Raw genomic sequence first — 41864 nt, forward strand, 5'->3', positions numbered from 1 at the left:
AACCGACGCAGCGCCGGTTGTGAGTTGCAGCTGGGAGTAGTGCGTCCACACGGTTCCATCGAAGACGACTGGCATAACAGCCATCCTCCTCGACGTTCCAAGCGTCGCGTCCCATATGGGGATCGGTCAACGGTTCACCGGCGCTGGCGGTGCGCGCCGATCCAGAAAAGCAGCACTCCGACGATCGCCGCGACGACTCCGAGTGCCATCGTTCACCGGTGTGGATCCGACCCGGGTGGCCCAGTGCGCTCCTGCCGTTCACTCACTGGTCCGAGAGTGATGTTGTGCAGACACTGTCGCTCAAGACTTCCGCCGTGATCGCGGGCGCCATCACTCTCCTCGCCCTTGTCGCGGGCGTCTTCCTCGACGGATTCACGTTCGCATGCAACGAGTCCCTTCCGCCTCAGTGCACGGGGTTCTACGTCGCGTGGCCGGCTTTGTGCTCTGTCGCCCTCGCGACCCTCGTACTCCTGATCGTAGCGATGCGCCTCAGCACGCGCTCCCACGCTCGAGGGAGGTCGCTGCTGCTCGCCTTGGGCGTAGTCGGCGCCGTCACAAGCTGGGTTCTGGCTCTGCGTACCGCCGTGATCGTCGGTTGAGCAGCACACGGCACGGTTGCACGATCATGTGTTCCGTAGGTGAATCGTCCACCGGAGCGAGCGGGGGTGCGACAGTGGCCTTCGCTTCGACCGCGCGGACCTATCTCAGGTTCTCCTTCGAGTCCTATGGTGAGCCCATGACGCGACTTACGAAGTCAGGCCCGTTCGTTGGATGGACAGTCGCATCGCTTGGCGCTGCTGCTGTCGCCGCGTTCTTGGTGCACTGGAGCTCGTGCTTCAGTGGCCTAGATGAGGGCTGCTACAGCGCCACGCAGTCGGACTTCACGTGGATCACCACGACGATCCTCTGGACCGTCGTTTTCCCGCTCGTGATACTCGGCGCGTTCGTCCTCTCACCCGGACGACCCGTCACGCTGATCGGTGTGGGGCTCCTCATGGTCATCAACCCGCTCACCGACCCCGGAGCGTTCTTCCTCCCGTGGGATGTCGCGGACACCTTGCCCTTCACTGGAGTCCCTACGTCGCTGGCTGCTGTCACTGCGGGTCTCCTCCTCACCAGGTCCTCACTCCGAGCCCGCCAGCCAGATCACGGCCGAGTCGCGCGACCGGCACCCGCTGGCATCGTCCACTGACGCTTCGATCTGCCTAACGGCGTCCCTTAAGGGGATCGCGGGGGACCTGCGGAAGGATCAGCTCGTGTTGCCAGATGCCGAGCTAGCCGCAGCGCTCGAGGCGGTCGGGATGCGGCGGCGTTTTCCGGCGCCGGAGTACGGCTACCGGATTGACGATGTGCGGCTGGTCGCGGGTCTGCTCGACCTGCGGCTTGTTCAGGTCAGCGGTCAGACGGCTCGGATCAGGATCGCGTTGCCGTCGTCGGGAAGTGACCAGCCCTGGATCTACGCCGCCCCGCGAGACGCTGCGGACTGGACCTCGCAGCTGCTCGTGTGGATCGATGAAGAAGTGGAGACCGGTGGGCTCTCTGATGGACGACTCCGAGTTGAGGAGGCCGGCGTGACCTACGTGGTTGTCGCGCCCTACGGCTGGCGGAGGGCCAGCGAGGCAGAGCACGAGCGGCTGCTTGGCGTGACTCACCCGTAGTAGGCGTACTTCCGCGACTCGGAGGGGCGGATCAATCCCGGTGATCCGACCGTCCCGTGAGGGGATCGTCCAGCGGGACCATCCGAGGAGCTGTAGATGTCAGCGGGTGTGAGCGTCCGCGGCCGCAGTGGTATGGAAGAGACGGCGTGCGCTCAGGGTGAAGGCTCCGACGTAGAGGAGGAGGGCGAGCGCGATGGTTGCGATCAGGTTCGCCGGTCCGCTTCCAGCTTCGCCCGAGAGGAGGGCCGCGATCCCGGCGTCCAGCTGGAGGAGCCCACCTGTGGCGTATCCGATCAACGGCACCACCATCAGGCAGAGGGCGACGACCGCCGCGACCAGGCCGACGAGCGGTGCGATCGCGCGTTGCGAGACTCGGTGGCCGCGCTTCAGGAGCCGAGCGACAGCGAATGTGGCCAGCCCGATGAGCACACCTTCGATCAGGGCGGACGGAATGAGGTAGACCGCGAAGAACGCGACTGTTCCTGGGGGATTTTCCCCAATCCCGTCCTGCGCGAGCTGCTGGGTAGTCAGCACATACAGCTCGACCAGGTGGAGAGCGGTGAGGATCACCGTCGTGACGACGGCGACTGCGACGAAGGGGAGTGGCGCCCAATGGCGCAGTACTGACACTCGGCCAGTCTGGCTCAACCCTGCACCCCTGATGGCGTGACACGGAGTCGGGGAGAGAGTCGGCGTACCGGCCGTCCCGTAAGGGAATCGGTCAGCGCTTCACTTGGATTCGGCTGAGTAGGTGCGTGCCGCCCAGCTTGGCCAGTAACTCTCGGCGGCGTCTAGGTCGATGCCGCGAAGACGGATGAGGCAGACGTCCTGGTCGCTGCGGGTAACTACCCAGAGGCTATGGGGCCGGCCGTGAGCTCGCTTCGGGATCCAGGCCAGCACCTCGTCGAGGTCGGTTTCTGAGAGCTCCCACTCTTGGTTCGACGTGCCGTCTTCGGACCAGAAGTGGACGCGGTACGTCGGATCGTCGACCTGCAAGGTTTGGTCGCGCGGATCGTGCAGCTCTGCTTTCATGCGCCCACTGTAACTATCGGGGTGCTCGAGGCCGTCCCGTATGGGGATCCTAAACCGGTCACCTATAGCGGCGTTTCTCGCGGCGTCGTTGCGCTCCTCAGCGCGTGTGTTCTCGCGGCACTGTGCGACTGGGCTACTCCGCGTCGTCGCTAGCAGTGTCGCCCCGGCCGCTTGCAAGAGGTCTGTAGCTGGGCAGAGGGGTGGAGCTCGCATCGAACCCCTCAGGGCGATCGTCTCCGTGATCCGCGGTCTCGCGGTCGGCTTCCATGCGCTGCCGCCGTGCCTGCTCCTCGGCCACGGCAAAATCGATGAGCCTCTTCGATCCGTACATACGACCACCTCATTCCTCGGAGTGGCGAGCGTATCGACCTCGGCTGGGGAAGGCGTCATCCCGGTACACACGACCGCTGCCCGCGGTTCCCGCCGCAGCCGACGTCGCCCGTGCCCCAGGTCGCTTACCGGCATTCGCTGCAGCGTGTTCCGTATGGGGATCGGTGACCGGTACACGCAGACGCGACATCGAGCGCCGCGAAAATCCGCGGTGCTGAGTGTCCCGTTAGACCCGTCCGGTGATTTGTTCGGTTGGGGGGTGTCAAACGGGATACTGGTCCAATGGCTGAGCTGATCGGATACGCCCGCGTCTCGACGGACAAGCAGGACGCGCAGGCGCAGCGTGACGCGCTGCTCGCGGCCGGTGTGCCGGCGGAGCGGATCTACGTCGACGCCGGCCTCACCGGCAGCAACCGCGAGCGGCCCGCGCTGCGCGAGGCCCTGGCCGCGTGCGACGCTGGCTCGACTCTGTTCGTGACGAAGCTCGACCGCCTCGCCCGTTCGATCACCGATGCGCGCGACATCGTGGACGAGCTCACGCGCAGGGGAGTGCGCCTGAACATCGGCGGGTCGCTGCACGACCCGAACGACCCGATCGGGCGGCTGCTGTTCAACGTGCTGGCGATGATCGCGGAGTTCGAGGGCGACCTGATCCGCGCGCGCACGAAGGAGGGCATGCGGGTCGCCAAGGCGAAGGGCCGGCTGCGCGGCCGCGCGCCGAAGCTCTCCCCGAAGATCGAGGCGCACCTGGTCGCGGAGTACCGCTCCGGGAACTACACCGTCGCGGAGCTGTCGGAGCAGTTCGGTGTGACGCGCTCGACGGTCTACCGAGCAGTCGAGCGGGCGACCGTCTCGGAGTTCCGCGCGGTGGACGTCACGCTCCCGCTTCCCGCAGCGGAGTAGCCCTCAGCCGCGAGTGACCAAATGGGCATCTAAAGCGGCGTGTCGCGTCGCGCTAATCACAGCCACAGCTCTACGTTAATCACATGGCTACGACGCGGCGTCCCCGAGGAACGATGGTGGAACCCACCAACGTTGCCTGGACCGTCGAGAAGCAGGCGCGCGATCGCTTCAACGACATGGCGTCGCACGCCAACGTGTCGTCGGCGGTGTTCTTCGAGCGCCTGGTCGAGCACGTGCAAAGCGAGTTGACCGACGAGGGTGTTCCCTCGTGGTGGCCGTCGCAGCCGACCCTTCTTTCCGATGAGGAGCTGCCCATCGACACCCGTTAACGCATTAGGCCCGTCGCTCTCGCGACGGGCCTAGAAGCCTTGGCTTCCCACCTCGCACAGTTTGGCGACTCAGAGGTGTGAAGCAGTCCCACCCAAGAACCGGTTACCAGCCGGGCCTTCGGTGTACCCGCCGGAACGTACCCGGAAGGAATGACCACATCGTAACAGCGGAGTTCGTCTCCGTGCACTCCCGACCCACCCTTTTTTCAGGGGAGCGGTCGGTCGAGCTTGCATCCGAGACGTCACAGGCGGCCGCGTCGCGGCCGAACAAATCGCGGTCGGGCTCGTGGAGCCCCGAGCCGGCACCGGGCGCCTACGCGCCGCTGCCGTGCTGGACGTCCGGTAGCGCGTGGTTCGACGCCGTGTTGGACGCCCTGGCAACGCCCGAGGGCGAAGCCGTGCGAGCGGCTGTGAAGGTCGCACCGCACACGCTGCTGCTGGTCGCTCAGGAGGACATGCGCTCGGCCGACGTCGGTACGGGACGCGGCGTCACGACAGCGCACCAGACGGTCGCGGATCGCCTGGGCATGTGCAAGAGGACCGTGCAGCGCGCCCGAGAGATCCTGCTGCTGTTGGGCCTCGCCGCAGTCGTCATCGAGGGCCGTTACCTGTGCGGAGGTGAGCGCGTTGCCGCGCAGCTCGCGCACGGTGGCCGCCAGCTCCGCATGGCTTCCACGCGCGCGCTCGTGATGCCCCGTGCGGCTGCCCTACGCGCCGCGTGCGCGGCGCCGGCTCCGGTTCCGTCCCGCGTCTCGCAGGGCGGCCGGATCACCCGATCTGTGGAGAATGTCCACCTACCCCGTAGGCGCCACGTTCCTCCTACAGCTCCAGTTAAGAAGATCCCACCAACGCGCGGTGGACCGCGCTTGGAAGCCGCTTCGCGGCAGCCCAAACGAGGAAGTAACACACGGCGCAGCTCGATCGGTCGGCCGGCGGTTCCGAGACCCATTGAACTTCAACGCTTCGCCGCTGCGCTGGCTCAGCGCATCCCTTGGCTTGCTCGCGGTGTGCACGTCGGTCACGTGGTTGGGATGCTCGAGCGGTCAGGGATCGACGTCTCCGAGTGGAGCGTCGAGGGGCTGATGTGCGCTATCACTGCCTGGCTGACGCGGGACGGTCGCCGCGTGCCGGACACGTTCACCAGTCGCAACGCTCTCGGGTTCTACGGCTGGGCGATCCGCCAGGTCATCACCGAGCACTCGCGGTTCGACCAGGCTCGTCGTGACGCTGCGGCGGAGCGGGCCGCTGACCAGCAGCGACGCGCCGCCGAGCGAGCCGCAGAGGCTGCACGGCTGGCGAACATCGACCAGGACGAAGTGGATCGGGTGATCGCTCAGATGAAGCGCGATCAGCACGAGTACGAGCGGGCAGCTCGGGAGCGCGAGGCGGCACGCAAGCGCGCCGCCGCCGAGGCTCGCGAGGAACTTGCGATCCGTACCGCGGAGCTACGATCACGGGGCTGAGCACGCACCGAGGCCATCCATCCGATAAGCGGCGCGATGCCGGAGATGGGCAGCCGTCAGGAGTGCCCCGCAGGGGCATCCCGAAGGGACGCGGAGCGCTCTTGACGGGTGATCAGCGTAGGCAAGAGTGAAGCGTCGGATGGACGGCCGGACCGCAGCCGGCGCGATCAGCCCGGGAACGAAGAAGCCCCCGCGAGCTGTGCTCGAGCGGGGGGCTCCGACGCGAGCGAGGGGGTCGCTGCGTCACGGTCGACGTTACGTGTTCCGTCCTACCGCGGTGGGGGCTTGCGGGACCGACGAAGGCGATCGTCCGGTCGCTCAGGCTGCGTCGTCAGTCGATTCCGTAGCGCTGTTTTCCGTCGAGTCGCCGGGAGCGCTGTCGCTCCCCGGTGAGCGACGCGAACGAGGTGCACGGCCGCGGGACTGGTCGGGCCGCGGCACTCCGGCTGCGCGGAGTTCCTTCTCGGACCACCCGGTAGCGAGCGCATCGGCCCACGCCCTCGTGTGCCGACTTTGCGCGTCAGTGAGAGCCGCGCGTGCAGTGTCAGTGTCGTTCGCGGCGGTGACGATCGTGCGCACCGCTGCGACTCTCTTCTCGACACTCGCTTCGAGCAGCCGGCGTGCGGCGTCGGCGGCGTCCTCTGGGTTCCTCGTGTTGTCGCTCATGGGATCAGGCTACATGCCCAAATGGGCATCCGGAAGGCGCCGCAGCGTCGCCCATCCGGAGGCTGTTCCTTCCCGCGACGGGTACCCGTTCGTGGAGCCGCTTTGCTGCACCATCGCTACGCTCGGACAGAGCGGTTTGTGGAGCAAGCTGTCCGTTTACCGCTGGTAAATGGCTTGCCGGGCTGGCGCTGCGCTGGCTCCGGGTGCACACTAGAGGTGTGGTCCCCGCCGGGTGGCGGGTTCGCTGCGCTGGCAAGGGAAGGGCGGGTGGTTCGAGTGTCGGAGTCGACTCCTCGACGGTTGTTCGCTCGGAAAAGGCGCGAGAACGCACCCGAGGGGGCACGCGAGAAGTACTACCGCGTGTACGTCACCGCCGAAGAAGATGCGGCGTTGCAGGCTCGCGCAGTTGTGGCCGGCGACATCACGGTTCCGCGACTCTTGTTCGAGTCTGCGATGAACGCGCAGGTCCGCACGGACGCCGAGTGGAAGAGCGCAGTGGCCGAGCTGATGCAGGTTCGCGCTGACCTTGGCGGCATGGCTCGTAACCTCAACCAGCTCGCGCGGTTCGCGAACACCGAGGGGCAGTTCCCCGCACAGGTCGAGGAGTTCCGAGCGCAGTTCGCGGCACTTGTCCCGCAAATCAGCGCAGCGTGCCGTGCGGTGGCCGGCAAGTGATTCCTAACGTCACCTACGGCTCGCAGATGGGCGGGCTGATGACCTATCTCGCTGGCCCCGGTCGCTCGAACGAGCACACCGAGCAGCACCTGGTCGCTGGCGACTCCGCGATCATGGCGCTGTACGGCTACGAGGTGCTGGACCGCGACGCAGCTCTCGCGATCGCACGCGATCTTGACGAGCCGGCCGAGGTGTACGGCACGAAGGTCATGCGGTCCGTGAAGCAGTTCGACCGTGCGACGGGAGAGCCGATCCTGGATCCGTCGACGGGCAAGCAGGCCGTCGTGAAGCAGGACGCGCACGTGTGGCACTGCTCGCTCTCTCTCAGTGCCGAAGAGGGCACGCTGACGGATGAGAAGTGGGGAGCGATCGCCACCGATTTCGTGCAGCGCATGGGGTTCGCCGGCGACGACATCGGGAAGGCGAACGCGCGATGGGTCGCGGTTCGTCATGGCGCGTCGAAGAACGGCAACGACCACATCCACATCGCCGTCTCCCTCGTGCGCGAGGACGGGACGAAGGCGCACATCCCCTACGACAAGCGGCTCGCTCAGAAGGTCAGCCGTGAGCTGGAACGCGATCACGGTCTGACGCAGCTGCACCCCGAGGGGCGTGAGCTCGGAGAGCGCGGGATCGTCCCCGGAGCCCGCGAGGCGGCCCGCACACGCAACGCGGTTGAGCCCGACGTGCGCCGCCTCGAGCGCAGCGTCCGCGCTGCTGCATCGTCCAGCGTCGATGAGGGCGAGTTCGTGCGTCGGATGCGTCAAGAGGGGCTGCTGGTGCGCCCGCGTTTCGCGGTGGGCCGCAACGACGTCGTGCAGGGCTACAGCGTGGCGCTGCGCCCCGAGAAGGACGAGCCCGTGCGCTGGCACGGCGGCGGGACCCTCGCGCGCGACCTGACCCTCCCGCGACTGCGCGAGGGGTGGCCGGACGAGCCGTTGAAGGCGACAGAAGCGGCCGAGGAATGGCGCGCGACGTCGAAGAACCCGTGGCGCTATCAGCCGGTGAACCCGGGCCGCGAGGTTGCCGAGCCCTCGCCCGATCTGTTCGCGAAGTACGCCGCCGACATGGACCGGTTGCACCAGTACATCAACTCCGTCGACCCGTCCGACCGGTCGACGTGGGCACACGTGGCGCGTGAGACGGCCGGCGCCTACGCCGCGTGGTCGAGGCGCATGGAACCCACCCCCGGACCGCTCGCGGACGCTGCGCGATTGCTCGCGCGGTCGGCACACCTGCGCGCCCACGAGACGCGACCGCGACCCGCAGCGATGCCCTCGAGCGCGCACACCACTGCGCTGATCCTGGCGGCCGCCGGCAAGAAGAAGAACGCGGCCGCTGAGCTGCTGCTGCTGCACCAGCTCGCCCGCATGACTCACGCGATCGCTTCGGCGCACAAGGCCGCCGGAGACGCACGTCGGATGAGCGAGCTGTCACAGACGCTCCGCGGTCAGTTGACCGCAGTGCGAGACAGCTACACGAAGCAGGACACCGCGAACAAGGCCGAGGCGTGGGAGGCCCAGCGGGCCGCTCTGCCGCCCGAGCTGCGGCAGTCGCGCGAGGCGGTCGCCGCGTCGTTCCCGACCGGGAGCCCGGTGCCGACCAAGCTCACGCCGCGCGAGCAGGAGAGCGCCGACGCGCTCCTCGCCAAGCGCGCCCGAGACGCCCGCGAGAAGCCCGGTCACGACCGCGGCGGACTCGACCGATAACCAGGCACGACAGCCATAGGGGGAGGAAGTCATGAGTGACGATGAGGTCGGCCAGGAGGTCGGTCAGAACGTTCGAGTAGCACTGACGATCGCGATGCAGATGGGCGAGAAGTTCGCCCGCCTGCGGGAGGAGTTGGCGCGCGACGCGCAGGCTCGATCGGCAGCTCAGGCGCGCGAGCTCGCTGCGCGGTTCGACGCCGAGCGGGGTGCCGCACGAGCAACGTTGCAGGTCGTGGACCGGCCGGAGTGGTGGGATCGCGCGAGCATCCAGGACGTCGCCCGAGTCGCGGAGACGGCTCAGGCGTGGAAGGGCCAGGACCCCATCGCGGAGCGTGCCGCGGCCGTCGTGCAGCGCGAGGTGATGGAGCGCTACGGCGTCGACACTGCCGTCCTGCGCGACGCCGCCACCCGCGGAAAGTCCGAGCTGGATCTGGCGAAGGAATGGGCGGCCACGTCTGCGCCGGAGCACTACCACCGCCACCACGAGGACCGTCTCACCATGCAGGTCGGGGACCGCACGGAGCCGGACACCGGCGCGCAGCGCGCCCTCATCACCGACTACCGCGCCGCTCTCGCCGGCGACGTCGCGACTGTCGAGCTGTCGGTGGCCGAGGAGTGGAAGCGGGACACGGACCCCGCCGGGTTCCAGGGATACCGCGTCCAGACGTCGATCGACTGGAACGACGCCGGCCAGGTGTCCACGCCGGACCCCGCGACCGTCGCAGCCGCTCGTGCTGCACTGGTCGAGGAGTGGAAGGACGCTGTTGCTCCCGAGCGCGCGCGTGCCGGCACCGAACTGACCGAGGCGCAGGTGCTCATCGCTGAGGCGGACCGGCTCGACCGCGCCAACGACGCCCGATCCGACGCAGCAGCTCGAGAGGTTCCCGGCGCGGCCGACGTCGACAACGGCCAGGCCGTCATGGCTGCCGAGCTGGAAGCGCGCGCCAACGACTACGACCGCGATGCCGCCGCCGGCGGCACCGAGCACGCGAGCCCGGACGAGCTGCGCGAGCTCGCAGCCGACGCCCGGGCGCAGGCGCAGCTCTACCGCGACACCGCCCCCGCCGAGCGCCAGGACGCCGCTCAGAGCGCCAACGGCACCTCAGGCGACCCCACGACCCCGGCGTCCGATCCTCGTGCGTCAGCGGCGCGCGAGGCGGGCGAGGTGGCCTACGACAGCTCGGAGCGTCGACAGGCCACCGTTCACGCGATGGAGTCCAAGGGAGTCCCGCCGCACCTGATCGAAGCGCGGATGAGCGCTGACAGCGCCCACGCGACCCCGGCCAGCTCCGCGGTGACCTCGAAGGCGGCCACGAGCACCGTCCCGTCGACGCGGCGCACCCGCGGCCGCGGCCAGGGCGCCGACCGTGGGGACCTCAGCAGGTAACCGCCACCACGCGCGAAGAAGGGGAGCACCGACTGGTGCTCCCCTTCTTCTTTGCCGTTCAGGCGTTGGTGCCCGCAGGCTCTCCGTCGGTCGTCCGCTCGGTGTAGAGCGGCGGCTGACGGTCGGGCTCGAACAGGCCCTCGACGGGACGCTCGTAGGGCAGAGGTTCCCCGACCCGGTTCTCGTCCTGCGAGTCCGCGAACGGCCCGTCTGGGGAGAGCAGAGCGGTCATGTGCGGATCGCAGTGGTTGATCCACCAGGTGCTCATCCCGGCTTTCTCGTCGGCTCTGGCGGCCTCCCACGCTCGCCACAGGGCCTCGATGCGCTGCTGCGCCTCCGCGCTCGACCACCAGGCGGCTTTCCAGCGCAGTCCGCTGCCGGAGCCACCCCGGATGACGCGGCGCCGGTAGGTGCCGATCAGCTGCTTGCGCACGAACTCATCCGCTGACCCAAAGAACGTCGTCGGCTCCTCCTCTGCGCCCTCGTAGGGTCCCGGGGTGAGGTCGTCGTCGTCCACGCCGCCGTAGATGTCGCTCATGATCCCTCCACCGGGGCGAGCGGCCGGTCAGCGACCGGCGCCGGTGCTGGTGCTGCCGGTGCAGCGCCGCCGGGCTGGTTCCGCGCGATCGATGCGTTGATACCCGCGACGAACTCCTTGGGGCCGTCGAACCACGGCACCGTGCGCAGCATCGCTGCACGGGAGCCGGAGGACATCATGATCGCTCGACCGGTCTTGCGTCCCTTCCGCGGGATCGGGAGCGTCGCCAGCTCCGCGACGTCGAGGATCTTCTCTCGCTTCAACGCGGTGGTGGTCGAGCGCACGCCCTTGTTCATGCTCGCGGAGGTCGTCTCGCGGTCGTAGGTGCCGATCAGATCGGACACCATGCCCAGGAACTCCGGCTCGGAGATTCCGCCGGCGTAGAGCTTCACGTTCGCGGCCGACCAGAGCTTCAACATGCCCTCCTTGCCGAATACCCCGATGCCCTGCGACCAGGACTGGAACACCGACATGATCGGGATGCCCCGGGAGCCGTAGTGGCTGTAGAGGTCGGGGAGGTCCCGCCAGCGGCAGACGTTCGCGGCCTCATCGAGCACGCCGAGCATCGGCGTCTGCATCCGGCCGCCGGGCGACACCGCTGCCAGCTCCTCTGCCGCCTCGACCGTCGCGGCGGTCAGGGCGAGGACGAGAGGGCCGGCGCTGCCGGCGCCCTCCTTGGACAGGCTGTAGAGCGTCCCGGTCGAGCGCACGAACGCGGCCGGATCGAACTCCGGGCGCGGGTCGTTCTCGCCCTGCCGGTTCACCCACTGCCGGGTGCCGGAGTCCTTCAAGCAGGACGCCATGCGGCGGGCTGTCGAGTAGACCGATCCGCGCTCCCTGTGCTCGAGGCGGGAGGAGCCCTGCACGCTGCGTGCCATCAGGGTCCATTCACTCGCTGCGAGGATGTCGCCGGCCGTCTCGTCGCCCGGGGTCGTCGTCCACTCGTAGACGTCGGTGATCGGGCGGCCGTCGATCGCCGCCGCCAGAAGGAAGCCCGCGAGCAGTTCGCGGCCGGAGGGCTCGAAGTGCGCATCGGTTCGTGCGCCGAGCTCGCTCGACCCCGACGCGAAGTGCTGCGCGAGCTTGGCCGCCTTGGTGTCGTCGGTGACGTAGGACAACGGATTCCACCACCAGGACGCCGGCTCGACGGCGACCCGCTGCGGATCGAACACCCAGACGTTGCCGGCCTGCGCACGCAGGTCCCGCGTCGCATAGAGCACGTCCGGCTTGTTCGACGTCGTGACGACCGCGCCCGGCGCATTGGCGATTGCCGGGATGACGAACGACGTCGACTTGCCCACACGGGGACCGGCGAGCAGCAGCGTCATGTCCTCGAACGAGGCGTAGAGCGGACGGCCGTCCGTCAGCAGCGCCCCCACAGGGACGCCGAAGGAGTCGGGCACACCGAGACGCGCCGACTTCTGCTTGGCCTCCTTGCCGCGCATCTGACGCAGCTCGTTCGGCGTCGCCATGTGGCGGGCAGCCCAGTCGAGCGGGGTGCGGTGCTTGCCGCCGCTGGACTTGATCAGCAGGAGGAACACGACCAGCACGACGAGAACGGCGCCGATGCCGCCCGCAATCCACGTCGCAGTCGCAGGCCAGACGAGGCGGCCGCGGAACACGTCGACCACGACGCTGACGAAGTTCGAGGGGTCGGTGCTCATGTCGGGGTTGACCCCGTCCGCCTGTGATCCGACGCGAATCGCGATGTACAGCCCCAGGATCACCACGAGTGCACCGCCGGCCGCGATCGCTATCCCGAACCCGCCGCCGGCCTTCCCCGGCTCTCTGCGGCGGTTGTTGGTCATGCTCATCAGTTCGTCCTCTCGGTCGTGTAGATCGGGCCGACCCACCGCGGGGTCGGGTCGTCGTCGGGTGCCTGTTGCGTGGTGCCCCAGTGCACGAGGGCAAGACCGCGTTCTACGAACTCGATCGGAAGGTCCGCGGCGTGGAACTCATGCCAGGGCGAGCTGGTGACGCAGGACCACAGGTAGCCCTCGAACGCGAGGGTCGAGGGGCAGGTCATGGCAGCGCGGGAATCATCACGGCGGCGACGGTCGCCGCGCCGGCTGCGGTGAACAGCCAGCCGGCGATCGAGAGCGCGTGTGGCCGGGTCAACGTGCGTTGCGTCCAAACGTCGGTGCCCTGCACGACGACGTGGCACAGGCTGCCGAGGCCGAAAATCACGACTCCGACGAAGCCCAGCCAGAGGTTCACGGCAGGATCTCCACCACGACCGGATCGGTCGCCAGCGGCTCGTTCGCGCGTCCGGCACGGGAGGTGGTGTGCCAGAGCTTGTTGGTGTCGTTGACGTCGAGCTCGGCGCTGGTCAGCTGCACCCGGATCGGAATACCGGGCCGGCCGCCCACCTTGATCAGGAACCGGCCGCGCCCGGGAGGCTCCGACTCATGTCCCGATACCGGGTCCCACGCGGGCGGGTCCTGCCAGCTCGTCAGCATCGCTTGTTCCGCGTTCGACATCGGCACTGCGGAGGTCAGCAGCGGCATTTCCGCGCCGGGGAGCCCGCCGCAGATCACCATGCCGGAGCGCTCCACGAAGCCCTTGGCCTTCATCTGATCCTCCTGCGAGGACAGGGCCAGCAGGTCGCTCATCGTGTGGCTGATCATCGCCAGGCCGACACCGCGGGCACGGTTCAGGCGGGTGAGCGCGTCGACGCGATCGACCATGCCCTTGCCCGCGCGCAGCGCCCGCCACAGCTCATCGAGGATCACGAAGTAGTGCCGGCGCGGTTCCAGCCCCGCTTCTGCGAGGGCGGAGGCGACGTTGACCGTTCCGAAGCCGGCGGACCAGCAGGCGAGCAGGATGCTGGCCTGCAGATCGCCTTCGGAGTCATCGATCGAGGACACGTCGTAGACGACAGGGCGATCCCGGCGCATCGGGGTGGTGGTCTGGCGGGAGAAGATTTCGCCCAGCCGGCCGCCGGTCGTGAGGCCGATGAGGGAGGCTTCGAGGTTCTCGGTGATCGCCTTGTAGCGGGCGAGGTCGCCGCGGTCGAGGGCGACCTGGCGAATCTCGTCGGGCGCTGCCTGGATCACGGCCAGAAGATCCGCGAGGACGGGGATGCCCTCGTGCGTCTCGTCCAGGTACTTCAGCGCCCGGTCGATGATCGTCTCTTCCCGGTCGCTCGGCGGCTCGGAGCGGAGGATCGTCAGCAACGCCGCGATCATCGTGTGCCGGCGGCCGTGAGCGTCCGCGAGCACCTGCGACGCGAGGCGCTGCGACTTCACCGCGTGCTTGCGCTCCTCCGCCGAGTTCTCGCCGCGAGCGTCGAGCTCGGAGGCGCGCTCGAGGGCCTGGTCGGCGTCGTCGCGGAGTCGCTGCGCGGCGACCGTCGCCTCGCCCGGGTCGAGGATGTTGAGGTAGCCGCGGCCGCGGCCGAGGGTGATGACCTGGCCGTCGAGGGCGCGGATCAGGTCCACGTAGTCGGGCTTCAAGTCACCGAGGACCAGCGGGAGGGTGCCGTATCCGGCGAGCCCGGTCGCCATGCGGCGGGTGAGCGAGGACTTCCCGAGACCCGGCTTACCGAGGACAAACATCGACGGATTCGAGATGAGCTGCGCCCGCTGGAACCAGCTGATCGGATCGCACAGCACCGACGCCCCGGTGGCGAGGTTCTTCCCCAGCGGCACGCCGATCATGGGAGTTCCGGTGCCGACCGAGAACGGGTACAGCCCGCACACCTGCACGGTCGTTGCGCGGAACTCATCGGCGGGCTGGATCGAGACGGCCTGCCCGCCGCCACGTCCCAGCCACCCCGTCGAGGTCGGGCGCATCGGCCGGATCGGCGCGACGTTCTTCTCGACCTTCTGCTTGCCGCCCTGGTGCGGGATCGCCCGCTTCTTCCGCGACCGCTTCGAGGGCTTCTCCCGCGCCAGCGGTGATGCCGCAGCGCGAGCCGCAGCAGCCTCCTCCTCCTCTTTGCGGGCTCGGCGGGAGCCGGCACGGCTGTACGTCGACGCCGACGCGGCCTCCGCCGTCGACGGAGCACCGACCGCACCCGTGGGCACGGCCGTGTCGAACACGTCGACGTCGAGAGCTTCCTGCTCCTCATCGACTCCGCCGGCGCCGGTGGGCAGCTCGTCGGCATCCGTGGAGACGTCATCGGGCGTCTCGTCGCGGTGGCGAGAGAAGAACTTGGTGCTGATGATGCTCACTGGGAACCTCCGGCAGTGATCGGGGCGGGGCGGTGGGACTTAAGCGGAGACGGCACCGGACACTCGCCCGGTGCCGTCCCCTGCGCGCTCATCGAGGTCACAGCGCTTCTCGGACCTCGTTGGGGATGCGCAGGTGCCGCGGGAGGACCAGGCCGAGCGGGAGCGCGGCGGCGAAGGCGGAGTCCTGCGATCCGTAGGCCGGTCGCATCCGCAGCCGTGCGGCGGAGGTGAGGGAGTCGACGGCGGCACGCGCTTCGGGCTCCTGCGTGCGCTGCATCGTCGTGGCGGTGACGATCAGGCCGAAGTTCATCAGCCCGGCGCCGGAGGCTTCCTCCGCGGCTGTCGCCTGCGCCGAGCGCGTCGAGAGCGTCGAGCGCGCGGTCGGCTTGGTCGAGGCCGAGGAGTTGAACTGTGCAGCGTTGAGGTCCGCTTCCACGAGCGCTGCGGCGCGGGCGGGGTCGATGGGGCGGTAGAGCAGGGTGACGCGCTTGCGGGCGATGTCGCGATGCGGGGCGAGCAGACGGGCGAGGATGCCGGCCTGCACGACGCCGCGCGGCGGGGCGGTCATCGTCCACGACGTCGACACGGCTCCGTCATGCCGATAGGAGTCCCAGTGGGCTTCGGCCGCGGCGGGGCCGACGTCGGTCCAGGAGAGGTCGGCTGTCTCGCCCGCAGCGCGGGCCTGGTCGATCAGCACCGCAGCGTCGGGGTCGTAGGCGGTGCGGATGACCTCGCACAGCTCCTGCGCGTTCAGAGGCCGAGCAGCACCGGCGCCGGTCGCTGCGAGCGAGTTCGTCAGGCCGGGAATGCGCGCGGAAAGATCCGCAGCCACTTCCTTGGCGTTGCGGCGCTTTCCGCCGATCCGAGCCGTGGCCGTGAAGGTGAGCGCGATGTACGCGCGGATGGTCGCGGAGCCGACCGGGTAGCTGTCCACGACCTCAGCGAGCATCGCTCGAGCGAATAGCGGGGCGTCGGGGTCCATCGACCCTTCGACCTCCCCGCGCAGCCGGGTGCCGGTGTCCGGAGCCGTCTCGACAGTGACGGAGGCGGCTTCGATACCGGGCTCGTCTCCGAGGTTGGCGAGCCAGATGCCGTACTCCGCGACCTGGTTGTTGATCTGCTCCTGATCCACCAGCGCGGCGCCGTCCGGCTCCGTCGCCAGGACCACGGTGAAGTGCTTCGTCATGGGGGTGCTGATCAGCGCGAACCGGCGGCCGTGGGAGTCCTCGTGCTCGGTGAGCTGCGAGGGTGCGGCCAGGCCAGGCAGCTGGAACGTCCCCCACTTCGCGCGGCCGATCGGGCCGGAGCGGTAGATGTTCGCTCCCTTGCTCTTGGTGCGCCACCAGTTCACGCGGACCACCGTCCTTCCCAGGGCTGATTGCCCGTGCTTGTCCTTGACCGAGACGGTCAGGAGGATGCCGCCGAAGATCCCAGCGACGATGAGTGCCGGCCCGAGGCCGGCGAACATGGACGCGACGATCGAGGACAAGATGCCCACGAACATCACGAGGGTGGCGAGCTGCCCGAGCCCGCCGAGGCCGGCGGTCTGGGGCTTTCGCCAGTTGCCGTAGGTGCGAGCCTTGACCGGCTCAGGTGCGGTAGTGGTCATGGTCTAGCTCCCGTTCTGATTGCTGCCCGTGGCGTCGTCGGTGGCCGACTTCACGGCTCCCGCCGCGTGCTTGGCGCCTTCGGCGGCCTTCATCGCGACGGCGACACCGGCGCCGATCGGCCCAGCGGCGGCCACGCCACCTGCGGCCGCTCCGCCTCCGGCTGCCGCTCCGGCACCCGCTCCTGCACCCGCTCCGGCACCCGCTCCGCTTGTTGCAGCTCCCGCACCGCCGGTAGGCGCCGCACCCGCTGCACCCATCCCGGATGACGACGCTGGCGATCCCGGAGAGGAGTTACTTCCGGTCGGTCCGTTCGTCGACGAGCCGCCGCCTCCGCCTCCGGACTTTCCGCCCCCGTTGCTAGCCCGGATCGCACCGGTGGCAATGTCTCCGGCCCCGCTCACCGCTGCTGCGCCGAGCAGGAGTCCTGCGCCGCCGCCGCCACCAACCGAGGCGATAGCAGGAACGAGGAAGCGCATCAGCGCAGGTAGGGCAATGAGCGCGATCAGCATCAGTGCGAGGCCCGTGACAATCTGGAAGAGGCCAGTGCCGTCCGACTTGAACAGGTCGGTGCCGGTCATCCGGAACGCGATCGCGTAGACGATCGCGGCGGCGGGCTTGTAGAGGATGAAGGCGAGAGTCCAGGCCATCGCCTTCTTGAACCACTGCTGACCGATTTCGGTGTTCGTCGCGGCCGCGGCGACGGGGAAGATGCCGGCGAGGACGACGAGCATCGCGCCGCGGAAGATCATCAGAGCGATCTGGATATAGGTCATCAGGACGGCGAGCATGCCGAGGAAGAACAGACCGATCAGGCCGATGGGCGCGGTCGCGGTGAGGCTGATCATCGCGAAAATGTTGGTGCCGAAGCAGTTGCTCTCACCGTTGGTGACGTCGCAGTTGGTGGAGTTGTTGAGGATCCAGATGGAGAAGGCGTCACCCGCCTGCGTGGCGAGACGGATTACGACGAGGCCGGCCCCGGCGACAGCGATCAGCGTCAGCACGGAGCGGGCGAGGGTGCGCAGCTCGCCCGCGCGCTGCGTCCAGACCATGCGGCCCGCGGCGACGAGGATCGAGAGGATTGCAAGGCCGCCGGCGTACCACTCGAGCTGCCCCTGCACCCAGCCGACCACGCTCGAGGATTCATTGAGGTGCATCGCCAGCGGGAGGAACCCAGCTACGAGCGCGGATGCCGAGGAGAGCAGGAACACGGCGAGGATGATGACGCCGATGCGGCCCATGTGCGCCTCGCCGTCGCCGTGGCGACGACGGCTGCTCATCATCACGCCAGCGATGATGAGCGACATGACGGCGAGGCCCGCGGCGACCCACGTCACGTAACCGAGGATCGTCTCGAATGCCTCAGGCAGCGGCGGGGTTCCGCCGCCGTTGACGCCGCCTCCCCTGTCGACCACGGTCACCGGGGAGGGGACGTTCACCCAGAGGGTGCCTAGCGAGACAATCGCTTTGCCGTAGCCCTCGAGGATGTTGTTCACGAATTGCTGCAAGGCATCGTTCGATGCCTGAGAGACGATTTCACCGAGGCCCTGACCGGCCTGGCATCCGAGGTCCCAGAAGTCGCAGGGGGCGTCCGTAGCGGCGGCGGGGTTCACTCAACACCCGCCCATGGCACGTAGCCACCCAGGCTCTGCAGGGTGACCGGGCGGTAGGAGCTCTGGCCGTCGTCGGTGAGCTGGACTTTCCAGTCGCCCTCCGACCAGCGCAGCTCCGTTGCGATACTCATCTGTACTCCCGTGTTCAGGCGGAACGCGATATCGATCGTCGCGGCGTCGCCGGTGTAGGCCAGCGTCTTGAAACCGATGATCTGAGCGCTCAGTCCGTTGCTTGTGTTGGAGCTCTGGCGAGCCATTGCCGCATCGCGGCCAGGCCCGGGGACCGAGAGCTTGTCGGTGATGGAGTCGCCAAGGCTTCCGTTGGTACCCATCGCCCAGATGTTCGCCGTGGCGAACAGGGCACCCTCCACCGTGTGCGCGTAGCAGCGGCGGAGCCCGTCGCTGTCGGTCACACCCGGGCCGACGTCGGCGCCTCCGGGAGCGGCCATCGTGCCGACGATGGTCCATTCGGTCACGGGGGCGGCGGTGAGGGTGCCGCTCTCTTCGTACCCGGGAAGTCCGCAGACGCTTGCGGCGTCCGCGTCGGCCTCGGGCGTCGCCGCGCTCGTCGGCGTCGCGGTGGTGGCGGGCGCGCTCTGCTGCCCGCCACCACCGCCGAGGGACGTGACAGCGAGCAGAATCGCCGCCAGTACGAGGACTCCGAAGATGATCGCTCCGAAGATGAATCCTCGACTGGTGAAGGGGCTGCGGGATCCCGTGTCGCTCATGACGTCGTGCCTTTCGTTGATCGGTTGGTTTCCCCGGGACGCTACGCGCCCATCAGGAAGCCAACGATCGTGAACGCGGCGGACACGATGATCACGCCGACGAGCAGGCGGCCGAGCCAGCCGCCGATTTCTCCGCCTTCGCCGCGGCGGGCGGAGACGGTCATGGTGACGCCGAGGATGATCAGGCCGACGACGGCGACGCCGAGGCCGACCCACTTGGCCCAGCCCATGACGGTGGTGAAGGCCTCGAACCCGGGGGGCATGCCGCCGGGGCCCGGGTCGGGCACGACACCGGCGAGGGCGCCGGCGGCGGTGATCAGCTCGGAGGAGAGAGCGAGAACAGACATGGTGTGCTCCGTTTTCTTGGTTGGTGGTGCGGGGTTATCGGTGCCGCCGGTTGGGGCGCCGAGAAGGTCCGGTTATCCGGCGAGGGTGAGAGGGGCGTCGGTGAAGCCCATGTCGAAGTGCAGGTGGTTCGGGGTGTCGTAGAACCCGCCGATGTTCGTGTAGTGGGTCGAGCGGCACTGGATCTGGCCGGCCCGCGAGCCGTTCGGCACCTGGGGGTCGAGGACGCTGAGCAGCTGCAAGGCGTTCGCGTCGCAGCCCGTAGTGGCGGTGCCGTTGAATGCGGTGAAGTCCACCGCGTGACCGCCGCCGTCGATGTAGTGGGAGGAGGCGGTGCCCGCCCCTAGCCCGGTCTCGTTCGTGCACTTGCGGTTGAGGTCGGAGACGCCCACCGTGTCGAACGTGTTCAGCGCAATGGTGATGATCTGGAGGATGCGGACGTCGAGGCCGCAGTCTGCCGACGCGGTGCCCGCGGCGACGTCGCGGACCTGCTGCGCGTAGCGGTCCTCGAGGAAGCGCAGACGCCCCTCATCCATCGCCTTCACGAGGCCCTGCGCGAGAGCTTGCGCATCGCCGGAGATAGCCGCGCATCCGGCGGCCACGGGGGGCGGCGTGGCTGTCGACGTCGACACGGGCACTGCGGCCCCGGTCGTCGCGGCCGGGGTGCTGCCGAGGCCGGCGAGGTAGGCCATGATCGCCACGGCGTCGGCGCGGTACTTCGTGTAGTGGTTCGGGTCGGCGTTGCGCTGGACTTCGTTGATCGCGATGGAGGGCTCCATCGTCTGCCAGCCCTCGACTGCCACGAGGCGGTCGTAGAAGAAGCCCGCGGAGGTCGTGGGGTCCATGCGCTGCTCGACGGTGCCCCAGCTCGACTGCTGCTGGAACAGGCCGATCGAGTCAGCGACCGAGCCGTCCGGGTTGATCGCCCCGTCCCCGTAGTTGATGTTCACCAGCGAGGACTCACCGATCGCCGTCTGCACGCCGAGCGTCTGCCCGTCCGCGCCGAGGCCCTTCGCGGCCCCGGCGTTGACGATCAGGCCCGCGTTGACGAGCTGATCGTGGCCGTAGCCACCGACTCGAGCATCTGCCGGGATCGCGGCCACGTTGACCGGTCCCCCGCCCGGCAGACATGCCGCAGCGGCCGAGCCGCCGAAGAACAGCACCCACAGGAGCATCGCGATCGCGACGACGGGCACCATGATCGCTGCCAGCACCCCCACTCCCCCCTTCGCCACCGGGTTACTCCGATGCCAAGGGGGTGATCTGCTCGACAGCCCACGGAGAGGTGTCGAGGGGGCGGTGCACGTACACCGAGTAGTCGCCGGCATCCGTGGGGACCAGGACGCGCGCGGTGTAGGCACCGTCGGTGTCCCGAATCTGCGCGGTACCGGTGACGCCCGTGCAGGGCACGTTCGCCGGGTCGACGGTTTCGTAAGCAACCGCCGCAGCCTGCGACAGCACCGGGTACAGCTCAGCGATCCACGTGTCGTAGTCGAGGGACGGGCGACAGAACAGTGTCACTGCGCGGGTCGCGAGAGCCGTCGAGTCGGTTTCGGCATCCGGGTCAGCTTCGGCGTCGTGGTCGTGCGGCACCGACTCGGCATCGGGCGTTTCCTCAGCGGATGCCTCAACGGAGGGCGTGGCCGATACAGAAGGAGTCGAGCCTGAGGACGTTTGCACCGCCGGTTCGCTGCTCGAGCAACCCGCCAAGGCGAGCCCGACTGCGACGGCGACCGCGCCGAGCTGAACGCTGTTGCGCTGCCGTGTGTGCTTCATGCCGGTGGTCCCCTTCATCGCCGTGAGCACCAACCTAGACCAGAAATGCCCGTTTGGACACTCGCGAGTTGCCCAAATGGGACACTGCCTGTCTACACTGACGGCAGGCGACACCCGCCGACCTAGAATCGTGGTGTGGAGGTGGACTCAACGAACGTCAATGCCGCAATAGGCGAGGCCGTCAAGAGCGCCATCTACGAAGCCGGTTTCAACGTGAAGGCTGCGGCCGAAAGAGCCGGCCTCCCCTATCGGACCGTCCTCCGCTACATCAAGGGCGAGCGAGATATGCCGGTACCGGTACTTCTTGCCCTCGTGCACGCCACCAACGCCGACCTGGATGCACTCGTGAAGCAACTTCGCGGGCGCGTAGCCTTCAAGGAGTTGGTTGGCTACGTCGTAGACGGAAACACCACGGGTGAAGAATCCAGCGCACTCCGGCCCGCCGAACTGGCGCGCCGTCTCTCGCTCGTTTTCAACTCACGTGGCCTCGATGCGACCTCTTCCCGCACCAAAATCTCCGAGATCCTTCTCCTCAGCGGGGCCTCGATCGACCGCCAAGAATGGGGCCTGCTCATGACCGGGCAACTCCCCTCCGCGCCGAGAGTCGACGTACTCTTCGCCGTGGCCGAAGCACTCGACATCGACCCTGACTACCTCCTTCGCGACGATCCCGAGCTGGTCGAAGCCGTGGAGGCGCGGCTGGGATTCGACGGTGCCATGCGCACCCTCGGCATCGAGCGCGTCGCTGCGCGTTCCCTCGGCACGATTGAGCCCGCCGAGCTGCGCGGCATCGCTGCCGTCGTCTCCGAAATCGTCACCGAGCTGCGCCGCTAGCGCACGCTCCGCCCCGCCGGGCTCGCAGCTTCGCCCTGCGCGCAATGCCGTCTAAAGTGGATGAGCTTGTCCCGGCCAGGCGAACGGAGTCCACCTATGGCGTCAGACTCCACGGAACGAGGCCGCGGCCGGTGGCGGATGCTCCGCCGCAACGGCCAGGGTCGCAGCGGCTCCATCGTCCAAGCCGCCGACGAGTTCGTAGCGCAGCTCGCCCTTCCCGCGGCCGCGACGTGGGATGACCTGCAAGCGGCTGTCGAGAAGGTCTACGGCAAGCCCATCTACTTGATCGCCTCCGCCAGCACTGCCTTCAAAACGGTCACCGGCTTGTGGATCGACACGGCCGAGTTCGGCACCGTCGTCTGCCGAGAGAGCGACGAGCTGCACTACCAAAGCCAGAACGCCTGCCACGAGCTCGCTCACATCCTCTTCGTCTACGCTCCCGACGCCTGGTTCAGCGAGCAGATCCCGCGCCTGGTGCACCCCGACCGCAGGGCCGGCGCCACGCACCTCTGCGCGCCTACCGACGATCCGGACAGTGTGGAAGCCAAGGCGGAGATTGCAATCGAAGAAGTAGCCTTCGCCATGGTCCGCCGCATCCAAACACTCAATAGGACGAGCGAAGAAACGTATTTCGGATGATCCAGCAGGTATGCCTCGCGCTCCTCATCGCCCTGGTGATGGTGCGCGCGCCCCGTGCCATCGCGTCACCCGCCGGTCGCCCCGCGTTCTGGGCCACCGTCAGCGGCATCGTCGCCCTCTCCACCTACGGCTGGCCAGTCCCGTTCGACACCTACGACACCCTGTTGGGTGGATCCAACGTGATCACCCTCGTCCGCGACCTCGCGGCCACGTCCGCATTCTGGTTCTTCCGTGAAGCTCTCGGACGTCGCGCCGGCGGCGAAGGCCGCATCGGCAGCCGGTGGGGCCTCGCCCTCATGTTCGGCTCTTACATCGTCCCGTTCCTGCTCATCCGCGACCGCGGAGACACGAGCAAGGACTTCATCATCGATCGCCTCGACCAGACGGCCGTGTGGCTCTACGGATCGGCCTACATGGCGACTCTCGTGTGGTTGTCCGTCTCCTCGATCATCAACGCCCGCCGCAACTGGCGCGGAGTGCAGGTCGTGTTCACCACCGGCTTCGCCGTGACAACCGTGGGATGCCTGATCGAAATCGGCTTCCTTACCGCCTCGCACTTCGGATACGGCGGAGACGCCTTCCGCTACTCCGCATGGAATGCTGCAGAAATCCCCTTCTTCCTCGGGCTGCTCATCATCATGCTGGGCATCGGATGGACCGCGATCGTTCTCCCCATCCGCCACCGCCTCGTCGTCGCTCGCGCGTCGCGCTACGCCGTCCGCCACAACCTCATCGAGCGGCCGACCATCACCACCTATCTCGGAGAGCGCCGACTCATCGCTCACGCTCAGCAGGTGCTCGTGAGCACCAAGAACGCTCAGGTTCGAGGGGACATCGACCTCACTCCCGCCGCGTGTGCTGCGCTCGAGCGCCTGCGGGCGCTCATCTCACCCGACCGGGCATTCACCCCTCGGGTCATCGGCGGCAACGGCATCGGGAAGGCCGCGTAGCCCTCGTGGGAGCCCTCTGGATCGCGATCCCCGCCGCCGTCGTCGGTGCCGCTGGCGCCGGGATCGTCGCGACCGTGGCCGGCCGCGTCATCCGACCCCAGCGCAGCAAGCCGACACCAATCGCCGCCGTTCCGGCGCCCGATCGCATCGTGCTCGCGCCCACGCCGATCACCAAGCAGGACGGTACCCTCGGGCTGCTCTACGACGACGAATCTCGGCACGCTGTTCTCGGCCCGATTCTGCGCACCGGAGCGGACGGCATCGAGCGAACGCTGACCGTCCCTCCCGGCAGCCCCTCCCCCGCCGCCGGCTCCGTCAGCCGACCAATCGGCAACGTGTTCGCCACGGCGAAAGAACTTGACCCCGAGGCCCGGGAGGTTCCGGTCGCAACTGAGCTGGGCGACGCGCCCGCGTGGTTGTTCCCCGGCGACGGAGACGCCGCGAGCACCTGGGCGATCCACGTTCACGGCAGCCTGTCCGGACGAGACGGCGCTTTCCGCTCCGTTCACGCCCTCAGAAGGACCGGGTACACCTCACTGGTCCCCTCGTTCCGAGGCGACGGAGAAGGCCCGCCTGCGCCGCTGGATGCCTTCACCCTGGGGCAGACGGAGTGGCCCGACGTCGACGCCGCGATCGCTCTCGCGCTCGAGCGCGGAGCCCGCCGCGTCCTGCTCGTGGGCTGGTCGAGCGGAGCGTCGATCGCTCTGCGCCTCGCTACGAGCTCGGCGCACCGCTCGCAGATCGCCGGGCTGATCCTCGTCTCCCCCGTCCTCAGCTGGCGCAGCAGCGTGCTCTACAGCGCCGCCAATGCCGGCGTCCCCCGCGTCATCGCCTCCGCGGCCATAGCCGCCCTCGCGACGCCGATCCTCAGCCGCCTCCTCGGGTCGCCGGTTCCGTTGGACTTCCACGCTCTCGACTGGACCCGAGCGTCAGTGCAAGTCCCCGTGCCTGCACTCCTGATCCACTCCGAAGGTGACCGCACCACCCCGTTCAGCGACTCCCGTGCGTTCAGCCAGACGCACGAGCAGGCTCCTCTCGTGCCCGCCCGGCCCTCCGCTCACGCCCTCGAATGGAACGCTGACCCGGCTGTCTTCGAGAAGGCCGTCACAACCTGGTGCGCAGCCACGCTCTGACGCCCCGTCAAAAGCTAGATAGCCAGATACCTATATAGGTATCTGGCTATCTAGTACCACGCGGCTGGCTAGGCCAGCGGGTTGCGATCGCGGTACTCGCGCAGCGCCGACTCCACAATGTCGCGCTTGGTTCGTCCTGTTGCGACGCGCAGGTCCTCGACGTAGTACGACAACTCCGCCTCGATATCGGCGTGCAGAACCTCCGTAGGCGCCTTCCGCGGCCGAGAACGAGGAGCCGTGGCACCCGTTCGCGCCGGGGCCGACGTCGCCGGTGCGGCCGCAGCAGGAGCCGGCGCCGGGCGCGGCTTCGAGTCGATCGGGTCGCGCCGGTCCGGCGCCGGCTGTGCCCGTCGAGCGGGAAGGCTCTGGGGGCGGTCCTCGTTGGTCATCGGATCACCTTTCGTGCGAGTTCTCGGTATGCCTGGGCGACGGGGGCTCCCTTGCGGAAGCGGCCGTACCAGTCGTGCGAGTACCGGACCTCCCCCACGATCGTCCGATGGGGAATGAGCGGCGTCAGCAGAAGGCCCGTCCCCCGCATCTGCTCGATGCTGTGGGTCGCCTCGCGCGGCGTCACCGTCTCCTTGTAGCCGCCAACGATGATCCCGGCCTCAGCGACCGCCTGGCGGCCGCTGGTGGCGTTGTAGCGCATCACGCTCTCCTGTGCCCCCAGGAACCCGTCTACGCCGTCAGCGGTCGGGGTGGCCGCGTAGATCACCGACTCGGCGGCCGTCAGCGCGTTGTAGATCAGCGACCCGCCCTGACGGTTGGGGCAGTCGATGATCACCAGATCGGCGGGGACACCCTCGAGGGAGTCGGCCAGACGATGCCCGACCTCCCCCGGGTCGTCCGTCTCGCGCGCGCTGACGCTGCGGTCGGATGGGATGACTCGAAGGTTCTCGTGGAACGGCGACGGCACGGCCAGCTCGTCCGCCCATCCCCGGGGGTCCTGGTTGCCGAGGATCGCCCCGACGTCGAGTCCGACGTCGACGGGCTGCGCGTCGAGCCACTTCGTCGTCGCCCCGCGCGGATCGAGGTCGATCAGGATGACGCGCTTGCCGTCCTCCGCCGCCACCGTTGCCAGGGAGACGGCGGTGGTGCTCTTCGTCGCGCCACCGCTCTCGCTGTAGATCATCATCGTCTGCATGGCAGCAACCTATCTGGATATCTACACAGATAGCAAGCTACCCAGATACCTATATAGGTATCTTGGTAGGACACGCCCGACTCAGTGCCCGCCTGCCCGCCCGCTGACTGGCGCGTGGTCGCATGTCGGTGGAGTCGACCTACACTCGAACGCATTCGAACACACGTTCGACTAAGCGAGGGAGGGCGACATGAGTGTCACCGTCGTGGACCGCATAGCCACACCCGCCGAGGAGGCCGTCTCCATCGCCTTCCTCGTCACCGGCGACGCGGTGGCCGCAGGCTTCCCATCGCCGGCGCAGGACTACTTCGACGGCTCTCTCGACCTCAACGACCACCTGATCCGAGACAAGACCTCGACCTTCATCGTCCGAGTGTCCGGCGAGAGCATGACCGGCGCCGGCATCAGCGACGGCGACGAGCTCGTGGTCGACCGATCGATCACACCCACGCACGGCAGCGTCGTCATCGCGATCCTGGACGGCGAGCTAACCGTCAAACGGCTCGAACTACACCGCGGGGGAGTAGTGCTGCGCGCAGAGAACCCCGACTACCCCCCGATCCTCGTCCCCGAGCTGAGCGACCTCCAGGTGTGGGGCGTCGTCACCGTCTGCCTTCACCGGCTCCACCGTGCGCTCTGAGCGGCGCATCGGCCTCATTGACGTCAACAGTTTTTACGTTTCCTGTGAGCGGCTGTTCGATCCCAAGCTGAGCGGTCGGCCTGTCGTCGTCCTGTCCAACAACGACGGGTGCGTGGTCGCCCGGAGCGACGAGGTGAAGCAGCTCGGCATCGAGAACGGCACCCCCTGGTTCAAGATCGAACCCCTGATCCGCGCCGGCCGGCTCCCCGAGGTCATCGCCCGCTCGAGCAACTACGAGCTGTACGGCGAACTCTCCGCCCGCGTCATGGAGCTGCTGGGCCGGTACTCCGCGTGGCAGGAGGTCTACTCGATCGATGAGAGCTTCGTCGGCGTCGACGGAGACGTGACAGAGCGCGAGAAGATCGGCCGCGCAATGCGCGCCGCCGTCGCGAAGAACGTCGGCCTGCCGGTCTGCGTGGGCTTCGGGCCGAGCAAGACCCTCGCGAAGTTCGTCAACAAGGGCGGTGCGAAGAAGCACTTGAGCCTCGGGGGAGTATGCGACACCGACTGGTACACGCCCGAGCAGATGGACGGCCTCATGGCCTCCCAGCACGTCACCGAGCTGTGGGGAGTCGCCAGCCGCACCGCGAAGCGCCTCGCAGAGCTGAACATCCACACGATCCGCGACCTCCGCGACGCCGATCCCATTCTCATCCGCAAGAAGTTCTCCGTCGTCTTGCAGCGCTCCGTCTATGAGCTGCGCGGAATCGACTGCATCCCGCTCGAGGCCGCCCGCACCGTCCGGGACCAGCTGATCTTCTCGCGCTCGTTCGCCACTCCGGTGACGACGATCGCGGACATGGAACAGGTGCTCTCCGTCTACGCGCAGCGCGCCGCGCACCGCCTCCGGGCGCAGGGATCGGTCACCAAGACGATGAGTGTGTTTGCGTCGACGTCGCCCTACGCCGACGCGCCCTACGAGTCCGCCGGCGGCATGGCCGGCTTCCCCGTCCCCACCGACGACCCCGTGACCATCGTCAAGGCCGCCACCGGCACTCTCGTGCCCAGGCTGCGCGAGGGCGCCCGCTACGTGCGCGCCGGCGTCATCCTCACCAACCTGTCCGCGAAGGGCTCTCACGCCCTGCTAGACGTGTTCGACAACGACTTCGACACCAAGGGCATCGGCGCCACGATCGACGCCGTGACCAAGCGCCACGGCCGCGCTGCGGTCGGGCTTGGCCTCGCCGGCATCCGCAAAGGACCGGTATGGACGATGAAACGCGAAGCGCTGTCTCTGCGCGCGACGACGCACTGGGGAGAGCTGGCAACCGCGCACGCGCGGTGACCTCTGTCGGCGGCTCTCCCGCTGCGATAGAATGTTCTATAGGAGGTGGTTGCCATGTCAATCGCTGAGAAGCCCGATGGGGACACCGTTCGCCGGCTGCGCAGCTTGCAGGTCGTGACGCGCGTGTCCTACCTTCGCGCGCTGCGCGCCGTGGCCCAGGACACCACGCAAAAGCAGCTCGCCAGTCAGATCGGTATCTCTCAACCCTCCGTCAACAGCGCCCTGAAGTCCGCGGCCGCGGTTCCCGACGTGCGCCCCGGGTTCTCCGGCGCGACGCCCTACGAGATTGCCCAGCGCTACGACGCGGGGGAGTTGACGAGGGAGCAGGTCATCGATGAGCTTGGCCGCTGGTCGTATCGCCCCGGATCGCCCAGCGACGGCTACGACTGGACCACCTTGGACCCGGGGGAGTTCGCGGAGGTCCGGCGTGCGCTCAGTGAGCACCTGATCGAGGCAGACACCTACGACGAGATCCTGGACCGGTACTGCGAGCAAGGTCGGTGACGGGGGAGGACTCGTCAGCGATCGCCACGCACCGCGAAACGGTGCGCGCGTGGGCGCGAGCGGGAGGCCCACTGAGCCCGGCGAGCGAGCGCGCGACGGTCAACAATCGCGACTGGTTCCGCCGGGACCCTGACGGGGTATTCGAGCCGCGCGCTGCACGCCAGCTGCTCCACAACCGCCTCCTAGCCGAGTATCGCGCACAGTTCCCTGACGTGCGTCACGAGCGAAAGGCGATCATCCTCGCCGGCCCGCCCGGAGCCGGGAAGTCGACCGTCCTCGCAGACGTGCTCGGCTCCGACCGCAGCGCCTGGCTCACCGTCGACGCCGACGAGTTCAAGCGGGCGTTACTCACCGAAGCGATCAAGGACGGCAGCTACGACCGCGCCATCCTGCCGCCGGAGGTCCGCGCCGCCGAGGCGGCGGGGGAGAAGTTCTTCCCGCTCGAGCTGGCCTCCCTCGTGCACGAAGAATCCTCCCTCCTTGCGACGGAGCTGCGCCAGGTAGCGATGCGAGAAGGTCAGAACGTCGTCATCGACACCGTGCTCTCCTCGCCCGACAAGGCCGTCGAGCTGGGGCAACAGTTCGCGGCCGCCGGCTACAGCGTCGAAGTGATCGACGTCGAGGTCCCATTCGAGCTGTCCGAAGCGCGGATCGCCGGCCGCTGGCAGCAGTCCTACGAGCGCGCCCTCGCCGGCGCCGATGAGCTCGGCGGCCGATGGGTTCCCAGCGAGTACGCCCGCAACGTCTACGCCGGACCCGAGGGCCGCTCCCTCCCCGAGTTCGCCGCTGAACAGCTCGCGGAAACCGGCGCGACCGTGATGCGGTTCCGCCGGTTCAACACCCCCGGCGAAGGACAGCCGCGCACTCTCGACGTCGACCAGTCCCGCACCGCGTTCGGGCGCCCCTTGGTCGACACGGCCCTCGTGCAGACACGCGCCGCAGCCGCTCAGAGCTTCCCCACGAGCAGAAGGCCCACCCGCGGCCCTGACCACGGAGGGCTCGGCCGCTAGCCCAGCCCCACCACACCCGGCACGTTTCGCAGGCCGGGCGCTCTGTCATCCCCTGTACCCCGCTCAGCGCGGCGTAGACGCCCGTTCCGGGGGCGCGAGGGTCCTCGCGCAGCGTCGCTCCGCGACGCCGTGGGGAGGCCGCACAGCGGCCCATCCTTCGGGTTTTCTTCACCTCTCCGCGGTCTCAACCTATTTCGCTCCACCGGCTGCGTGCCACCGATCCCGGACGCGCCCTCCGGGCTTATTTCGCCCGTGATCGGCGTCACTCCGCCGCCTCCACTCAAACGGTCATTCCCGCCGGAGAGGCAAAGAAAAACGATCAGCCAGAGGGAGAGACGCCATGAGCGAGCAGCGCGGCACACGTACCGAAGTCATCAAGAGCGAGAACCACGGACCCGGGGCCGAGGGGATCAGCCGGACAGCGCGTCAGGTGGTCATCGTCGGCGCCGGTGGCCGTGATCCGGTGACCGAGCAGACGCCCGCCGTGCACCTGGTCACCCGTCAGGGCCGCGCGGGGCTCCCCGGGGTGACGTTGCAGCACTTCGAGCCCGTCGAGCCGCTGGCCGCGGGCCTCGTCGGCTACATGGCCTCCGGTGCCTACGTCGTCGTGCCGGTCGCCGTCGCCCGGGCGCTCGACCTGTTCCCGGCCGCGTACGCGCTGCACGACCGCAGCGAGACGCCCGCCGACTACCTCGCCAACGACTGATCACCGACCCGAGAAGGAGACAGAGCATGCTCACCATCACCCACACCCCCGAGGCCGGAACGATCATCGAGGGCACCAGCCGCGGAGACGGCACCGCCGAAATCTTGAAGGCGTCCGGCTGGCGCTGGGGTCGCTCCATCACCGCCTGGTACGTCCCGCAGTCCCGCGACCGCCTCCCGAAGTGGTGGACCATCAACCGCGCCGCGACCGCGCTGCGCGAGGCCGGCCACGTCGTCACGATCGACGCCGCCGAGACGTTCCGGCCCACGGCCGAGGCCGAGGCGGACAAGATCGAGCGCCAGGCCGCCCGCGTCGACGCGCTCGATGCGAAGGCCGACCGGCGCGCCGCGGACGCCGACACCGCCGACGAGGCCGCGCGCCGCGCGTTCGACCGGCTCCCGGAGGGCGGCGAGCCGATCAAGATCGGCCACCACTCCGAAACGCGACACCGCAACGCGATCGAGAAGGCCCACAACGCGATGGGCCGCAGCGTCGAGGCCGACCGCGAAGCCACCCGCGCCCGCGCCCGCGCCGACGTCGCCGCAGGGACCACCGATCACCGGTACGCGCCCGGAATGGTCGCCCGCCGCATCGAGCGGATCGCAACCGATATCCGCGGGTACAGCCGGAAGATCGAGGGCAGCTCGCACAACTTCGGCGGCGGCTACATCGAGACGACGACCCCCGCGACCGGCGCCTACCGTGAGCGGCTGCTGACCCAGCGGGCGCAGCTCGAGGACGAGCACGCCTACTGGACCGCCGTCCGCGAGGCCCAGGCCGCCGCCGGAGAGGTCACGATCCACAGCCGCGACACGATCGCCAAAGGCGACATGATCAAGCACCGTTTCGGCTGGCACATCGTGGCCCGCGTGAACCCCAAGAGCGTGACCGTCGCGCTCGACTGGAACGACACGACCCGTCCCTACAAGGTGAACTACGCCGACGTGCAGGGACACCACACCGCCGCCGAGGTCGAAGCAGCCCGCGCCGCGGCCGCCGAGAAGGCCGCCACCGAGACGGCCGCCGCGAGCTGAGGGCGGGGGCCGGCCCCCGGGCCGGCCCCCGGGCCGGCCCGTGAGGGGCGACCCCCTCACACTCCCCGGGCATCCCGTTCCGGGAGGCGCGAGCTGCACTCGCGCAGCGGCGACGGAGCACCGCCGATTGGAGGCCGCGACGCGGCCCATTCCACCCGTTTTCTTCACCTCTCCGCGGTCTCAACCTATTTCGCTCCACCGGCTCCGTGCCGCCGCTATCGGACGCGCCCTGCGGGCTTATTTCGCCCGCTATCGGCGTCACTGCGCCGTCTCCACTCAAACGGTTTTCCCCGCCGGAGAGGCAAAGAAAAACGATCAGCCAGAGGGAGCACCCACACCATGCAGACCGCCACCGAATTGCAGACCACGGCTAAGACCTATCTCACGCTCGCGAACACCCGCGCGGTGAGCATCCGCGTCGTGGGCACCGACCCCAAGACGACGCCCTCCGTGCTCGTCACCCGTCGCAAGTCCGGCGTCTGGGAGGCGTGGCACTCCGACGAGCTGCACGGCATCACCAGCGGCTCGTTCCGCCACTGCGTCACCCACGCCCGCCGCGCAGCGATCCGCCGCGTCGCCCCGTTCATGAGCCGCTGAGAGGACCACACCATGACCACCACCGACACCGGCCGCGCGAGCGCCGAACAGCTCGCCCTCATCCTCACCGCCCGCCGCGCGGAGTCCGACGAGGACGCCGCCGCCACGGACGCCGAGATCCTCGCGCACGTCCGCAACACCCTGACCCTGCCCGGGGAGGGGTGCCCGGGCGGGTTCCCCGTCACCGACGACGGAAGCGACTACGCGGCCGCGCTGATCGCGTTCCTCTCGCCCGCCCCGACAGCGGACGTGATGCTCGCCACGATCGAGCGCCTGCACCAGCAGGTGTGGGCCGCGGCCCCCGTCCTCACCGTCGAGACGGTGACGGTCGACGGCGAGACGTACCCGGCGCTGCGCTGCCCCGCATGCCGCCAGCTCGTCACCGACTCCGGCGACTTGTACGCCGTTGACGTGTCGACCAGGTGGAGCACCGCCGAGACGGACGACGAGCGCCAGCAGATGAGCATGACCCGCGGGGATGACGACTACAGCGGCACCCTGTACTACCTGCACGCGGCAGGCGAGCCGCACGCCGTCGTGCCGCCCGAGGGCTGGACCGAGAGCTGGAACTGACTCAGCGGGGGAGGGCCGGCCTGCGGGCCGGCCACGAGGGGCGACCCCCTCGCGCTCCCCGGTGTTCCGCCTTCGGCGGGGCGCGAGCTCCGCCCGCGCTCCGCCTTCGGCGGGGCGCGAGCTCCGCCCGCGCAGCGGTGACGGAGCACCGCCAGCAGGAGCCGCTACGCGGCAGGATTCCCCGTTTTCTTCACCTCTCCGCGGTTTCAACCTATCTCGCTCCGGCGGCTGCGTGCCACCGCTCCCGGACGCGCCCTGCGGGCTTATTTCGCCCGTGATCGGCGTCACTCCGCCGCCTCCACTCAATTGGTTTTCACTCGCCGGAGAGGCAAAGAAAAACGATCAGGAAGACGACAAAAGCCCCGTAGTTGGTCTAGAACCACGGGACTTGTCACCTTCATGGTCGCACACCGATTGAGGAGAAACCATCGTGACTATCACCACCGGAACCGGGACCGTTCAGCACATCGACCCGACCACCCTCGTGATCGAGGCGAACGTGCGCACCAGCGCCCCCGTGACCAAGGATTTCATCGCGTCGATCCGCGAGAACGGCGTCATCACCCCGGTCCTCGCCCGCCGCGACGAGCACGGCAACGTCATCGTCCGCGCCGGACAGCGCCGCACCCTCGCCGCCCGCGAGGCAGCGGTCGCCACGGTCCCCGTCTACGTCGTGGAGGGCGACGACACCACCGCGGACCGCATCATTCAGCAGATCATCGAGAACGACCAGCGCGCCGAACTCAGCACCGCGGACCGCACCGCCGCCTGGGCGCAGCTCGCGTTCGAGGGCATTACCGCCTCGCAGATCGCCAAGCGCACCGGAACCAAGACCGACGCCGTGAAGAAGGGCCTCGCCGTTGCGGAGTCCGCGACCGTCACGTCAGTTCTCCACGAGCACGAGCTGACTCTCGACCAGGCCGCGGTGCTGTTGGAGTTCGAGGACGACGCCGACGCCCGCGCCCACCTGATCGAGGTCGCGACCAACGACCCGACCCAGTTCGACCACACCGCGCAGAGCCTCCGCGAGGACGCCGCGGAGAAGGCTCGCCTCGCCGCCGTCGAGCAGGAGCAGATCGCGAACGGCTTCCAGGTCCTCACCCGCTCCGACGCCTACGGCGAGGGCAGCCCGTGGGTGCCCCTCCGCAAGCTCCGCACCGCGGACGACGCGCAGGTCACCGCCGAGCACATCGCCGCGATCCCGGTCCGCGGCGCGCTCATCGACACCCGCTGGAACGGCGACATCGACGTGACCCACTTCGTGCAGGAGCCCACGGAGGCTGGATTCACCTACGCCTACCGCGGCGACGTGCCCGCCGCGGTGCTCACCCCCGAGGAGGCGGAGGAGGAGCGCGTCGAGAAGTCCGCGGAGCGGAAGGTGCTCATCGCCAACAACAAGGCGTGGACCGCCGCAGAGACGGTCCGCCGCCAGTGGATCGCCACGTTCCTCAGCCGCAAGACCCTCCCGAAGGACGCGGATCGGGTGATCGCTCTCGGGCTCACCGCTCACCGGTTCGCGGTGTCTTCCGGGATGAGTAACGGCAGCGACCTCGCCCACACGCTGCTCGGCATCGACCGCCCCTCCGGCTACCGCACCGACGCCCTCGCCGCGCTGGTCGAGGCCAACCCCGCGAAGGCCCGGCTGGTCGCGCTGGCGGTCGTGCTGGGAGGTCAGGAGGCGAACACGAGCAAGGAGTCATGGCGACGCGGCGACGAGCGCGCCGCCGCCCACTTCCGCCAGCTCGCCGCGTGGGGGTACGCGCTCTCCCCGGTCGAGCAGGTCGTCACTGGCGAGAGCACCCCGGCTGACGCCGCAGGGCTCAGCTAGCCGCTCCGCGGGGACCGGCATCCGCCGGTCCCCGCACCCCCGCTCCCGACTCCTGCAGAAAGGCCCACCATGACCACCACCACGACTCCCGCCGTCGACGTCGACGTGTGGGGACACACCCCGGCGCTACGCGACGCGCAAGCCGCCGTCGACGCAGCCACCGCCACCGGCGACCCCGACGCAATCGCCGCGGCCGCGCGCGCGCTGATCGTCGCCGCGGCCGCGCACGGCTGGCCCACCGCGACCGCCCTCGTTTTCAAGTACGAGACGACCGGCCCCATCGCCCACGTCTGGGGACTGTGGAGAGTCCTGGACGCCGACCGTCAGACTCTCCGCGAGTGGGAGGACGATCCGGGCGGCATGAGCGATGAGTCCGAGGAGGAACTGGTCGCCCTCGACCTCATCAGCAACCGCCGCGAAACTCTCGACTACACCGACTTCGGCACGCCCATCGGCTCCACCGTCCTGATCCTGCACACCCTCGCGCTCTGAGCACGACCACGGGCCGCCCCGGACCGGGCCGGCCCGTGAGGGGCGACCCCCTCACACTCCCCGATGTTCCGCCGGCGGCGGGGCGCGAGCTGCGCTCCCGCAGCGTCGACGGAGCGACGCCAAGAGGTCGCCCGGCTGCGCCGGCCGCCGTTGGTCGCCCTACGGGCTCACACCCTTTTTTGCCGTGAAGCCTTCGGCGGCTCCCTCCGCTTCGCTGCGGTCGTAGCTACCTCCGGGCTCCGTTCAAGTGGCTGCGCCACCGACTCCTCCGAGACTTTCGGCACGCGGTCGCTGCGCTCCCTTATTTCGCGCCGAAACTCTCTCCCCCCTCGCCCTGCGGGTTGCACTGCGCCCTCCGGTTGCTAAGGCGGAAAACCGCCTTCACGGCAAAAAAACGATGAGGAGGAGAAGAGAGATGCAGCAGCAGATCACGACCGTCAGCACCTTCGTCCCGGCCGCCACCGAGGAGGGGATGCGCCACCAGTTCCGCAAGATCGCGGAGCGCGACGAGGACCTTGCCGCCCACGCCCGCAACGGGTGGGCACTCGCGCACACCGCCACGATCCCCGGCCCCGAGGGCGTCATGTTCGTGGACACCCTCACCCGCACCCAGCAGTAGCCCGCACCACCATCGAGGAGGAGACGCCATGTCCGACACCATCACCACCAGCCCCGCCCCGGAGAAGCCGACCCTCCTCGACGCGGTGGCCGAGTTCGCGTCCGTGTTCTCCCACGGGGACACCGCCGACGACCTGGCCACGCGCCTCAACTGCACCGAGGTCGACGCGCTGGCCGGACTCCTGCGAGCATTCGGAAGGGACGAAGCCGCAGACCTCTGGATCGCGCAGCACGCGACCGACGACGACGAGGGCGACGCCCACACCCCCGAAGGAGCCCAGCGATGACCGAGCAGCAGCAGGCCGCCGACGCGGTGGCGACCTACCAGGCAGCCGTGGCGACGTTCGCGGCCACGCTCTCGGACCCCGCCGTCGCGGAAGCGATCGCCCCGACGCTCACCTGCGCGCGCGCGACGCCGATCATCGACCTCCTCACCGAGGCAGGACACCACGACGCCGCCCAGAAGTGGGCCGAGCTGCACGCCTGGACCCGACTCAACGACGAGCACGACCCACACCGCGGCGACGAGTCGGACGGGTGGGCCGACTGATGCTCACCGTCTACTCGAAGCCGTCGTGCGTGCAGTGCACCGCGACCTACCGAGCCCTCGACGCGAAAGGCATCGAGTACGACGTCGTGGACCTCACGACCAACCCCGCCGCGCTCGAGTACGTCATGGAGGAGCTGGGCTACTCCGCCGCCCCCGTCGTCGTCGCCAGCGATCAGGACCACTGGTCGGGATTCCGCCCCGACCTCATCGACAAGCACGCCGCATGAGCGGCGAGATCCCGAGCGATGAGTTCCGGGCCGGTTACCTCGCCGGATTCGCGGACCGGCAGGCCGAGGTGGACCGGCTGGAGAACGACGCCGACCGGCTCTACCGCGCCGCCTACGGCGACGAACGCCGCATACCCGGGCAGCACGTCACCCGCGCCGAGCTCGAACAGCGCAGAGCGCTGTCCGAGCCGCCTGTCGAAATAACCCGGCGCGAAGCGCTCGCATCCTGGGGGATCGAACCGCCCGCCGAGGACCCAACAGACACCCCCGCGGCCGAGCCCGCGACCGAGAGCCCGTCGACGTCGACGGGACCCACGAACCGCACGAGCAGGAGACGACAGATGAGCACCAGGACGATCACCGGCAACCTCGCCACCGACCCCGAAGCCGTGCAGGCGGGCCGCGTGCAGATCGTGAAGCTGCGCGTCATCGAGAACACCGGCGAATACCGCGGCGGCGAGTGGACCCCGCACGAGGCCCCGACGACGCACTTCGTGGAAGCGAAGTTCGAGCTGGGCGAGCACGTGCTCGCCTCCCTCCACAAGGGAGACGGCGTGATCGTCGTCGGCTACGAGCGCACCGTCAGTTGGGGCGAAGGTGAGAACCGGCGCACCGGCCGCGTGCTCGAAGCCGACGCCATCGGCCCCAACCTCACCCGCGCGACCGCCGTCGTCACGACGGCCGCGCAACGCACCCCCCGCCGCAGCGCCGCCCCCGCGGCTGAGTAAGTTGGTCGGCATGTGGGACGTGATCGCTCTGCTGCTGGCCGTGACGGCTGCTGCGCTCGTCGCCGCCGGTGTCGTGCCGCTGTATCGCGACTCCGAGCTCCACTCCGCGCAGCTGTCCGAGGTCGCGGTCGACAAGCGCGCCCGAGCCCGCGGCGCTCTCGTGGCGGCCGTTGTCCTCTTCTCCGCAGCGGCCGTCGCCCTCCTCGCCGGGACGGCCTGAACCCCTACGCCGAGCCGTCCGCGAGCCGGAGCACGTAGAGGATGACGTGATCCTCCGGGATCGCAGCGCGCACTTCCGCGATCGCCGCGGCCGACGTCGCCGCGTTGCTCTGCACAACCGTCGATGCCGATTCAGCGCGCGTCCGGTGTGCCAGTTCCCACATGCTCCCATCGTCGCACCCGGCGCCGATGGGAGCGGCGGACCGGCAGTGCCGGCCCACGAGGGGGAGAGCCCCCTCGACCCCCCCACCCGAGCACGTGGAACGGCCGCGCGCTCGAGCGGGAGTCAGCTACGAGGACGCGGCTTGTACTTCTTCCCCGCCCGGATGTTCCGGTTCTCGATCACACCGACGACGGCCAGGCCCGCGGCGACGAGGACGATCAGCGACCACCCGAGCACGTTCAACCAGGTGCCGTTGAAGGCCGCGTAAGTCTGCTCGCCGGCGATGGAGAAGAGCATCAGCGACAGCCCGAACCACACCATGCCGTTACTGATCAGCGCGGCACGCGCGAGCTTGGTCCGAGGCTTCGACATGCCCTCACCCTCCCACCGCAGGCTGGACGTGTCCACGAGATTGATCGCTCCCGTCAGCGATCGCGTCCGAGGAGCCGGCGAAGGAACGATCGAGGCGCCGGCGGCTCCGCCCCCGCCGCCTCGCCGGGCGCAGCAGCATCCAGTGTGATGCGCAGCTCTCGCCCTGACTCGTTCGGCGTCGACGTCGACCACTCGGACGGATCGTGGCCGTCCGGGACGACATAGCCGCCGCAGTCGACCACGGCGCCCTCCCGGTCGACCGTGACGCTCTGCACCAGCAGAGTGCCGGAGTTGAAGTCGTACGGACTCCGCCCTTCTCGGACGTGGGTCGCGTCGGTCCGCAGGCCCTTCGACCAGGAGAGCCGGCCGACTGCACCGGCCAGCGACGACGCCCACCAGTGAGTGCCGTTCCACTCCACCCGCAGCTCGTCTCCGACCCGCACCAACCCGACATGCTCAGTGACCGTCGAGTGATACAGGCTCGACAGCATCGGCGTCCCACGATCGGCAAGGACCTGAGAACGCGCCCCCGCAATACCGAACCGGCGATCGCCGTTCTTGTGCACGGACCCAAGCTGCGGATAACCGTCTGCCGCGGCCGGCGCACCCGTCAACGGATCGAAGGCCACCCGCCTAGCCTTCCGTGACGGGAGGGAGCGGGTCGAGCAAGTGTGGTCCGTTGTTGCGGACGCTGTTCACGTCGCGGGACACCTCGTAATGCTCGAGGTCGTGCGCGACCGCGAACGACTCCCGATCGAGCAGCTGCATCAGAGCGTCGACGTCGAGGTGCCCGCCGAGCCAGTCGTCGTATCCGTCCGGCGTGATGCACGCCGGCATCCGGTCGTGGACCTCACCCGGCGCCACTTGCGAGGCCCGGGTGATAATCGCCGTCGACAGGCGCCACTTCTCCGGATCGTCCTCCGCCTTCGACGGATCCGGCCACGCCGACACGACGCCCGCCATCGCGAGGGCTGCGTCAGGCTCGTAGATGAAGTGCGGACGCTTCCTCGTCTCGGTGACTGTCCACTCGTAGTAGCCGGCTGCCGGGATCAGTACCCGCGACGTCGCGAACGCCTTCCGGAACATGGGCGAGCTCCGCGCGTTGATCGGCTGCGACTGCTGCTTCTTGAAGTCCTTCGCCCACACCGGCACGAACCCCCAATGCACGGTCGGCGCCGACCGCTCCCCGTCGCGCTCACGCACGACGGTCACGGGATTCGTCGGTGCCACGTTGTAGTTCGATCGCAGGCCGGCGAAATCGCCGGTGAAGAGATCCGGGAGCAGGCCCTCGGTATTGTCCTTGACCACAAAGCGACCGCACATGCGCCCAGCCTAGGGAGACGCGCTAGTCGTTGTAGGTGTCGACTACGACCAGGCGCGCGCCGGCGCTGTCCTCCGGAAACGACCCGTCGCACGCGAAGTCCCACGAGTCGGTGGAGTCGACCAGAGACGGGATGCGTCGTAGGTCATCGGCTTCGCACGTCAGCACGGACCCGTCGGAGAACATGATCGTGGACACAGGATTGAACTTGATTCCGTTGCTGTTGAGGATCGTGAACGCCAGCTCGAGTTCGGTGCCGAGCCCTGTCGTGGTCAACGTCGCTGCGTCCACCGTGTAGTAGCCCGTGCCCGTGTTGTCAGTGATATCTGTGATCGTCGCGCTGTTGGTCACGGCCAGCGGATCGGGCTTCTCCTCAGCGCACCCAGACAAGGTAGCGGCGAGACCTACAGCGAGGGTGAGGGCCGCAAGGGCGCGTGCTTTCATGCGGCGAGCCTATGGGCTTGGCCGCCTCGCTACTGCTCCTCAACGAGAGACTGAAGATGACCGGCTGATCGTTGACGTTTTATACCGCGGCTAGTGCGCCGCGGCGGTCCAGTTCGTACGCTCAGCACATGACTATTCGGGGGAACACGCGGAGTCGACGTCGGCAGCTCCTGGTGTGGGCTTTGGCTGCGCTGGTGGTGTTTGCGCTGGTGACTCTTGTTGTCGCCTTCGTGGCAACCCAGCTCAACGCTGCTGCTTTCGCCAGACGCCCGGAGATCGAGAACTGGGCTGACCCGAGCAGGGGAACATTCACGCTCGGGCTGGGATGGGGCTTGGTCGCCGCCGCAGTCACCATCGCAGTCGGCGTCACCGCCGATCGTCTGCGGGTGCGCAACGCAAGGTAGAACGGCGTTCCGTAAGGGGATGGTCGACCGGGCGGCCGGTAGGGGTCGTTCGCACGTGCTCGTCCGCGCGGTCGACTTGAGGAACAGGGTGGTTAGTACCGGCGGATGGACACGTTCTCGCCGAGGCTCGTCCAGTCGAGGCCAGTGGTGTCGTCTGGACCGGCGCCATCGGTGTGAATCTGGACGGCCCATGCTCCGTTCAGCGACAGCGCATCCCCGCAGCCGCTTCCGTCTTCGTTGTCGCCGTCTCCGTCCACGATGACGCACCGGCCTCCGGTCGTGGTCTGCGACCCGATCCAGACGTCCAGTCCGTCGGCTGACCCGACGTAACGGATCGAGGCGGGGTCGTAACCGTCTCCGACGGTGCCGACGTCGGGAAGAGCGTCCCGCTCGTCCTGCGCCCGCTCGAAATCGGTGTACGCCTCGGTGTCGGGGCCGGAGCACCCGGCCATGAGCGTCATCGTGAGCGCCACCACTGCTGCTCCGGCCACCCACCTCAGGCGCGTTGTCGATCCCACCGCATCCCCCCGTGCCTCGTCAGCACACCGTATCGCGCCGCGAAGGAGAGGAGCGCTGGCGCTGTGATGATGGGTCTTCTTCGGCGTCCTGTGCCTCTACTGTGGAGCAATGAGGCACCGCCCCATCCACACAGCAGCTGGCCTTGTTCTTGTGGCGGCTCTCGCCGGCTGCACACCGGTACCCGGTGAAGATCCTCGCATCACGCAATGGCGCGAAGAGCGCCAAGCGGACGTGGCAACGGATCGCGACGTCGTAGCGGTCCTCTCGCTGAACGTCGAGGCCGACGATGACGGCGGCCGCGTCGACGTCACCCTCGAGAGGCCGGCGCTGCCGACCGCGATCACCTTCGACTGCCTCGGCGAAGGAGTGATCGACCTCGAAATCGGATCGCTTTCCACGGCTGGGGGACCGGCGACGAGGACGACGACCACCCTCGACGCGATCGACTGCGCCGACGGCCCACACGAGATCGATCCCGCGTCGCTCGGCGAGAAGCCGATATCGAGTGTCAACGCCACCGCATCGAACGCGGACAACGACACCGCCTGGTTCCTCACAGTGCGCGGAGACCGCGACCCCTCCTGACATCGGCGGGACTACTCGACGCGCTCGGTCGGTGTTGTCCTCAAGCGCGTCTCGGCCCTGCTGTCCCGTACGGGGATCGATCCGCGGGACGCTTTCAGCGGACCGCTCGGAGGGGCTACTGCTCGTCCTTCCGGGCTGCCCGGCCGATGAAGTGCACGGACCGTCGAGCGTCGACGAGTTCGCGCTTCTCGAAGTGGCGGACGACGAAGGCTCCTGCGACGAACGAGTAGCCGATGCCCTCCGCGATCCGGGTGAGGACTGGGATGGTGCTGAGGATCTGTTCGACGGTGGGTGATCCGTTGGCCTGGTACGGGGCGATCCAGAACGGCACGATCGTGCCGAAGACGACGCCCAGGAGGATCCCGGCGACACCGATCCAGAACATGGAAGTGGACGAGAGTGCTCTGAGCATGGGATCCCCGGAATGTTCGGTGGGCGAGTCGAGAGGCGTCGCTGTCGGACGGGTCGTCCTCGCGAACGGCTGATCGGTCTGGTTACAAGCGCAGGTTGAGTGCGGCGAGGACGGTGACGAGGCCGGTTGCGACTACGACGACCGTCAGTGCAACGCGTCCCGCCGTACGGCGGAGAAGGCCGGTCATCGTGGCGGCGTCCGCCACGCGAGTCGCGATCACGAGGTCAGGAACGCCGGCCGGCGGCTGCGGCGGCGTCGTGGAGTCGTCTTCGCTAGCCGGGACGCTCACGGTCTGCTGAGCCGGCTCGATCCGATCGGGCAGCTTCGTGAAGCGGCCATCTTTCGGTTCACCCACAGCGACCTCCCCAGCGGTCGCCGCATCGCGACCCTCCTTTGTGATTGTAGCCGGGCGACTCCATTGCGTCAGCGTGAGCGCGTAGCGGCCTGGAGCTGGAGACTGCTGCGGCGCACGTCTCCTCTCCACTCCTCGAGCGTCCACCGATCGGGTCCCGTAGCGGAACCTGCTGCTTCCCGAGCGCGCTGCTCGCTGCCATAGATTCCAACGACGTCGGGGGCGTCTGCCCAGAGGGCGGTCCTGAGGAGGAGGTAGTGCTCACCGTCACTGCTGTTCTTCACGCGTCGGATCCTCGTCGGTTCCGACGTCGTTCGGTCACCGTGGCGCGAGGTGTCACAGTGCTGGCGCGCGTCCCGTATCGGGATCGATATGCGGGACGTTTTCAGCGGACCGCTCGGAGGGGCTTGGCGTCGTCGTCGCGTGCTGGTGATGCCGCCAGGGTCGACCGCAGGTCTTCTCGCGCTCGTTGGTAGCGGGTGCGTGCGGTGGACGCGGGGACGCCGAGGAGTTGTCCGGCTTCGGTGATGGAGAAGCCGTCCCAGTGAATGAGGCGGACGAGCTCGGCCTGTTCTGGCGCGAGCCTGGCGATCGCGTCGCGCACGTCGACTCCTTCGTCGGCGGGGCGTCCTTCGGTGGGAGCGGTC

54 protein-coding genes are annotated in these 41864 nt (G+C 68.6%); 30 read left to right on the top strand and 24 right to left on the bottom strand.

Annotated elements, in window-relative coordinates; genetic code table 11:
* The first annotated feature begins 736 nt into the window (after nucleotides 1–736).
* Nucleotides 737–1192, top strand: a complete 456-nt coding sequence (locus C5C24_RS11750) for a hypothetical protein (RefSeq protein WP_146082601.1) — start codon at nucleotides 737–739, stop codon at nucleotides 1190–1192.
* Between the two features lie 64 nt (nucleotides 1193–1256).
* A complete protein-coding gene (locus C5C24_RS11755) occupies nucleotides 1257–1658 on the top strand; it encodes a hypothetical protein (RefSeq protein ID WP_104305024.1) in 402 nt (133 codons plus the stop codon).
* Nucleotides 1659–1757: 99 nt separating this feature from the next.
* Here C5C24_RS11755 and C5C24_RS11760 read toward each other — a convergent pair whose 3' ends face one another.
* Complete coding sequence (locus tag C5C24_RS11760; RefSeq protein WP_104317398.1) at nucleotides 1758–2288, bottom strand: hypothetical protein; 531 nt, start codon at nucleotides 2286–2288, stop codon at nucleotides 1758–1760.
* Nucleotides 2289–2387: 99 nt separating this feature from the next.
* Entirely contained in the window at nucleotides 2388–2690 is a 303-nt protein-coding gene (locus C5C24_RS11765) for a hypothetical protein (protein WP_104224256.1), read from the bottom strand.
* 612 nt (nucleotides 2691–3302) lie between these two features.
* Here C5C24_RS11765 and C5C24_RS11775 point away from each other — a divergent pair.
* From C5C24_RS11775 to C5C24_RS11800, 6 genes are all read left to right on the top strand, one after another.
* Entirely contained in the window at nucleotides 3303–3923 is a 621-nt protein-coding gene (locus tag C5C24_RS11775) for a recombinase family protein (protein ID WP_104305026.1), read from the top strand.
* A 113-nt stretch (nucleotides 3924–4036) separates the two neighbouring features.
* The gene (locus C5C24_RS11780) at nucleotides 4037–4252 is read left to right on the top strand and encodes a hypothetical protein (protein WP_104277476.1); all 216 of its coding nucleotides are present in this window, start codon (nucleotides 4037–4039) and stop codon (nucleotides 4250–4252) included.
* A 362-nt stretch (nucleotides 4253–4614) separates the two neighbouring features.
* Nucleotides 4615–5715 carry a hypothetical protein gene (locus tag C5C24_RS17675; protein ID WP_146082603.1) on the top strand — a complete coding sequence of 367 codons (1101 nt, stop codon included), beginning with the start codon at nucleotides 4615–4617 and terminating at the stop codon, nucleotides 5713–5715.
* Nucleotides 5716–6402: 687 nt separating this feature from the next.
* The gene (locus C5C24_RS18640; protein WP_104305028.1) at nucleotides 6403–7056 is read left to right on the top strand and encodes a MobC family plasmid mobilization relaxosome protein; all 654 of its coding nucleotides are present in this window, start codon (nucleotides 6403–6405) and stop codon (nucleotides 7054–7056) included.
* Nucleotides 7053–8765, top strand: a complete 1713-nt coding sequence (locus tag C5C24_RS11795) for a relaxase/mobilization nuclease domain-containing protein (RefSeq protein WP_146082604.1) — start codon at nucleotides 7053–7055, stop codon at nucleotides 8763–8765. The genes C5C24_RS18640 and C5C24_RS11795 overlap by 4 nt, the downstream gene beginning before the upstream one ends.
* Nucleotides 8766–8796: 31 nt before the next feature.
* Entirely contained in the window at nucleotides 8797–10152 is a 1356-nt protein-coding gene (locus C5C24_RS11800) for a hypothetical protein (RefSeq protein ID WP_146082605.1), read from the top strand.
* 58 nt (nucleotides 10153–10210) lie between these two features.
* Here C5C24_RS11800 and C5C24_RS11805 read toward each other — a convergent pair whose 3' ends face one another.
* From C5C24_RS11805 to C5C24_RS11860, 11 genes are all read right to left on the bottom strand, one after another.
* Nucleotides 10211–10690, bottom strand: coding sequence for a DUF4913 domain-containing protein (locus tag C5C24_RS11805; RefSeq protein WP_104305031.1), 480 nt, complete (start codon nucleotides 10688–10690; stop codon nucleotides 10211–10213).
* On the bottom strand, nucleotides 10687–12504 hold the full coding sequence (locus C5C24_RS11810; RefSeq protein ID WP_104305032.1) for a type IV secretory system conjugative DNA transfer family protein: 1818 nt from the start codon (nucleotides 12502–12504) through the stop codon (nucleotides 10687–10689). The genes C5C24_RS11805 and C5C24_RS11810 overlap by 4 nt, the downstream gene beginning before the upstream one ends.
* Nucleotides 12504–12716, bottom strand: coding sequence for a hypothetical protein (locus C5C24_RS11815; protein ID WP_104277469.1), 213 nt, complete (start codon nucleotides 12714–12716; stop codon nucleotides 12504–12506). Before C5C24_RS11815 ends, C5C24_RS11810 begins: the two co-directional genes overlap by 1 nt.
* Nucleotides 12713–12907 carry a hypothetical protein gene (locus C5C24_RS11820; protein WP_104277468.1) on the bottom strand — a complete coding sequence of 65 codons (195 nt, stop codon included), beginning with the start codon at nucleotides 12905–12907 and terminating at the stop codon, nucleotides 12713–12715. The genes C5C24_RS11815 and C5C24_RS11820 overlap by 4 nt, the downstream gene beginning before the upstream one ends.
* Complete coding sequence (locus tag C5C24_RS11825) at nucleotides 12904–14484, bottom strand: ATP/GTP-binding protein (protein WP_243502574.1); 1581 nt, start codon at nucleotides 14482–14484, stop codon at nucleotides 12904–12906. The genes C5C24_RS11820 and C5C24_RS11825 overlap by 4 nt, the downstream gene beginning before the upstream one ends.
* A gap of 478 nt (nucleotides 14485–14962) precedes the next feature.
* Entirely contained in the window at nucleotides 14963–16474 is a 1512-nt protein-coding gene (locus C5C24_RS11830; protein ID WP_181065741.1) for an SCO6880 family protein, read from the bottom strand.
* A 3-nt stretch (nucleotides 16475–16477) separates the two neighbouring features.
* A complete protein-coding gene (locus C5C24_RS17990) occupies nucleotides 16478–17980 on the bottom strand; it encodes a hypothetical protein (RefSeq protein ID WP_181130015.1) in 1503 nt (500 codons plus the stop codon).
* Between the two features lie 101 nt (nucleotides 17981–18081).
* Nucleotides 18082–18813, bottom strand: coding sequence for a hypothetical protein (locus tag C5C24_RS11845; RefSeq protein WP_104277466.1), 732 nt, complete (start codon nucleotides 18811–18813; stop codon nucleotides 18082–18084).
* Between the two features lie 41 nt (nucleotides 18814–18854).
* Complete coding sequence (locus tag C5C24_RS11850) at nucleotides 18855–19160, bottom strand: hypothetical protein (RefSeq protein WP_104277465.1); 306 nt, start codon at nucleotides 19158–19160, stop codon at nucleotides 18855–18857.
* A 72-nt stretch (nucleotides 19161–19232) separates the two neighbouring features.
* Nucleotides 19233–20393, bottom strand: a complete 1161-nt coding sequence (locus tag C5C24_RS11855; RefSeq protein WP_104317397.1) for a hypothetical protein — start codon at nucleotides 20391–20393, stop codon at nucleotides 19233–19235.
* 4 nt (nucleotides 20394–20397) lie between these two features.
* Nucleotides 20398–20952 carry a hypothetical protein gene (locus C5C24_RS11860; RefSeq protein ID WP_146082606.1) on the bottom strand — a complete coding sequence of 185 codons (555 nt, stop codon included), beginning with the start codon at nucleotides 20950–20952 and terminating at the stop codon, nucleotides 20398–20400.
* A gap of 117 nt (nucleotides 20953–21069) precedes the next feature.
* On the opposite strand from C5C24_RS11860, the gene C5C24_RS11865 reads away from it, so the two are divergent.
* From C5C24_RS11865 to C5C24_RS11875, 4 genes are all read left to right on the top strand, one after another.
* The gene (locus tag C5C24_RS11865) at nucleotides 21070–21768 is read left to right on the top strand and encodes a helix-turn-helix transcriptional regulator (protein ID WP_104277462.1); all 699 of its coding nucleotides are present in this window, start codon (nucleotides 21070–21072) and stop codon (nucleotides 21766–21768) included.
* A 138-nt stretch (nucleotides 21769–21906) separates the two neighbouring features.
* Nucleotides 21907–22407 carry a hypothetical protein gene (locus C5C24_RS11870; RefSeq protein ID WP_104305036.1) on the top strand — a complete coding sequence of 167 codons (501 nt, stop codon included), beginning with the start codon at nucleotides 21907–21909 and terminating at the stop codon, nucleotides 22405–22407.
* Nucleotides 22404–23357 (top strand): hypothetical protein, encoded by a 954-nt coding sequence (locus tag C5C24_RS17995; protein ID WP_104338040.1) that lies wholly within the window; start codon nucleotides 22404–22406, stop codon nucleotides 23355–23357. The genes C5C24_RS11870 and C5C24_RS17995 overlap by 4 nt, the downstream gene beginning before the upstream one ends.
* 5 nt (nucleotides 23358–23362) lie before the next feature.
* On the top strand, nucleotides 23363–24490 hold the full coding sequence (locus C5C24_RS11875; RefSeq protein WP_181110254.1) for a S9 family peptidase: 1128 nt from the start codon (nucleotides 23363–23365) through the stop codon (nucleotides 24488–24490).
* 68 nt (nucleotides 24491–24558) lie between these two features.
* On the opposite strand, the gene C5C24_RS17680 is transcribed toward C5C24_RS11875, so the two are convergent.
* Nucleotides 24559–24879, bottom strand: coding sequence for a hypothetical protein (locus tag C5C24_RS17680; RefSeq protein WP_146082607.1), 321 nt, complete (start codon nucleotides 24877–24879; stop codon nucleotides 24559–24561).
* Entirely contained in the window at nucleotides 24876–25634 is a 759-nt protein-coding gene (locus C5C24_RS11880; RefSeq protein WP_104305037.1) for a ParA family protein, read from the bottom strand. Before C5C24_RS11880 ends, C5C24_RS17680 begins: the two co-directional genes overlap by 4 nt.
* A gap of 190 nt (nucleotides 25635–25824) precedes the next feature.
* Here C5C24_RS11880 and C5C24_RS11885 point away from each other — a divergent pair, with 190 nt between their 5' ends.
* The 16 genes from C5C24_RS11885 (at nucleotide 25825) to C5C24_RS11960 (ending at nucleotide 36646) form a co-directional block, all read left to right on the top strand.
* A complete protein-coding gene (locus C5C24_RS11885) occupies nucleotides 25825–26274 on the top strand; it encodes a LexA family transcriptional regulator (RefSeq protein ID WP_104305038.1) in 450 nt (149 codons plus the stop codon).
* Nucleotides 26264–27559, top strand: a complete 1296-nt coding sequence (locus C5C24_RS11890; protein WP_104305039.1) for a Y-family DNA polymerase — start codon at nucleotides 26264–26266, stop codon at nucleotides 27557–27559. Before C5C24_RS11885 ends, C5C24_RS11890 begins: the two co-directional genes overlap by 11 nt.
* Nucleotides 27560–27613: 54 nt before the next feature.
* A complete protein-coding gene (locus C5C24_RS11895) occupies nucleotides 27614–28063 on the top strand; it encodes a hypothetical protein (protein ID WP_104305040.1) in 450 nt (149 codons plus the stop codon).
* 212 nt (nucleotides 28064–28275) lie between these two features.
* Nucleotides 28276–29073 carry a zeta toxin family protein gene (locus tag C5C24_RS11900; protein WP_258065201.1) on the top strand — a complete coding sequence of 266 codons (798 nt, stop codon included), beginning with the start codon at nucleotides 28276–28278 and terminating at the stop codon, nucleotides 29071–29073.
* A gap of 340 nt (nucleotides 29074–29413) precedes the next feature.
* A complete protein-coding gene (locus tag C5C24_RS11905) occupies nucleotides 29414–29779 on the top strand; it encodes a hypothetical protein (protein WP_104305041.1) in 366 nt (121 codons plus the stop codon).
* Nucleotides 29780–29805: 26 nt separating this feature from the next.
* Nucleotides 29806–30813: a DUF3560 domain-containing protein gene (locus C5C24_RS11910; protein WP_104305042.1), complete on the top strand. Its 1008-nt coding sequence runs from the start codon at nucleotides 29806–29808 to the stop codon at nucleotides 30811–30813.
* A 339-nt stretch (nucleotides 30814–31152) separates the two neighbouring features.
* Nucleotides 31153–31410 carry a hypothetical protein gene (locus C5C24_RS11915; RefSeq protein ID WP_104305043.1) on the top strand — a complete coding sequence of 86 codons (258 nt, stop codon included), beginning with the start codon at nucleotides 31153–31155 and terminating at the stop codon, nucleotides 31408–31410.
* Between the two features lie 12 nt (nucleotides 31411–31422).
* Nucleotides 31423–31983, top strand: coding sequence for a hypothetical protein (locus C5C24_RS11920; RefSeq protein WP_104305044.1), 561 nt, complete (start codon nucleotides 31423–31425; stop codon nucleotides 31981–31983).
* A 430-nt stretch (nucleotides 31984–32413) separates the two neighbouring features.
* Complete coding sequence (locus C5C24_RS11925) at nucleotides 32414–33811, top strand: ParB/RepB/Spo0J family partition protein (protein ID WP_104305045.1); 1398 nt, start codon at nucleotides 32414–32416, stop codon at nucleotides 33809–33811.
* 69 nt (nucleotides 33812–33880) lie between these two features.
* Nucleotides 33881–34303, top strand: coding sequence for a hypothetical protein (locus C5C24_RS11930; protein WP_104305046.1), 423 nt, complete (start codon nucleotides 33881–33883; stop codon nucleotides 34301–34303).
* Between the two features lie 415 nt (nucleotides 34304–34718).
* Nucleotides 34719–34922 carry a hypothetical protein gene (locus C5C24_RS11935; RefSeq protein ID WP_104268929.1) on the top strand — a complete coding sequence of 68 codons (204 nt, stop codon included), beginning with the start codon at nucleotides 34719–34721 and terminating at the stop codon, nucleotides 34920–34922.
* Nucleotides 34923–34950: 28 nt separating this feature from the next.
* The gene (locus C5C24_RS11940) at nucleotides 34951–35208 is read left to right on the top strand and encodes a hypothetical protein (protein ID WP_219812874.1); all 258 of its coding nucleotides are present in this window, start codon (nucleotides 34951–34953) and stop codon (nucleotides 35206–35208) included.
* Nucleotides 35205–35471 carry a hypothetical protein gene (locus C5C24_RS11945; protein WP_104305047.1) on the top strand — a complete coding sequence of 89 codons (267 nt, stop codon included), beginning with the start codon at nucleotides 35205–35207 and terminating at the stop codon, nucleotides 35469–35471. Before C5C24_RS11940 ends, C5C24_RS11945 begins: the two co-directional genes overlap by 4 nt.
* Nucleotides 35468–35698 (top strand): glutaredoxin-like protein NrdH, encoded by a 231-nt coding sequence (gene nrdH / locus C5C24_RS11950; RefSeq protein WP_104268997.1) that lies wholly within the window; start codon nucleotides 35468–35470, stop codon nucleotides 35696–35698. The genes C5C24_RS11945 and nrdH overlap by 4 nt, the downstream gene beginning before the upstream one ends.
* The gene (locus C5C24_RS11955; protein WP_104305048.1) at nucleotides 35695–36426 is read left to right on the top strand and encodes a single-stranded DNA-binding protein; all 732 of its coding nucleotides are present in this window, start codon (nucleotides 35695–35697) and stop codon (nucleotides 36424–36426) included. The genes nrdH and C5C24_RS11955 overlap by 4 nt, the downstream gene beginning before the upstream one ends.
* Before the next feature lie 10 nt (nucleotides 36427–36436).
* Entirely contained in the window at nucleotides 36437–36646 is a 210-nt protein-coding gene (locus C5C24_RS11960; RefSeq protein WP_104282270.1) for a hypothetical protein, read from the top strand.
* Between the two features lie 4 nt (nucleotides 36647–36650).
* Here C5C24_RS11960 and C5C24_RS18000 read toward each other — a convergent pair whose 3' ends face one another.
* The 5 genes from C5C24_RS18000 to C5C24_RS11980 all read right to left on the bottom strand — a co-directional run bounded on the left by C5C24_RS18000 (nucleotide 36651) and on the right by C5C24_RS11980 (nucleotide 38945).
* On the bottom strand, nucleotides 36651–36809 hold the full coding sequence (locus C5C24_RS18000) for a hypothetical protein (RefSeq protein ID WP_181110226.1): 159 nt from the start codon (nucleotides 36807–36809) through the stop codon (nucleotides 36651–36653).
* 122 nt (nucleotides 36810–36931) lie between these two features.
* On the bottom strand, nucleotides 36932–37180 hold the full coding sequence (locus C5C24_RS11965; protein ID WP_104277726.1) for a hypothetical protein: 249 nt from the start codon (nucleotides 37178–37180) through the stop codon (nucleotides 36932–36934).
* Nucleotides 37181–37233: 53 nt separating this feature from the next.
* Complete coding sequence (locus C5C24_RS11970; RefSeq protein WP_104317394.1) at nucleotides 37234–37809, bottom strand: hypothetical protein; 576 nt, start codon at nucleotides 37807–37809, stop codon at nucleotides 37234–37236.
* Nucleotides 37810–37813: 4 nt separating this feature from the next.
* On the bottom strand, nucleotides 37814–38503 hold the full coding sequence (locus C5C24_RS11975) for an SOS response-associated peptidase (protein WP_104305050.1): 690 nt from the start codon (nucleotides 38501–38503) through the stop codon (nucleotides 37814–37816).
* A gap of 22 nt (nucleotides 38504–38525) precedes the next feature.
* Nucleotides 38526–38945 (bottom strand): hypothetical protein, encoded by a 420-nt coding sequence (locus tag C5C24_RS11980; RefSeq protein WP_146082609.1) that lies wholly within the window; start codon nucleotides 38943–38945, stop codon nucleotides 38526–38528.
* 128 nt (nucleotides 38946–39073) lie between these two features.
* Between C5C24_RS11980 and C5C24_RS17685 the strand changes: the two genes are divergently transcribed.
* Complete coding sequence (locus C5C24_RS17685; protein WP_146082610.1) at nucleotides 39074–39349, top strand: hypothetical protein; 276 nt, start codon at nucleotides 39074–39076, stop codon at nucleotides 39347–39349.
* 92 nt (nucleotides 39350–39441) lie between these two features.
* Here C5C24_RS17685 and C5C24_RS11985 read toward each other — a convergent pair whose 3' ends face one another.
* Nucleotides 39442–39825, bottom strand: a complete 384-nt coding sequence (locus C5C24_RS11985) for a hypothetical protein (RefSeq protein WP_104305052.1) — start codon at nucleotides 39823–39825, stop codon at nucleotides 39442–39444.
* A 151-nt stretch (nucleotides 39826–39976) separates the two neighbouring features.
* Here C5C24_RS11985 and C5C24_RS11990 point away from each other — a divergent pair, with 151 nt between their 5' ends.
* On the top strand, nucleotides 39977–40453 hold the full coding sequence (locus tag C5C24_RS11990; protein WP_146082611.1) for a hypothetical protein: 477 nt from the start codon (nucleotides 39977–39979) through the stop codon (nucleotides 40451–40453).
* Between the two features lie 115 nt (nucleotides 40454–40568).
* Here the strand turns inward: C5C24_RS11990 and C5C24_RS11995 are convergent, their stop codons facing one another.
* The 3 genes from C5C24_RS11995 to C5C24_RS12005 all read right to left on the bottom strand — a co-directional run.
* On the bottom strand, nucleotides 40569–40838 hold the full coding sequence (locus C5C24_RS11995; protein ID WP_104305054.1) for a hypothetical protein: 270 nt from the start codon (nucleotides 40836–40838) through the stop codon (nucleotides 40569–40571).
* 109 nt (nucleotides 40839–40947) lie between these two features.
* Complete coding sequence (locus C5C24_RS12000; RefSeq protein WP_104305055.1) at nucleotides 40948–41220, bottom strand: hypothetical protein; 273 nt, start codon at nucleotides 41218–41220, stop codon at nucleotides 40948–40950.
* A 382-nt stretch (nucleotides 41221–41602) separates the two neighbouring features.
* Nucleotides 41603–41864, bottom strand: a 262-nt coding sequence (locus C5C24_RS12005) for an RNA polymerase sigma factor (RefSeq protein WP_258065202.1), incomplete at its 5' end; no start/stop codon positions are given.

Source organism: Rathayibacter sp. AY2B3 (assembly GCF_002931755.1).
Classification (GTDB): Bacteria; Actinomycetota; Actinomycetes; order Actinomycetales; family Microbacteriaceae; genus Rathayibacter.

Excerpts from the sequence above, each read along its gene's own strand:
- C5C24_RS11750 (WP_146082601.1), top strand. The coding sequence starts at position 737 with ATGACGCGACTTACGAAGTCAGGCCCGTTCGTTGGATGGACAGTCGCA.
- C5C24_RS11765 (WP_104224256.1), bottom strand. The coding sequence starts at position 2,690 with ATGAAAGCAGAGCTGCACGATCCGCGCGACCAAACCTTGCAGGTCGAC.
- C5C24_RS11775 (WP_104305026.1), top strand. The coding sequence starts at position 3,303 with ATGGCTGAGCTGATCGGATACGCCCGCGTCTCGACGGACAAGCAGGAC.
- C5C24_RS11780 (WP_104277476.1), top strand. The coding sequence starts at position 4,037 with ATGGTGGAACCCACCAACGTTGCCTGGACCGTCGAGAAGCAGGCGCGC.
- C5C24_RS18640 (WP_104305028.1), top strand. The coding sequence starts at position 6,403 with ATGGGCATCCGGAAGGCGCCGCAGCGTCGCCCATCCGGAGGCTGTTCC.
- C5C24_RS11800 (WP_146082605.1), top strand. The coding sequence starts at position 8,797 with ATGAGTGACGATGAGGTCGGCCAGGAGGTCGGTCAGAACGTTCGAGTA.
- C5C24_RS11805 (WP_104305031.1), bottom strand. The coding sequence starts at position 10,690 with ATGAGCGACATCTACGGCGGCGTGGACGACGACGACCTCACCCCGGGA.
- C5C24_RS11810 (WP_104305032.1), bottom strand. The coding sequence starts at position 12,504 with ATGAGCATGACCAACAACCGCCGCAGAGAGCCGGGGAAGGCCGGCGGC.
- C5C24_RS11815 (WP_104277469.1), bottom strand. The coding sequence starts at position 12,716 with ATGACCTGCCCCTCGACCCTCGCGTTCGAGGGCTACCTGTGGTCCTGC.
- C5C24_RS11825 (WP_243502574.1), bottom strand. The coding sequence starts at position 14,484 with ATGCGCCCGACCTCGACGGGGTGGCTGGGACGTGGCGGCGGGCAGGCC.
- C5C24_RS11830 (WP_181065741.1), bottom strand. The coding sequence starts at position 16,474 with ATGACCACTACCGCACCTGAGCCGGTCAAGGCTCGCACCTACGGCAAC.
- C5C24_RS11845 (WP_104277466.1), bottom strand. The coding sequence starts at position 18,813 with ATGAGCGACACGGGATCCCGCAGCCCCTTCACCAGTCGAGGATTCATC.
- C5C24_RS11850 (WP_104277465.1), bottom strand. The coding sequence starts at position 19,160 with ATGTCTGTTCTCGCTCTCTCCTCCGAGCTGATCACCGCCGCCGGCGCC.
- C5C24_RS11860 (WP_146082606.1), bottom strand. The coding sequence starts at position 20,952 with ATGAAGGGGACCACCGGCATGAAGCACACACGGCAGCGCAACAGCGTT.
- C5C24_RS11870 (WP_104305036.1), top strand. The coding sequence starts at position 21,907 with ATGCTCCGCCGCAACGGCCAGGGTCGCAGCGGCTCCATCGTCCAAGCC.
- C5C24_RS17995 (WP_104338040.1), top strand. The coding sequence starts at position 22,404 with ATGATCCAGCAGGTATGCCTCGCGCTCCTCATCGCCCTGGTGATGGTG.
- C5C24_RS17680 (WP_146082607.1), bottom strand. The coding sequence starts at position 24,879 with ATGACCAACGAGGACCGCCCCCAGAGCCTTCCCGCTCGACGGGCACAG.
- C5C24_RS11880 (WP_104305037.1), bottom strand. The coding sequence starts at position 25,634 with ATGCAGACGATGATGATCTACAGCGAGAGCGGTGGCGCGACGAAGAGC.
- C5C24_RS11885 (WP_104305038.1), top strand. The coding sequence starts at position 25,825 with ATGAGTGTCACCGTCGTGGACCGCATAGCCACACCCGCCGAGGAGGCC.
- C5C24_RS11895 (WP_104305040.1), top strand. The coding sequence starts at position 27,614 with ATGTCAATCGCTGAGAAGCCCGATGGGGACACCGTTCGCCGGCTGCGC.
- C5C24_RS11905 (WP_104305041.1), top strand. The coding sequence starts at position 29,414 with ATGAGCGAGCAGCGCGGCACACGTACCGAAGTCATCAAGAGCGAGAAC.
- C5C24_RS11910 (WP_104305042.1), top strand. The coding sequence starts at position 29,806 with ATGCTCACCATCACCCACACCCCCGAGGCCGGAACGATCATCGAGGGC.
- C5C24_RS11915 (WP_104305043.1), top strand. The coding sequence starts at position 31,153 with ATGCAGACCGCCACCGAATTGCAGACCACGGCTAAGACCTATCTCACG.
- C5C24_RS11920 (WP_104305044.1), top strand. The coding sequence starts at position 31,423 with ATGACCACCACCGACACCGGCCGCGCGAGCGCCGAACAGCTCGCCCTC.
- C5C24_RS11930 (WP_104305046.1), top strand. The coding sequence starts at position 33,881 with ATGACCACCACCACGACTCCCGCCGTCGACGTCGACGTGTGGGGACAC.
- C5C24_RS11935 (WP_104268929.1), top strand. The coding sequence starts at position 34,719 with ATGCAGCAGCAGATCACGACCGTCAGCACCTTCGTCCCGGCCGCCACC.
- C5C24_RS11940 (WP_219812874.1), top strand. The coding sequence starts at position 34,951 with ATGTCCGACACCATCACCACCAGCCCCGCCCCGGAGAAGCCGACCCTC.
- C5C24_RS11945 (WP_104305047.1), top strand. The coding sequence starts at position 35,205 with ATGACCGAGCAGCAGCAGGCCGCCGACGCGGTGGCGACCTACCAGGCA.
- C5C24_RS11955 (WP_104305048.1), top strand. The coding sequence starts at position 35,695 with ATGAGCGGCGAGATCCCGAGCGATGAGTTCCGGGCCGGTTACCTCGCC.
- C5C24_RS11960 (WP_104282270.1), top strand. The coding sequence starts at position 36,437 with ATGTGGGACGTGATCGCTCTGCTGCTGGCCGTGACGGCTGCTGCGCTC.
- C5C24_RS18000 (WP_181110226.1), bottom strand. The coding sequence starts at position 36,809 with ATGTGGGAACTGGCACACCGGACGCGCGCTGAATCGGCATCGACGGTT.
- C5C24_RS11965 (WP_104277726.1), bottom strand. The coding sequence starts at position 37,180 with ATGTCGAAGCCTCGGACCAAGCTCGCGCGTGCCGCGCTGATCAGTAAC.
- C5C24_RS11975 (WP_104305050.1), bottom strand. The coding sequence starts at position 38,503 with ATGTGCGGTCGCTTTGTGGTCAAGGACAATACCGAGGGCCTGCTCCCG.
- C5C24_RS11980 (WP_146082609.1), bottom strand. The coding sequence starts at position 38,945 with ATGAAAGCACGCGCCCTTGCGGCCCTCACCCTCGCTGTAGGTCTCGCC.
- C5C24_RS17685 (WP_146082610.1), top strand. The coding sequence starts at position 39,074 with ATGACTATTCGGGGGAACACGCGGAGTCGACGTCGGCAGCTCCTGGTG.
- C5C24_RS11990 (WP_146082611.1), top strand. The coding sequence starts at position 39,977 with ATGAGGCACCGCCCCATCCACACAGCAGCTGGCCTTGTTCTTGTGGCG.
- C5C24_RS11995 (WP_104305054.1), bottom strand. The coding sequence starts at position 40,838 with ATGTTCTGGATCGGTGTCGCCGGGATCCTCCTGGGCGTCGTCTTCGGC.